The sequence below is a fragment of the Streptomyces ureilyticus genome (genome assembly GCF_011045025.1).
Lineage (GTDB): Bacteria > Actinomycetota > Actinomycetes > Streptomycetales > Streptomycetaceae > Streptomyces > Streptomyces ureilyticus.
On the sequence record NZ_JAAKZX010000008.1, the window covers coordinates 1 to 57,671 of the forward strand.

The window sequence follows — 57,671 nt, forward strand, 5'->3', positions numbered from 1 at the left end:
GCCGGAGACAGGGGGGCCTGGGGGCGCGGCCCCCCACGCGGCGGAGCCGCAAATTGATACAGCCGGGAAGGGGCGGGGCTGGGGAAAAGAACCCCCTCGCCCGGCGGAGCCGCTAGCGCAGGCCGGGCGCGACGAGGACCAGCACGAACATGGCCACGCCCAGCGCCATGCCCGCCGCTCCGCAGATGATCCCGGCCAGGGCCTGGCCACCGTTCGTCGCCTCACCACGCCGCGCCTTACCGCGCCCGATCCCCCCGAAGATCACCGCAAGAACGCCCACGATGATGGCCACCGGCCAGAGGCAGAAACCGACGGCCGAGACGATCCCCAGCACGAGCCCGGTCGTACCCATCCCGTTGCTCGGCCCCATCGGCATCCCGGGCCAGCCATAACCGGGCGCACCACCGGGGCTGGGGCTGGCCGGGTAGTAGGGCTGCCCCTGGTAGCCATAGCCGTACCCATAGGCCGCCTGCCCCGGCCCCTCAGGCGAGATGGGCGGCGGCGGAACAGGTTCACCCGACCCACCGCCCTGGCCCACGAACGGACCGCCGGAGGCAGTCGCCCCCGGCGGCGCCACAGGATTGGCCCAGCCCTGGGCACCCGGCGAAGGCGGCGTCCCCGCCCCTGGCATCGAGGTGACCGTCGGCTGGTCATGCACGGAAGGCGACCAACTCCCCGCATCCGGCCCAGCGCCCGCCTTGCCCAGGGGAACCCCCGCCTGGGGAGCCGCGTCCTGCGGTCCAGGACCAGGGGCTCCGGCCACCGGAGCCCGGTGCTCGGGCGGAGCCCACGGGTTCGGGTCACCGCCCCCCGGCGTACCCGGCGGCTGCGCGGCGTCGGACATACGCGGAGTCCCCTCTCTCGAACGTCCCGTCATGCTACGGCCGGACCACGGCCCCGAGACCCCGGCTTACGATGATCCACGCACCATCCTGCACCACCCGATCAGCCGATCACCCGCGCCCGCCGAACGAAGGCAGGGCGCCGTTCCCGGGGAGGAACCCGTGACCGACCACCGCGACCCGAGCGTCCCGCCCACCGTGCCCACCGGCCCCGTCCCGCGCGACCTGCACCACTTCATCGCCGGGCTGCCCAAGGCCGAACTCCACGTGCACCACGTCGGCTCCGCCTCCCCCCGTATCGTCTCCGAACTGGCCGCCCGCCACCCCGACTCCAAGGTGCCGACCGACCCCGAGGCCCTGGTCGACTACTTCACGTTCACGGACTTCGCCCACTTCATCGAGGTGTACCTGTCCGTCGTGGACCTCATCCGCACCCCGGAGGACGTACGCCTCCTCACGTACGAGGTCGCCCGCGACATGGCGCGGCAGCAGATCCGGTACGCCGAGCTGACCGTCACGCCGTTCTCCTCGACCCGCCGTGGCATCGACGAAAGCGCGTTCATGGCCGCGATCGAGGACGCCCGCAAGGCCGCCGAGGCCGACTTCGGGACCGTACTGCGCTGGTGCTTCGACATCCCGGGGGAGGCGGGCCTCGAGGCCGCCGAGGAGACCACCCGGCTCGCCACCACCGACAAGCTGCGCCCGGAGGGCCTGGTCTCGTTCGGGCTCGGCGGGCCCGAAGTCGGCGTGGCCAGGCCGCAGTTCAAGCCGTACTTCGACCGGGCGATCGCGGCCGGGCTGCGTTCGGTGCCGCATGCGGGCGAGACGACCGGCCCTGGGACCGTCTGGGACGCCCTCACCGAGCTGCGCGCCGAGCGCATCGGGCACGGCACGAGTTCCGCCGAGGACCCGAAGCTGCTCGCGCACCTCGCCGAGCACGGCATCGCCCTGGAGGTCTGCCCGACCTCCAACATCGCCACGCGCGCGGTCCGGAAGCTCGACGAGCACCCGATCAAGGAGTTCGTACGGGCCGGGGTGCTCGTGACGATCAACTCCGACGATCCGCCGATGTTCGGCACGGACCTCAACAACGAGTACGCGGTGGCCGCCCGCCTCCTGGACCTCGACGAACAGGGTCTCGCCGCACTCGCCAAGAACGCCGTCGAGGCGTCGTTCCTCGACCCCGTCGGCAAGGCGAAGCTGGCCGGAGAGATCGACACGTACACCGCGGCATGGCTCGCCAACTGACCCAGCACAATGGGCCCATGCGCTCCGTGACAGCCGTGGCCCATCGCGGCGACCCCTACCGCGTTCGCGAGAACACCATCGACTCGCTGCGTTCCGCGCTCGGGCGGGGCGCGGACGCCGTCGAGTTCGATGTCCGGCTGACCCGCGACGATGTGCCGGTGCTGCTGCACGACGCGACGCTGAAGCGGTTGTGGGAACACGACCGGCCGCTGCTCTCGCTCTCCGCGGACGAGGTGCACGGGCTCACCTCCGGTGGCGTTCCCACCCTGGAGGAGGCCCTGAAGGCGACCGACCACGGCCGCTTCATGGTCGACCTGCCGGGCGCCGCGACCCCCCGCGCCGTACGCCGGATCGTCGACGTCGTCCGCGATCTCGGCGCCGACGAGCGCGTGTACTACAGCGCAGGCGCCGAGACCCTGCTCGCCGTCCGCGCGGCCGACCCCGCCGCGGAGATCGCCCTCACCTGGACCACGCTGGCGCCCCCGCGCCCCGTCCTCCTCGAAGCGATCCGCCCGCGCTGGCTCAACTACCGCTTCAGCCTGGTCGACCGCGGCCTCGCCGCCCGCGTCCACCGCGACGGCTACCTCCTGTCGGCCTGGACCCCCGACACCCGCCGCTCCATGCGCCGCCTCCTCGACGCGGGAGCCGACTCGATCACGACGAACCGCATAGACACGCTGTGCGCTCTTCGCGGGGTGAGGAGCGAAGCTCCCTAAGTCCTCACCTGGGACATCTGCGGCACCGTCGCCGGATCAGCCGGCCTCGACCTCGTGACGTACTGCGGCACCGGTGCCGTGTCCTTGCCGTTGTCCCGCGTGAGGCCGTAGCGGATGGCGCCCTGGTCGGGGCCGGTGTTGATGTCCTTGTTCACCGTTTCCCAGTCCGTGGGGATGAGCGCAACGCCGTAGGAGGCGCCCCGCTCGTTCACGTTGAAGGTGACGGTGCCGTCGACGTAGAAGTACTCGTTCTGCCACATCTGCTGGGTGCCCTCCGGCAGGACGGTGAAGCCGACGTCCGGGCCACCCATTCCGGTGGCATAGCCGGGCCGGGTGCCGCCGGCGTCGTCCATCCGTCGGCCGCCGCCGGACGCGACGTGGAAGACCTTGCCGCGCAGGCCCGTCCAGGTCGGCATGACCAGGCCGCCGGGCCGGTCGTGCGGGGATATCTGCCAGCGCACCAGTACGTAGCCCTGGCCGCTGAGCGTCACGTTGTTGCCGCGGTGCTGCATCACGGCTCGCGGGCCGCCGGTGCTGGTGATGCCGGACTCGGGCCGGCGCGGCAGCTCGGCGGGGCGCGCGTTCGGGTCGGGCGCCTGATCGACGGCGTCGACGACCGTGCCGTACAGGCTGACCCGTCTCGTCGGTGAGGGGGTGAGGGTCGGCGTGGGCGACGGACTCGGGCGGGTCGTGCTCGCCGCCGTGGGCGCCGCGACCCGAGGTGGCGGCGAGTCCGGCGGCTGGGTGACGACGTACGCGCCGCCCGCGACCATCGTCGCCCCGGCCGTCATGGCCACCGCGGGCTTGGTGAAAGCGCCGACGATCTTTGCGGACCACCCGACGGTCGTGGCGGCCGTCGTGGCGGCGACCGCCGTCTTGCCGCCGAAGACCAGCGAGAGCGTGAAGCCGACCGGGACGGGGACGAGCGCGAGCCCGACGAGCAGGCGTTCGGCCGGCACGACCTTCTCGTGCCGCCCGGAGCACTGGCGGCAGTCCCGGATGTGCCGGGCCAGCCGCTTGCGCCACACCGAGTCGGGCTGCCCGTCCCAGCGGGCGGTGACCTCGCGCAGTTCGCCGCACGACGAGTCGAGCGCGCGCACGATGCCCCGCGCGGTCTCCAGGCGGGCCTTCATCCGCTGGACACGTACGGCGGTGTGCTGCCGGCTGATGCCGAGAGCGGACGCCAGCTCGCGCCGGGTGAGCTCGCCCGCGACCTCCAGCCACCACAGCGACAGGAGCTGCCGGTCCTCGTCGTCGAGCCAGCGCACCGCCTCCGCGACCTCGCGCCGCTGCCCCTCCAACTGGAGCCGCAGTACGGTCAGTTCGGCGAAGTCGGCGGCGTCGCGCGCGGCGTCCTCGGCCAGCGACTCGGACGTACGGCGGCGGGCCCGGTCCCGTATCTGCCGCATCGCGATGGCGACCAGCCAGGAACGGAAACTGTCCGGATCGCGCAGCGAGCCGAGGTTGTCCACGGCCCGCAGCATGGTCTCCTGCACGACGTCGTCGACATCGGCGTGACCGTTCAGCGCACGGCCGACGATGTTGTAGACCAGCGGCAGCCAGCCCTTGACCAGCTCGTCGAGCGCCTGCCGGTCACCGGCCTGCGCTGCCGCGATGGTCGTACGCCACTGTCGACCGTCCACGTACGTCCCTTCCCGCACACGTGTCATCTCCTCCGCCGCCTTCCGGACGCACGTTCTCAGCCATCGCTGTGAGGCATGGTGCCAGGTGGGCCTGCGTGCCACGCGTGCCGTGTGTGCACAGGAGACGGCGGAGACCTCACCGCGATAACAGTTTTTTCGCGGGTCCGGCCGGCGACCTTAGGGGAGACCCCTGACAACACCCTTGGCTCGCACGTCAGTTGACTGGGGGCCGACCCAGGGACGGCACCCTCCTCGGTGATGATCTGCACGGGCGGCGTACGCGCGGAGGATGAAGATCCACCAACTTGAGGAGCCGCCCGATGCATATCCGTGTCCGTACCGCCTGCGCCGCTCTCGTCGTCCTCGGCCTGGCAGCCGGCCCCCTGGCCGGGACCGCCGCCGCTTCACCCGCCACAACGGTCGTGCGGGAGGCCGCCGGCCCGAACGAAAAAGCCTTGCGCGACGCGATCGACAACCTGCCGGACGTGTCGGACAAGGGCGCGACGGCCGCACTCGTACGGGTCGGCGGCACGGGCGGCAGCTGGCACGGCAGCTCCGGCGTACATGACCTCGCCACGCGTCGCGCCGCCCTGGAGCACGGACGCTTCCGGGCCGGTTCCACGACGAAGGTGGTCACGGCGGCCGTCGTGCTCCAGCTCGCGGCCCAGGGGAAGGTGGACCTGGACGGGCACATCCAGACGTACCTTCCCGGCCTGCTCTCGGACGACTTCGACCCCATCACCGTCCGGCAGTTGCTGACCTTCACCAGTGGGCTGAAGCCGGGCATTTCTCTGGGCCCCGAAGACGGTGAGGGCTTCGAGAACCGCTACAAGACGCTGACGCCCGAGGAGGTCGTGGCCTCGTCCGTCGCCGAGGGGCGCGCCTTCGATCCGGGCAAGCGGCAGCAGTACGGCAACATCGACTACACCGTGCTCGGCATGCTCATCGAGAAGGTCACGAACGACTCGTACGAAAACCAGGCAGCCAAACGGATCTTCAAGCCCCTCGACATGCAGGACACATCCTTCCCCTGCGGACCCGACCCCCGCATCCACGGCCCCCACAACCGCGGCTACCAAAGACTCACCGACGGCCGCATCGTGGACGCCACGGAGTGGAACATGTCGGACCGCTGGGCGGCGGGCGACATGATCTCCACGACAGCGGACCTGGAACGCCTGCTCCTCGGCCTGTTCCGCGGAAAGGTCGTCCCGCTGCCCCTGCTGAAGCAGGAGATGCTCACTCTGCCGAAGGTCGAGGAGGGGAAGGCGACCATGAGTGCGGGCCTGCAGTACTACGAGAAGGACGGCGTCGTCCTCTGGCTCAAGTCCGGCTCCCGCCCCGGCTACCGCACGCTGATCGCGACGACCCCCGACCTGTCCCGCACGCTCGTCCACTCGATCAACGCGATCGACGCGAAGTCCGTGGCCATGAACCCGGTGGAGGAGCGGATCCTCCGCGCCGCCTTCGGCTTCTGAGTACGAGTGTGCGGGCCTGCGCCGTCCAGCGCAGGCCCGCACCACTCAGCCCGTCGTGGGATCAGCCCAGCGACGTCATCACATGCTTGATCCGCGTGTAGTCGTCGAAGCCGTACGAGGACAGGTCCTTGCCGTAACCCGACTTCTTGAAGCCGCCGTGCGGCATCTCCGCGACCAGCGGGATGTGCGTGTTGATCCATACGCAGCCGAAGTCGAGGGACTTGGACATGCGCATCGCGCGCGCGTGGTCCTTCGTCCAGACCGAGGAGGCGAGCGCGTACTCGACGCCGTTGGCCCACTCGACGGCCTGGTTCTCGTCCGTGAAGGACTGGACGGTGATGACCGGGCCGAAGACCTCCTTCTGGATGATCTCGTCGTCCTGCTTGAGACCGGAGACGACGGTCGGGGCGTAGAAGAAGCCCTTGTCGCCGACGCGCTTGCCGCCGGTCTCCACGCGCGCGTGGGCGGGCAGACGCTCGATGAAGCCGCTGACCTGCTTGAGCTGGTTCGGGTTGTTCAGCGGCCCGTACAGCACGTCCTCGTCGTCCGGCTGGCCGGTCTTCGTGTCGGCGGCGGCCTTGGCGAGCGCGGCCACGAACTCGTCGTGGATGGACTCCTGGACGAGGACGCGGGTGGCAGCCGTGCAGTCCTGGCCCGCATTGAAGAAGCCCGCGACCGAGATGTCCTCGACGGCCTTGGCGATGTCGGTGTCCTCGAAGACGACGACCGGCGCCTTGCCGCCCAGCTCCAGGTGAACCCGCTTGAGGTCCTTGGAGGCGGACTCGGCGACCTGCATGCCGGCCCGTACGGACCCGGTGATCGAGGCCATGGCGGGGGTCGGGTGCTCGACCATCAGCCGGCCGGTGTCACGGTCGCCGCAGATGACGTTGAAGACGCCCTTGGGGACGATCGAGCCGATGATGTCGGCCATGAGGGCGGTGGAGGCCGGGGTGGTGTCGGACGGCTTCAGCACCACGGTGTTGCCCGCGGCGAGCGCCGGGGCGAACTTCCATACGGCCATCATCATTGGGTAGTTCCAGGGCGCGACCTGCGCACAGACGCCGACCGGCTCGCGGCGGACGATGGAGGTCAGGCCCTCCATGTACTCCCCGGCCGCGCGGCCCTCGAGCATCCGGGCGGCACCCGCGAAGAAGCGGATCTGGTCGACCATGGGCGGGATCTCTTCGGACCGGGTCAGCCCGATCGGCTTGCCGGTGTTCTCCACCTCCGCGGCGATGAGTTCCTCGGCGCGCTCCTCGAAGGCGTCCGCGATCTTGAGGAGGGCCTTCTGGCGCTCGGCCGGGACCAGGTCCCGCCAGGCCGGGAAGGCCGCGGCCGCGGCGGCCATCGCGGCGTCGACGTCCGCCTGCCCGGACAGCGGCGCGGTGGCGTACGCCTCGCCCGTCGCGGGGTTGACCACCTCGGTGGTCCGTCCATCGGCGGCATCGCGGAACTCTCCGTCGATGTAGTTGCGCAGACGACGCAGCTCAGTGCTCACTGCCGGCCCTCCTGTCGGGTGTCCATTCCTTGAGACACCCAGCCTAGTCCGACGCTCCACGTTTTCAACACCCCCGATCGGCCCAGAGCTGCGAAATCCGCAATAGTTAGCCACGTAAACAACGGATTTCATCGATCGATCCTTGCGGAACTGCCGATGTCTCATGCACAGTGAGCACGTGGTCAGTCGCAGCGCAGAGCCGAAGGGCTCCCAGGAAACCCGGTCGGGGAACAGCACTCCCCCGCTGGACTCCGTCTCCCTCGCCATCATCGAGCAGCTCCAGGAAGACGGACGGAGGCCGTACGCCGCGATCGGCAAGGCCGTCGGCCTCTCGGAGGCGGCCGTGCGCCAACGCGTCCAGAAGCTGCTCGACCAGGGCGTGATGCAGATCGTCGCCGTCACGGACCCGCTCACCGTGGGTTTCCGCCGACAGGCGATGGTCGGCATGAACGTCGAGGGCGACACGGAGATCGTGGCCGACGCCCTGAGCGACATGCCGGAAGTCGAGTACGTGGTGATGACCGCCGGCTCCTTCGACCTCCTCGCCGAGATCGTCTGCGAGGACGACGACCACCTGCTGGATGTCATCAACAAACGCATCCGGGCCCTGCCCGGCGTCCGCTCCACCGAGAGCTTCGTCTACCTGAAACTCAAGAAGCAGACCTACATGTGGGGAACCCGATAGCCGTGACCGAAAAGGACCTCAGCCGAACCGCGTACGACCACCTGTGGATGCACTTCACCCGCATGTCCTCGTACGAGAACGCGCCCGTCCCCACCATCGTCCGGGGCGAGGGCACCTACATCTACGACGACAAGGGCAAGCGTTACCTCGACGGTCTCGCGGGCCTGTTCGTGGTCCAGGCCGGGCACGGCAGGGTGGAGCTGGCCGAGACCGCCGCCAAGCAGGCGCAGGAGCTGGCCTTCTTCCCGGTCTGGTCGTACGCCCACCCCAAGGCGATCGAGCTGGCCGAGCGCCTCGCCGGCCACGCCCCCGGCGATCTGAACAAGGTCTTCTTCACCACGGGCGGCGGCGAGGCGGTCGAGACCGCCTGGAAGCTCGCCAAGCAGTACTGGAAGCTGCGCGGTCAGCACACCAAGTACAAGGTCATCTCCCGCGCGGTCGCCTACCACGGCACCCCGCAGGGCGCCCTGTCCATCACCGGACTGCCCGCCCTGAAGGCCCCGTTCGAGCCGCTGGTCCCCGGCGCCCACAAGGTCCCGAACACCAACATCTACCGCGCACCGATCCACGGCGACGACCCGGAGGCCTTCGGCCGCTGGGCCGCCGACCAGATCGAGCAGCAGATCCTCTTCGAGGGCCCGGAGACGGTCGCGGCCGTCTTCCTGGAGCCGGTGCAGAACGCGGGCGGCTGCTTCCCGCCGCCGCCCGGCTACTTCCAGCGGGTCCGCGAGATCTGCGACCAGTACGACGTGCTCCTTGTCTCGGACGAGGTCATCTGCGCCTTCGGCCGGCTCGGCACGATGTTCGCCTGCGACAAGTTCGGCTACGTCCCGGACATGATCACCTGCGCCAAGGGCATGACCTCGGGCTACTCCCCCATAGGCGCCTGCATCATCTCGGACCGCCTCGCCGAGCCGTTCTACAAGGGCGACAACACCTTCCTGCACGGCTACACCTTCGGCGGCCACCCCGTCTCCGCCGCGGTGGCCATCGCCAACCTCGACCTGTTCGAGCGCGAGAAGCTCAACCAGCATGTGCTCGACAACGAGAACGCGTTCCTGACGACCCTCCAGAAGCTGCACGACCTGCCGATCGTCGGCGACGTCCGCGGCAACGGCTTCTTCTACGGCATCGAACTGGTGAAGGACAAGGCCACCAAGGAGAGCTTCACGGACGAGGAGTCGGAGCGCGTGCTCTACGGCCTCGTCTCCAAGAAGCTCTTCGAGTACGGCCTGTACTGCCGCGCCGACGACCGCGGCGACCCGGTGGTGCAGCTCGCGCCACCGCTGATCTCGGACCAGTCGACGTTCGACGAGATCGAGTCCATCGTCCGGCAGGTGCTGACGGAGGCCTGGACCCAGCTCTGAGACCTGCTGCTGAGACGGGTTCCTGGACCCGGCTCCGATCAGCTCTGATCTTCCTTTCGGATGATCAACACCGGCCCCGTTGCCGCCCGTTCGAGTGAGAATGGGCGGCAACGGGGCCGCGTACGTCCGGCCTCCCGGCCCCGACTCCCTAGCGTGCCAGTGACCGATCGGCTCCGCCTTCGTTCCCCCGGAAGGGGGGACTTCCCCCCGGTCCGGGGGGATTCCGCGGCATTTCTGATCCGAACCGAGGTGTACGCCCATGGTGGCTCCGCCGGACAACGACGTGCTCTGGGCACGTGCTCTGCATGTCAAGCACAACGGCTCCCCCGCGCTCAGCGGCGTATCGCTCGGGGTTCGCGTGGGCGAGATCCTCGCCGTCGGCGGACCGCGCGGCAGCGGCAAGACCACGCTGCTGAGATGCCTGTCCGGGCAACTCCTGCCGCAGCAGGGGGAGGTCTGGTTCAACAGCACGCCCGTGCACACCATGGGCCCGCACGCCCGCGAACGCCTGCGCCGCGACCGCTTCGGCTGGATCGACCCGGCGCCCGTCCTGGTACCCGAGCTGAACGCCTGGGAGAACGCCGCGCTGCCGCTGATGCTGCGCGGCGTAAGGCGCCGCCAGGCCAGGACCACCGCCCTTGAGTGGCTGGAGCGCCTCGACATCGGCGGTTGTGCCCGTCGGCGCCCGTACGCCCTGCTCCAGGCCGAACGTCAGCGCGTCGCCATCGCCCGTGCGCTGGTCCCCGCGCCCACCGTGCTCTTCGCCGACGAGCCGACCGCCCCGCTGCACCGCGTCGACCGCGCCAACGTCCTGCGTACGCTCACGACGGCCGCCCGTTCGCACGGCATCACGGTCGTGCTGGCCACGCACGACGCGGACACCGCGGCCCTCGCCGACCGCAGGGTGTCGCTGCTGGACGGGCGGCGCGTGAACACCGTAAATCTGCCTCCGGCCGCCGAGACCGAGTCGGAAGGCCGGGCCGCGTGCTCGCTCTCCGCCTAGCCCGGGGTGCCCGGCCCGCCGTCCAACTGCGCCGGTTCCTGGTCGCGGCGGCGTCGGCGGGCACGGGCTTCCTGCTCCTGTGCACCCTGGGGTTCGCGATGGGGCACCCGCATGAGTCCTCGGGCGCGGTCACCCGGCTCGCGTGGTGCCTCGCACCGCTCGCCGCCACCGTGCAGTTCGCGGTGGCGGTGGCCCGTACCGACCCGGCCACCCGTCCCCGGCCCGGCCTCTTCGCGATCGGCCTGGGACCGGCCCGGCTGATGCTGCTCGCGGCGATCTCCACCGCGGTGTCCTGCACGCTCGGTTCACTGATCGCTCTGCTCTGCGTGCTCCACCTGCGAGGCGATCTGAACGGTTTGCCCTTCGACGGCGAGGCCTCCGAACTGCTCGCCGGCAACCAGCCGTTGCCCCTCGCGGCCACGATCACGCTGCTGGCGCTGGTTCCGATCGCCGCGTCGGTGGCGAGCGCGTTGTCCCTGCGCCCGCGCGGAGGCCGGCAGTCCGGCGCTCGTACGACCTTCGGGACCGGCACACAGGCAGGCGCCACCGAAGCCGGCGGCTCCGCGCCCGGCGACGCCCGCCCCGACGCCCCGGGCCCCCCGGAGCACCCGTACCTCGCTCCCGGCCCGACTCCCACCGGCCTGCCCTGGGGCGTGGCGGTGCTCACGGCCGGGCTCGCCGTCGAGACGTACGCGAGTCGCAGCGGGCCCGCGTCCGGTCCCGCCCTGCCCGGCTTTCATGCGGGCGGTTCCGCCGGAGTGCTCATCGGCTGGGCACTCACCACGCTGGGCCTGGCGATGGCGGGCCCCGCGCTCACCCACCTCAGCGGCCGGCTGCTCCAGGCGGTGCGGCCGGGCGCGGTGCGGCTGCTGGCCGGGCGCATCCTCATGGAGGAGGCGGGGCGCATCGGCCGACCGCTCGGCGTGGTGTGCGCGGTGGCATCGGGGGCGTACGCCATGGCCGCGCTCTATGCCGACGCGCGCCCCGAGATCGGGCCGCTCACCGTGCTGGGCCTGCTCATCGTGGCGGGCTGTGCCGTCGGGACGCTCCTGACGGCCGCGGTCGAGGCCAGGCAGGACCGGGCCGACACCACGGCGGCACTGCTGGGGCTCGGCACCCCCGCCACCCTGCTGCGCGGCGCCGCCGCACTCCGCGCGGGCGCGCTGCTCGCCGTCCTCGGCCCGCTGACCTGGGCGATCGCGGGCCTGGCGGCTGTGCCACTGACCGACTGATCCTCCGTACGGGAAAACTTCAGGACAGCCGATGAGTTTTCGGCGAAGCTCTGGTCTAACCCTGCGAACGACAACTTGACCGTACAAAAAGGGGAGAGACCGCCATGTACCAGCAGATGATCTTCGTGAACCTCGCCGTCAACGACCTCGACGTCTCGAAGAAGTTCTTCACGGAGCTCGGTTACGGGATCAACGAGCAGTTCTCCGACGAGCACTGCGCCAGCATCGTCATCAGTGACACGATCGTCGCGATGATCATGGACAGGCAGCGCTACGCGGACTTCACGAAGAAGGAGATCGCGGACTCCACGAAGACCAGCGAGGTGCTGCTGGCGCTGAGCGCCGAGAGCCGCGAGAAGGTCGACGAGCTGGTCGACAAGGCGCTGGCATCGGGCGGTTCCCCGTCTGGCGAGACGCAGGACCACGGCTTCATGTACGGCCGCGCTTTCGACGACCCGGACGGCCACACCTGGGAGGTCATGTGGATGGACCCGGCGGCCGTCCAGGGCTGAGGTCCCGGGCACAACGCGTTGCTTACGCGGTGACTCCTAGCATGGGCGGGTGCAGACTATGCCCGCCCATGCGGCTCACCACGAAGACAGTGAGATCGAGACCCTCGAAGAGTTCGACGCGGTCGTCTCCGCTCGCGGGACTCTCGCCGGGTTCCGTGTTCAGGCCGTTGATCTGACGGACCGTACGCGGGAGTTGCTGACCACCGACACCGCGGGTGCCGTCTTCCTCGGCTGCCCGATGCGGGAGGAGGCGGCGGCGAAGGTCCGCGCGGCCGGCACGCTGGTCTTCCCGCCCGTCCCGGACCTGCCGTTCGACCCGTACCGCGGTCATGTCTACACGCCCGGCGAGCTGTTCGCCTCGCTCGACAAGGGCTACGAGCAGACGCCGGACGCCCTCGCCTACGCCTGGTTCCAGCAGACCAAGGCCGACGGCGACATCTACGCGTCGATGCTGCGCTCCGTCCACGACGACTCCGTGTCCGACGCCCTCGACGAACTCCTGCGTGGGACGCGGGTGGTGGGTGTGATGGGCGGCCACGCAATGGCCCGCGGCACGGAGACATACGAGGGCGCCGCGCGGCTCGGGCGCGCGCTGGCACGGGCCGGCTTCACGGTGGCGACGGGCGGTGGCCCGGGCGCAATGGAGGCGGCGAACTTGGGCGCGTACGCGGCGCCGTACGACGACGCGATGCTTCAGGACGCCTGCCAACTCCTCGGCAAGGCACCCTCGTTCACGCCCTCGATCACCGAATGGGCACGGTCGGCCTTCGAGGTGCGCGAGCGCTGGCCGAAGGGCAACCACTCGGTCGGGATCCCCACCTGGTTCTACGGCCATGAGCCGCCGAACGCCTTCGCCTCCCACATCGCGAAATACTTCGCCAACGCCACCCGCGAGGACGGCCTGCTGGCCCGCTCGAACGCGGGCGTCGTCTTCCTGCCGGGTGCCGCCGGGACCGTACAGGAGGTCTTCGACAACGCGACGCCGAACTACTACGAGTCGCGCGGCGAGCCGACCCCCATGGTCCTGGTCGACCGCGTCCACTGGACCGAGCGGCTGCCGGTCTGGCCGCTGCTCCAGTCGCTGGCCAGGAACCGCTCGATGGAGCCGCGGATCGCCCTCGTTGACCGGGTCGAGGAGGCACCGGAGGCATTGGTCCGGCTGGCGCAGGCGTCCGTCGGCTGAATCAGAGGGGCAGGGCGGGCCGCACCCGTCATCCGAACGTGGCCCGCTCCAGCCAGAACTCCAGGAGCCCCGGTTCGCCCAGGACCTCCAACTGCCCGCCGTCCAGCGGGAGTCGCCGGTAGAAGGCGAGCAGTACGTCGGTGAGCGGCCCGCGCAGCGCGACCGTCGCCTTCTCGTGGCCGCGGCGCCAGTCGACGCCCTTGTCGCCGAACTCGATGATCCACTCGGCGTTCAGGCCGGGCTCGGTGTCGGTGGCGTGGAGGTGGATGCTGCGGCCCTCCCCACGCAGTTCCCGCGCCGCGGGGTCGTCGGGCTCCGTCTCCTGCACGAACCGGATGATCTGCAGCCACTCGTCGATCGCGTCGGCGGCCAGCTCGGGCGCGACCTCGTAGCGCGCACCCGCCGCGATCGCCGCGTCCGCCCGGTGGATCACCGTCTCCAGCGTCATGCGCCGCGCCCAGAAACCGGCCGTCCGCTCCCAGGACCAGGTCCAGGCGGCGGCCTCGGGCCCGACGGTGCGCAGGATCGCGGCGGTCTTCTCGGCACCCTCGGCCAGCCAGGCGTCGAGGGCCGCGGGATCGTCGTCCTCGGGCCCCGCAAAGCCGGGCACCTGCGATTCCTGGACCTCCTCGGTCGCCTCCGTACGCACGATGTGCTCGACCCAGCGGTGTGCGCCGCCCACGTGCACGGCGAGGTCGCGCAGCGTCCAGTCCGGACAGGTCGGGACCGTCACCGCGAGATCGGCGCCCTTCAAGTGCTCCCTCAACAGCACGGTCTGCGCGACGATTTCGTCACAGTAGCGGTCATGTCCGAGATCGACTCCGAGTAGCGTCATGACCGGCACCCTAGGTCGCCTGCCCCCGGTCGAGCACGACAATTTCCGCCGCGTCGAAGGCCACCCCGACCTCGTCGCCGGGGTCCGGCGCATCCCGTAGCGCGCACGCTGCCTCCAGGCGCGGCGCGCTCTCCGGTTGTAGGTGTACGGAGACATGGGTGCCGCGGAACGTGCGCGCCGCGACCGTGCAGCGCAGCCCCTCCGCCGGCGGTACGAGCCGTACGCCAGCGGGCCTGATCAGCAGCGTGACCTCGCCCTGCGGGGCACCGGCGGGCACCGGCACCTTGCCCCACGGCGTGTCCGCGGCCTCACCGCTGACGCTCGCGCCGGTCACGTTCTCGAAGCCGAGGAAGCGGGCCACGAACTCGTCCGCCGGCCGCTGCCACACCTCAAGTGGCGTACCGGACTGGGCGATCCGTCCGTCGCGCATCACCACGACCCGGTCGGCGAGCGCGAACGCCTCGCCCTGGTCGTGGGTGACGGCGAGCACGGTGGTGCCCAATTCGGCGAAGAGTTCCCGGAGTTCGACGACGAGCCGTTCACGCAGGGAACGGTCGAGCTGGCCGAGCGGTTCGTCGAGCATCAGCAGCCTGGGGCGTGGGGCGAGGGCCCGGGCGAGGGCGACGCGCTGCTGCTCGCCTCCGGAGAGGGAGGCGATGGCCCTGGACGCGGCTCCCGGCAGGCCGACGAGCTCCAGCAACTCCCGTACCCGTACGTCTTGTTGTGCCTTCGACGCCCCGTGCATCCGCAGCCCGAAGGCCACGTTGCCGCCCACATCGCGCTGCGGGAACAGCTGGTGGTCCTGGAACATCAGGCCGACGCCCCGCTTGTGCGCGGGGACCCCGCCGAGGTCGCGGCCGTCCAGGAACACCCGCCCGGAGTCGAGGTGTTGCAGCCCCGCGACCACCCGCAGCAGCGTCGACTTGCCGCTGCCGCTGGGCCCGAGCACGCACACGATCTCGTGCTCGGCGACGTCGAGGCCGACGGCATCGAGGGCGGCACGCCGCCCGAACCGTACGGTCGCCTCATCGAGCGTGAGCATCGGCTCCTGCGTGTGCATCGGTTCCTGCGTGAGCTTCGCGTCCCGCTTGGGGGTCGCATCGCGCTTGAGCATCGTCAGAACTCCCCCGTCCGGTCGGTGCGGACGCGTTCGAGCAGGAGCAGCGCCACCGCGCACACCACCATCAAGATCGTCGAAAGGGCCATCGACTGGCCGTAGTTGAGCTCGCCCGGCCGCCCGAGGAGGCGAGCCACGGCGACCGGCAGCGTCGGGTTGTCGGCCCGCGCGATGAAGACGGTCGCGCCGAACTCGCCGAGCGACACGGCAAAGGCGAACCCGGCCGCGATCAGCAGGGCGCGCCGCACCATCGGCAGATCGACCTCACGCCACACCCGCCACGGCGAGGCCCCGAGCACGGCCGCCGCCTCACGCAGCCGTACGTCCACGGCACGGAGGACGGGGAGCATGGTGCGTACGACGAAGGGGACACCGACCAGCGCCTGGGCCAGCGGCACCAGGATCCAACTGCTTCTCAGGTTCAGCGGCGGCTCGTCGAGCGCGATCAGGAAACCGAAGCCGACGGTCACGGCGGAGACGCCGAGCGGGAGCATGAGCAGTGCGTCGAAGCCCCGTACGAGACGGCCGGCGTCCCGCCGGGTGAGCGCGGCGGCCGCGAGACCGCCGATCAGCAGGGCGAGGGCGGTGGCGGCGAGGGCGTACTGGAGTGAATTGCCGACGGCCTCGATGGGCGGGACGAGGAAGACGTCGCTCTCGCCGCTGGTCAGTGCTTTGTAGTACGCGAATCCGGGTGCGTCCAGCGAGCGTTGGACCAGTACGGCCAGTGGCAGTACGAGCAGTAGCGCGGCGGTGCCGAGGACGGCGGCGAGCAGTGTCCACTGCCCGGCGCCGCGCGGCCGACGCGCGGTCACGGAGGCGTCGACCAGACGCAGAGCCGTCTCCCGGCGGTGCACGGTCCACGCGTGGACCGCGAGGATCGCTCCTACCGCCACGAACTGGATCATCGTGAGTACGGCGGCAGTGGAGAGGTCGAAGATCTCCGAGGTCTGCCGGTAGATCTCGACTTCGAGGGTGGCGAAGGTGGGCCCGCCGAGGATCTGCACCACACCGAAGGAGGTGAAGGTGAAGAGGAAGACCATCAGCGCCGCGGCGGCCACGGCCGGGCCCAGCGCCGGAAGCGTGACCTTGCGCCAGGCCGCGAACCGTGAGGCGCCGAGCACCCGCGCGGCCTCCTCCTGACGCGGGTCGAGTTGCGACCAGAGGCCGCCGACGGTGCGTACGACGACGGCGTAGTTGAAGAAGACATGCGCGAGCAGGATGGCCCAGACGGTGGTGTCGAGGCGTACGCCCCACAGTTCGTCGAGGAGTCCGCCGCGTCCGACCAACGCCAGGAAGGCGGTTCCGACGACGACCGTCGGCAGCACGAACGGGACGGTGATGACGGCCCGCAGCAGCTGCTTGCCCCTGAAATCGAAGCGCGCGAAGACGTATGCGCCGGGAAGCGCGATCAGCAGCGTGAACGCGGTCGAGGCGAACGCCTGCCAGGTCGTGAACCACAGGACATGCCTGACGTCCGGCTGCGCGAGCACCTCACCGAGCCGCCCGAACTGCCAGGCCCCGTCGACCTTCAGGCCTCGGGCCACGATCGCCGCGACGGGATAGGCGAAGAAGACCGCGAAGAACGCGACGGGCAGGGCCATGAGCCCGAGCCGCGCCACACTCCCGCTGCGGGCCTTCTTGCCTGGCCGGGGCCTTATTTCAGTACGAGCGAGGTCCACGACTTGACCCACTGGTCACGGTTCTTGGCGATGTCCTCGGGCGCCATGACCTCGTAGTCCTCCGCCGGGGCGCCGTACTTCGTGAACTCCTCGGGGATCTGCGCGTCCTCGCGCATCGGGTACACGAACATGTTGAGCGGCATGTCGGCCTGGAACTTCTTCGAGATGAGGAAGTCGATGAGGGCCTGGCCGCCCTTGGCGTTCTTGGCGTTGCTGAGCAGTCCCGCGTACTCGATCTGCCGGAAGCAGGTGCCGTAGGCGACGCCGGTCGGTGCGGTGTCCGGCTTGGGGTCGGCGAAGACGACCTCGGCGGGCGGAGAGGAGGCGTAGGAGACGACGAGCGGCCGGTCCCCCTTCGCCTTCTTGCCGCCGGCGGACCCGGAGAACTCCTCGTTGTAGGCCTGCTCCCAGCCATCGACGACCTTCACGCCGTTGGCCTTGAGCTTCGTCCAGTAGTCCCGCCAGCCGTCGTTGCCGTATTTTGCGGCGGTGCCCAGCAGGAAGCCGAGGCCGGGCGAGGAGGTGGAGGCGTTCTCGGTGACGAGGAGGTCCTTGTACTCGGGCTTGACGAGGTCGTCGAAGGACTCCGGCGGGGTCAGGTCGTTCTCTTCGAAGTAGGCCTTGTCGTAGTTGACGCAGATGTCGCCGAAGTCGATGGGCGTGATCCGCTTCTTCTGCTGGTCGATCCGGTACTCCGGGGGCAGCAGATCGGAGTCCTTGGCCTCGTACGCCTGGAACAGGTCGTTGTCGAACGCCCGGGACAGGAGGGTGTTGTCGACGCCGAAGAGGACATCGCCCTGCGGGTTGTCCTTGGTGAGGATCGCCTTGTTGAGAGCCTGGCCTGCGTCCCCGTCCTTGAGGACCTTCACCTGGTAGCCGGACTGCTTCTCGAAGTCGCGGATCACGCTCTTGGACGCCGCCCACGAGTCATGGCTGACGAGGGTGACGGTCTTGGACTCCGAGGCCCCTTCCCCGTCCCCGGAGTCGGACGACGTGCAAGCGGACAGCGTGACCAGACCGAGCCCGACGGCCGCGGCCACGAACTTCTTGGTGGTGCTCACTGGATCCCTCCTGGGTATCCAGGAAGAGACGCGGCCCTGCCCGGGAACCTCTGAGTTCCCGGGCAGGGCGCAACAGCTTGAGTAATGACCGAACTTCCTACCCAGAATGACCTGGGCAAGGTTCAGAGGGTCTGCGGTCTGCTACCGCACTCTCAGCGCTGTGGCGCTCCCCTGTCGGAATATGAAGGTGTACGTACGGGGCAAGACTACAGCCCGCCATTGAGCGGCCCTGCCGAGGCCCGGTGCGGTACCGCGCCCCTTCAAGGGCGCGGGGCTGTATCAATGTGCAGCTCCGCCGCGATGGGGGTCCCCCCGCTCATGGGGGTCCCCCCGCTCGAGCGCAGCCGAGAGTGGGGGAGAAGCCGAGAGTGGGGGAGCGACTAGCCACGACGTGACCCGCGGCTTCGAACCGTTCCAGCGCAGCGCTTAGCGTTCGGTGGCCGCGAGTTGCCCGCATGCCCCATCGATCTCCTGGCCACGGGTGTCCCGGACGGTGACCGGCACTCCGTGGGCCGCGATCGCCTCGACGAACGTCTTCTCGTCCTCCGGCCGGGAGGCGGTCCACTTGGAGCCGGGCGTCGGGTTCAGCGGGATCAGGTTGACGTGCACCGGCTTGCCCTTGAGCAGCCGGCCGAGCCGATCACCGCGCCACGCCTGGTCGTTGATGTCCCGGATCAGCGCGTACTCGATGGACAGCCGGCGCCCGGACCTGGCCGCGTACTCCCATCCGGCGTCAAGGACTTCCCGCACCTTCCACCGTGTGTTGACGGGTACGAGGGTGTCGCGCAGTTCGTCGTCCGGCGCGTGCAGCGAGATGGCGAGCCGGCACTTGAAGCCCTCGTCGGCGAACCGGTGGATGGCAGGGACCAGTCCGACGGTCGATACGGTGATGCCGCGCTGCGACAGCCCGAGCCCGTCCGGCTCGGGGTCGGTGAGCGCCCGTATCGCCCCGACGACGCGCTTGTAGTTGGCGAGGGGCTCGCCCATGCCCATGAACACGATGTTGGAGAGCCGGGCCGGCCCCCCGGGAATCTCCCCGTCCCGCAGGGCCCGCATCCCATCCACGATCTGGTGCACGATCTCGGCGGTCGACAGATTCCGGTCGAGACCGGCCTGTCCGGTGGCGCAGAACGGGCAGTTCATACCGCAGCCCGCCTGCGAACTGATGCACATGGTGACCCGGTCCGGGTAGCGCATCAGCACGGACTCGACGAGCGTCCCGTCGAACATTCGCCACAGGGTCTTGCGGGTGGTGTCCTGGTCGGTCGACAGATGCCGTACGACCGTCATCAACTCGGGAAGCAGCGCCTCCCGAAGCTTGGTGCGCGAACCGGCAGGGATGTCGGTCCACTGCTCCGGATCGTGCGCGTACCGCGCGAAGTAGTGCTGCGAGAGCTGCTTGGCGCGAAACGGCTTCTCACCGATCGCGGCAACGGCTTCCTTGCGCTCGGCGGGCGAGAGATCGGCAAGGTGCCGCGGCGGCTTCTTGGCTGCGCGGGGGGCGACGAAAGTGAGTTCTCCGGGCTTAGGCATGGCCATACAAGTGTCGCAGACATACGAAGAGGGGCTCGCCACCTGTGGACAACGAGCCCCTCACGCATGAGTGTGCAGGTCAGCAGCGATTCACCAAGGTCATCCGGAACCGACGAAGATCACCAGCAACAGCCACACCACCGGCGCCGTAGGCAGCAGCGAATCCAAACGATCCATGATGCCGCCGTGCCCCGGCAGCAGTGTTCCCATGTCCTTGATGCCGAGGTCCCGCTTGATCATGGACTCGCCGAGGTCGCCCAGGGTGGCGGTGACAGCGACCGCAAAGCCCATGAGCAGGCCCTGCCACCAGGTGCCGTCCTCGATCAGGAACTGCATGAACAGTGCGCCGGCCACCATGGCGAAGGCGACCGCGCCGAGCAGGCCCTCGCGGGTCTTGCCGGGGCTGATGCGCGGGGCGAGCTTGTGCTTGCCGAAGCGCCAGCCGACGGCGTACGCGCCCGTGTCACTCACCACGGCCAGCGCCAGGAACGTCAGGACCCGCCACGCGCCGTCGTCGGCGGTGAGCATCATCGCCACGAATGTGGCCAGGAACGGGATGTAGAAGGCCGCGAAAACACCCGCCGTGACGTCCTTGAGGTAGCCCTCGGGTGGTTCCGTCATGCGCCAGACGAGGACGGCGAGAGCGGTGAGCGCCATCGCCACCCAGGCGCCCTCTGCCCCCCGTACGTATCCGGCGACGACCATCGCCGCACCGCCGAGTGCGAGCGGCACGAGAGGCGCCTTGATGCTCTTGCGCTCCTGGAGCCGCGAGGTCAGCTCCCACAGACCGACCACGACGGCGACCACTATGACGCCGATGAAAACGGCCTTGACGACGAACAGCGACACGACGATCACCGCGCCGAGCGCGACGCCGACTCCTATGGCAGCACCCAGGTCACGGCCCGCGTTCTTCTTCTGCGGTGCGGACGCCGGCTCTGAGGCGCTGGACATGGGCTCCTGCGACTGAGGATGGGGCTGGGGCTGGTGGCGCGACGGGGCCCGGTGCGGCGGCGTCGACGGCGTCTCGTCGCGGAACAGGGGGCCACCCGACACGGCGGCCCCCCGGTCGTCATCCTGGTTTCCGCCATGCGCGGGTACGTCGGGCACGATGGGCATGGGGCGAGTCTGCTGGGCGTTGTGCGTGTCGTACGCGGGACCCGCCGGGGCAGCCCCCTGGGCGGGCCCCTGGTCGGACGGCCCCCAGTACCCGGCTTGTGGCGGCGCCCCCCAGGAAGAGTCGTTCATCAGACCTCGAGCAGCTCTGATTCCTTGTGCTTGAGCAGCTCGTCCACCTGGGCCACGTACTTCGCGGTGGTGTCGTCGAGCTCCTTCTCCGCACGGCGGCCCTCGTCCTCGCCGACCTCGCCATCCTTGATCATCTTGTCGATGGCGTCCTTGGCCTTGCGGCGGACGGATCGGATCGAGACCTTGGCGTCCTCGCCCTTGGTCTTGGCGACCTTGATGTAGTCCCTGCGGCGCTCCTCGGTCAGCTCGGGGAACACCACCCGAATGATGTTGCCGTCGTTGCTCGGGTTGACGCCCAGGTCGGAGTCACGGATCGCCTGCTCGATGTTGCGCAGCGCGCTCTTGTCGAACGGGGTCACCACGGCCATACGCGGTTCCGGCACCGAGAACGAGGCGAGCTGGTTGATCGGCGTCAGTGCGCCGTAGTAGTCGGCCACGATCTTGTTGAACATCGCCGGGTGCGCACGACCGGTGCGGATCGCGGCGAAGTCCTCCTTGGCGACCACGACGGCCTTCTCCATCTTCTCCTCGGCCTCGAGGAGGGTCTCTTCGATCACCACTTGCTCCTGCGTGTCTTGAGTAGGCCCGGCAGCTGTTCCTGGTCGGGGTCGGCAGCCGGCTGCGTCGCGTCTTATTACTGCACGGTTCCCGACCGGCAGGACATTGTCCATCCCCCGGTCAGGGTCCGTCCTCCTGGCAGGGACAGTCCCGGTCAGGCCCGGCTGCCTTGGTCACCCACGAGAGTGCCGATCTTCTCACCCTTGACGGCCCGCGCGATATTGCCCTCCGCCAGAAGCTCGAAGACCAGGATGGGCAGCTTGTTATCCCGGCAGAGCGTGATGGCTGTCATGTCGGCGACCTTCAGGTCCCGCGTGATGACCTCGCCATAACTGAGCGAGTCGAACTTGACGGCCTCGGGGTTGGTCTTCGGGTCGGAGTCGTAGACCCCGTCCACACCGTTCTTGCCCATCAGCAGGGCTTCGGCGTCGATCTCCAGGGCGCGCTGGGCGGCGGTGGTGTCGGTGGAGAAGTACGGCATGCCCATACCGGCGCCGAAGATGACCACGCGGCCCTTCTCCAGGTGGCGCACGGCACGCAGCGGGATGTACGGCTCCGCGACCTGCCCCATGGTGATGGCGGTCTGCACACGCGAGTCGATGCCCTCCTTCTCCAGGAAGTCCTGAAGGGCGAGGCAGTTCATGACCGTACCGAGCATGCCCATGTAGTCGGAGCGGGCCCGGTCCATGCCGCGCTGCTGCAACTCGGCGCCGCGGAAGAAGTTGCCGCCGCCGATGACGACGGCGATCTGGGCACCGCCGCGGACAACGGCGGCCACCTCTCGGGCGATTTTGTGCACCACGTCGGGGTCGACGCCCAGTCCCCCGCCACCGGCGAACGCCTCACCGGAAAGCTTCAGCAGAAAGCGCCCCGCGCCTTTGCCGTGATCGCTCTTGTCGTCCTTGTCGGCCTTGGTGGTGGTCATGGAGATCTCGCCTCTTTTACGTGTCGCACATACGAAGGAGGCCATTGCCGGTGGGTGTTCTCATCCCATGCGCGGCAATGGCCTCCTCGTCAGATCTGCTGTCGTCCGTCACGCACGCGCGCGTGCCCACGTGCGAGGACGACTGCTGTCGACCCTAGCGGGCTCTCGCGTGGAGCGCGGTACGGACTCAGATGCCGACCTTGATGCGCACGAAGCGCTTCAGGGTGACACCGGCCTCGTCCAGGACCTTCTGGACGGACTTCTTCTGGTCGAGCGCGTACGGCTGGCCGAGGAGCGTGGCCTCCTTGAAGAAGGCATTGACGCGACCCTCGACGATCTTCGGCAGGGCGGCCTCGGGCTTGCCCTCGGCGCGCGTGGTCTCCTCGGCGACGCGGCGCTCGCTCTCGACGACCTCGGCCGGAACGTCCTCACGGGAGAGGTACTTGGGCGCGAAGGCGGCGATGTGCTGGGCGATGCCCTTGGCGGTCTCGGCGTCCGGCTTGTCCAGCTCCACGAGGACACCGATCTGCGGGGGCAGGTCGGGCATGGTGCGGTGCATGTACGTGGTGACGTACTCGCCGGAGAACTGGGCGAAGCGGTCCAGGACGATCTTCTCGCCCAGGTTGGCGTTGGCCTCGTCGACGTACGCCTGGACCGTCTTGCCGGGCTCGATCTCGGATGCGAGCAGCGCTTCGAGGTCGGCCGGGGAGGTGGCGGCGACATGCGCGGCGAGCGCGTTCGCGGCGGCCTGGAACTTCTCGCCCTTGGCGACGAAGTCCGTCTCGCACTTCAGCTCGACGAGGACACCGGAGGTGTTGTCGTCGGCGATCAGGGAGACGACGGCGCCGTTCTCGGCGGAGCGGCCCTCGCGCTTGGCGACGCCCTTCTGGCCCTTGATGCGCAGGGCCTCGACGGCCTTGTCGACGTTGCCGTCGGCCTCGTCGAGCGCCTTCTTGCAGTCCATCATGCCGGCGCCGGTGAGCTCGCGGAGCTTCTTGACGTCGGCGGCGGTGTAGTTCGCCATGATCAGTGAATCTCTTCTCGGAGTTCGAAGTCTCGAAGTCGGCGTCCGCCGCTGATCGGGCGGGCGTCCACCGAAGATCTACGGTCTACGGGTGAACGGCGGGCGGCGCGCTGGCGCCGCCCGCCGTCACTTGAGCCGTGACGCTGGAGTCAGGCCCACGACGCGGAGGTCAAGGCCTGCGACGCCGGGGTCAGGCCTGCTCAGCCTCGGCCGGCTTCTCGGCCTCGGCAACGGGGGCCTCAACAGCGGCCGGAGCCTCAGCAGGGGCCTCAGTCGGGGCCTCGGCGGGGGCCTCAGCCTCAGCAGCAGGGGCCTCAGCCGCGGCCGGAGCCTCGGTGGTGGCCTCCTCGGCCTTCTTCTCGCCACCCTCGAGCAGGTCGCGCTCCCACTCGGCGAGCGGCTCGCCCGCGGCCTTCTCACCCTTGGCCTCGGCGGCGGCACCGGAGCGGGCGATGAGGCCCTCGGCGACGGCGTCGGCGATCACGCGGGTGAGCAGGGTGACGGAGCGGATCGCGTCGTCGTTGCCCGGGATCTTGTAGTCGACCTCGTCGGGGTCGCAGTTGGTGTCGAGGATGGCGACGACCGGGATGTTGAGCTTCCGGGCCTCACCGACCGCGATGTGCTCCTTCTTGGTGTCCACGATCCAGACGGCGCTGGGAACCTTGGACATCTCGCGGATACCGCCGAGGGTCTTCTCCAGCTTGGCCTTCTCGCGGGAGAGGACCAGCAGCTCCTTCTTGGTGAGGCCGGAGGCGGCCACGTCCTCGAAGTCGATCTGCTCGAGCTCCTTCAGGCGCTGCAGGCGCTTGTAGACGGTCGAGAAGTTGGTGAGCATGCCGCCCAGCCAGCGCTGGTTGACGTAAGGCATGCCGACGCGGGTGGCCTGCTCGGCGATGGCCTCCTGCGCCTGCTTCTTCGTGCCGACGAACATGACCGTGCCGCCGTGGGCGACGGTCTCCTTGACGAACTCGTAGGCGCGGTCGATGTACGACAGCGACTGGAGCAGGTCGATGATGTAAATGCCGTTGCGCTCCGTGAAGATGAATCGCTTCATCTTCGGGTTCCAACGGCGGGTCTGGTGACCGAAGTGGACGCCGCTTTCCAGCAGCTCCCGCATCGTGACGACGGCCATGGCCGTACTCCTTGGTGTTCTCGGTTGTGCCGCGCGTGCCGGACGGCACCCGCGCCTGACGCCCGCGATGCGCCTGCCACTAGGGACCGAGGGGCGCTGACACCGGCTTTTGGTGGCCCGGTGTCGGGGCGTGCGAAGTCGACCCGGTGACCCGGATCGCCACCAGAAGTGTACGGGACACGCGAGGCACCGGGTGACGCCGCTATCCACAACCGCCCGGTACTCCACAGATCCTGGCCATGATCCACTTTTCCCCGCAGATCGCGGGAGCGTTCTCGCATGCGAGCAGAACGATTCCGACGAGACCGACGACGTCAGCGATGCCTTCGTACGTGGCTGGCCCTGCTGTTGGGCCTGACGGTGACCGCCCTCGGCATCGCCTTACCCGCTGCCGGGGCATCGGCTCCCGGTGGCGCGAACGGCCCGGCACCGCCGGGAGCCGATCCCCCGGTCCCGGCTGTCGGCCGCACCTGGCCCGTAGGGGTACGCCCACCCGTGACCCGCGCCTGGGATCCACCGACGGCGGAGTACGGCCGGGGCCACCGCGGAGTCGACCTCGCGGCGCCACCGGGCACCCCGGTCCGCGCCGTGGCACCCGGCCGTGTCTCCTTCGCCGGCAGGGTCGCCGGCCGCGGAGTCGTCTCGATCGCACTCGACAGCACCGGCGATCCCCCTCTGCGCACCACATACGAACCGGTACGCGGGACAGCGAAGAAGGGAGACGAGGTGGCGCCGGGCGACATCGTCGGCGTCGTGGAACCCACGGGCTCCCATTGCCCGGCGCACTGCCTGCACTGGGGCCTACTCCGAGCCAACACCTACCTGGACCCGCTCTCCCTGCTGCCCCCAGGTCTACTCCGCCGCGGCCCTTCACGCCTGCTCCCGGTCAGCGGCGTACCGGAGGGACCACCGACGTAGGGGGTGCAGTACTGACGTGGTGTCTGGGTGCCGCGTCCAGATTGGCGTGGCCGGATGTCGCGCCCAGTTGACCGTTTTGCCGCAGGGGCGGTGGGGGAGGGTGGGAAGCCCGGAAGAGCGAACCCACCCTCCAGTCAGCCGAGAAGGCCCTCAGCCCCGTACCCCCCGCAACACCATCGCCACAGCGGCATCGGTGATGGCGTCCGGCTCCTCAGCCGCGCCCAGCTCGATGCGCCGTACCGCCGCGTCCACGATGCCCTGCAAGAGCATGGCGGCCATACGGGGCTGGTCGTGGCCCATGTCCCCGAGCGCTTCCACGATCATGGCGACGAGGCCGCCGTGCGCGGCGCGGATCTTTTCTCGCGCGCCCGCGTCGAGTTCGCTCGCGGAGATGGCCACGACGGCCCGGTGCCGCCGGTCGCCGACCAGAGCGAGCTGTTGGCGGACATACGCCTCGACCTTGCCCTCGGGCGTCTGAGCCTGCGACATCGCCGCCTCGACCTCGGCCGCCCATACGGGGAAGTCGACCGCGCAGAGTTCTTCGACCACGGCCGCCCGTGACCGGAAGTACTCATAGACGGAGGACCGCGCGAGTCCCGTGCGCTCGGCAAGCGCGGGGAACGTCAGCGCCTCAGTCCCACCCTGCGACAGCAGCGATCGGGCCGCGTCCAACAGGGCGGCTCGCTGCATCGACCGGTGCTCGGCCACGGAGGCCGCTCGAATCCTTGGCACGCCTCCACTTTACGGATGGACCACCCAGGACGGGAGTGACTCCGCATGACGGGTCTGATCGGGACTCCTCGGCCCGGACGATCCGAGGATGCCTCGACCGAAGGGAGCGGGGAGGGGCAGGAGGCGCGAGTCAGCCGAGTCGGCGGAAGCCGGCGGCTGTCAGCCACCGTCAGCAGCGGTCAGCGTCCGAAGCTCGCAAGCTTCGCCCGCAACTGGAGCACCGACTTCGTGTGGATCTGGCTGACCCGGCTCTCGGTCACCCCGAGTACGTTGCCGATCTCGGCGAGCGTGAGTCCCTCGTAGTAGTACAGCGTGACCACGGTCTTCTCGCGCTCGGGCAGCGTGTTGATGGCCCGTGCGAGGAACCGCCGCAGCTCGCGGTCCTCGGCGATCTCCACGGGGTTGTCGGCCGCGGTGTCCTCGAGCGTGTCCATCAGGCTCAGCCGGTCACCGCTCTCGCCCCCGGCGTGCAGCAGCTCCTCCAGGGCCACCACGTTCGCCAGCGACAACTGGCTGAAGACGGCGTGGAGTTCCTCCACCCCGATGCCCAACTCGTCGGCCACCTCGCCCTCCGACGGACTGCGCCGCAGCCGGGCCTCCAGTGTCGCGTAGGCCCGCTCGACATTGCGCGCCTTCTGCCGCACGGACCGCGGAATCCAGTCCAGGGCCCGCAGTTCGTCGATCATCGCGCCCCGGATCCGGGTGATCGCGTACGTCTCGAACTTGATCTCCCGCTCGATGTCGAACTTCTCGATCGCGTCGATCAGCCCGAACACTCCGGACGAGACGAAGTCCGCCTGCTCCACATTGGGCGGCAGCCCCACACTCACCCGGCCCGCGACGTATTTGACCAGCGGCGAGTAGTGCAGGATCAGTTGCTCGCGCAACCGCTCGTCGCCCGTCGCCTTGTACGACCTCCACAGCTCGTCGAGCGTCGAGGGCGCGGGCGGCCGCACGTCGCCGCGGGCAGCGGGAGGAGCAGCCGCCCGGTCAGACCCGGAGGTGTGCTGGGGCATTCGTCGTCTTGAGCCGTTCTGCCGTGAACAGGGGGTGCCTGAGTGAGCTGTCGGTCTGTAGTCGAGGTGCTGGGCTGAGTTGCTTACCTGGCTTTGGTTGCCTGGCTGGTTACCTGCTTCGGTTGCTTGTCTGTGCCGGAATCCTCGTGAGCGTAGCGTGACTGGGGAGTCGCAGTGAGCGAAGAGCGGGGGATCCGGCATGCGCAGATACGTTCCGCTGGGCGCCCCTCAGGGGCACGTCCGTCGCCGTACGTGACCGTCGCGAGGCGCCAACTGCGGGAACTTCCAGGGACATCGGGGTGTCGCCCGGACGGGGGAACACGCTGGGTCAGCATCGCCGCCGATCCGGGTGGACGGGGATCATCGCCTCGCGTGTCAACTTCCAGCCGTAGCCGTGTCGCTCGACGTAACCAAGTGACCGGAGTTCGTACAGCTTCCCGACTGCGTCGTCCTGCGTCGTCCCGGCACCCCTGGCGATCTCCTCGGCCGACGCGATCCGCCGGGCGGGCAGCGCGGCAAGCACTCGGCGGGCGTCCGGGTCCAGGAGGTCCCGCGGCAGCACCGGGCCGCGCCGGTCCGGCGCCAGGTCACCCATGTCGCCGACCAGCTCGACGATCTCGGCGGCGTCGGTGACGAGCACCGCGTCCCCGCGCAGCAGTTCGTGCACACCGGCCGAGAGCCCGCTGGTGGCGGGGCCCGGCACTCCTATCGTGTAGCGCCCCAACCGCTGCGCGGCGCGCGCGGTCACCAGCGCGCCGCTGCGATAGGCGGCCTCGACGACCACCGTGCCGCGGGTCAGCGCCGCGATGACCCTGTTGCGGAGGATGAATCTGCTCGGCGTTGGGTGATCGCCGGGTGGCAACTCGCCGATGACCAGGCCCTGTTCCGCGATCCTGGTGATCAACTGAGTGTGTCCGCGCGGGTACGGCTGGTCGACCCCGCAGGCGAGCACGGCGACGGTGGCTCCGCCGGCCCCGAGGGCACCGCGATGTGCCGCACCGTCGACTCCGTACGCGCCTCCGGACACCACGACCCAGCCCCGCTCCGCGAGCTCCGCGCCGAGGATGGCCGCCATATGGGCGCCGTACTCGGTGCAGGCCCGGGCGCCCACGACCGCGACGGACCGCAGCGCCCATATCCGCAGGTTGGGCCGCCCTCGTACCCATAGTCCGATGGGCCGCGCGTCCCCCAGGTCGTCGAGTTGCGCCGACCACTCGGGGTCCCCGGGGCAGACGAACCGCATCCCGGCGTCCCGCGCGACCGCCAGGTCCCGCTCCGGATCCGCCTGCTGGGCCCTGGCCCGCAGGCCCGCCCACCGTTTGTCCGTCACCCCCGGCAGCTGTTCCCCTTGTCCGAAGAGGCGCCGCACCACCTCGCCGGCCCCGAGCTGCCGGAGCCAGCGCCCGCTGACCTCGTCCCCGGGTTCGATGACGCGAGCGAGGAAAACCCGGTGGAGCCGCTCGTCGCCGCCGCTCACCCGCTCGCCGCCTCCGTTCACCTGCTCATGCCTCCCGCTCACGCGCTCATCGCCCCCGCTCACGACATCGCTCCGATCGCCATCGGCACCCCCTGCGGCACGCCGGTGCGCAGTTGCAGGGCGAGGGCGACGTCCGTGGCGTCAGGCCGGTCGTGGCCGACGAGGTCCGCGATGGTCCAGGCGACGCGCAGTACGCGATCGAGACCGCGGGCGGTGAGGAGGCCGCGCTCCAGGCTCCGTTCGGCTTCGTCCATGGCGCCGATCGACGCGTGCCACCGGCTGCGAAGGTCGCTTCCCGGGACCTCGCTGTTCGTCCGCCACGGTGTGCCTGCCAGACGGGCGGCAGTGCGCTCCCTTGCCGCTCGAACCCGGTCGGCGACGGTCGAGGTGGATTCGCCCTGCATGCCGGCGTCGAGCATCTCCGAGCGCGTGACGCGGTCCACCTCGACCCGCAGGTCGACCCGGTCGAGCAGCGGACCGGAGAGCCGGGCCTGGTAGCGGCGGATCATCGGAGTGGAGCACTCGCAGGCGTTGCCCGTCTTCGAGAAGCGGCCGCAGGGGCACGGGTTGGCCGCGAGCACCATCAGGAATCTCGCCGGGAAGCGGACGACACCTGCGGTGCGCGCGATCACGACGTGTCCCGCTTCCAAAGGCTGGCGCAGCGCGTCCAGCGCCCGGCTGCCGAACTCTGGAGTTTCGTCGAGAAAGAGAACGCCACGGTGAGACAGCGACACCGCGCCGGGTCGTGCGATTCCCTGGCCGCCACCGACTAGCGCCTGCATCGTCGCCGAGTGGTGGGGCGCGCAGTAGGGCGGGGTGTCGATGAGGGGCTTCCCCGGAGGGAGCAGGCCAGCGACGGAATGGACCGCCGTGACTTCCAGCGACTCCTGCCTGTCGAGCGGCGGCAGGATGGCCGGCAGCCGCTCGGCGAGCATCGTCTTGCCGGCACCCGGCGGGCCTTCCAAGAACACATGGTGGCCCCCGGCCGCGGCGACCTCCACCGCTGTCCGCGCCGAACGCTGGCCGACGACATCGGCGAGGTCATGGTCATGGTCGTGCTGTGCGGCGCCCATGCTGTGCATTCCGGAGGCGGCGCGGGTTCCCGGCATGCGCAGGCCCGCGAGGAGCGGGTCGGGTCGGCCCTGTTCGTCCGGTTCCTCTTCGGGCACCGGCTCGTCCGTGAGGACGGCGATCAGCTGGCGCAGGCTGCGGACGCCGAGTACCGAAACGCCGGGCACCAGCGAGGCCTCGGCGGCGGCGCACTCGGGTACCACCACCTGTTCGTATCCGGCGTCGGCCGCGGCCAGCACCGCGGGCAGTACGCCTCGTACCGGCCGCACCCGGCCGTCCAGGCCCAGCTCCCCGATCATCACGATGTCGGGGAGGACCCGTGGATCGATCCGCTCGGAGGCTCCCAGTACGGCGCATGCGACAGCGAGATCGAAACCGCTGCCGCCCTTCGGCACCGAGGCGGGGCTGAGTCCCACCGTGAGCTTCTTCTGGGGCCATTCGCCGCCGGAGTTGACCACGGCCGCCCTGACTCGGTCCCTGCTCTCGCTCAGGCTCTTGTCGGGCAGTCCCACCAGCGTGAAGGCCGCGATCCCCGGCTCCAGGTCCGCCTGGACCTCGACGACGACGCCCTCTACGCCGACCAGTGCCACCGAGCACGTACGGGCGAAACCCATCAGGCCACCCCCCGTACATGCTCGACGACGGGCGCGCCGCGGTCGGGGAGAAGGACGCCGACGACATCGATTCGTACGCCGCCGGGTGGCGCTCCTCCGTGTTCCTGCACCCAGCGCTCGGCCAGGCCCCGCAGTCGCTCCGCCTTGAGGGGCGTGATGGCGGCCATCGGGTGCTCGAAGGCACCGGCCCGGCGGGTCTTGACCTCGCAGACGACGACCGCGTCGCCGTCCCGGGCCACGATGTCGATCTCACCGGTCCTGCCACAGCGCCAGTTGCGCTCCAGGACCGTCATCCCGGCCTCGCCCAGCCGCCGCGCGGCCAGGTCCTCGCCGTACTTGCCGAGTGCGCCGCGTGCAGTGCGTGCGTTCATGTCGGCACCACCTCCGGCGCCAACGATGAGGGCAGCTCAGCAAGCTATTGGATCTTGGTGGACAAGTCTGGGCTTGTGGACAAGGCCGCCACTCTTGCGAGTGATCAGCGGTCGCGGCACTTCCAGGTCACTGGCCGCCGGCAGCTGTGGGTCAGCTGCTCGGCAGCTCGAGGTCGCTCTTGTTCAGCTCCTCAATGTTCACGTCCTTGAACGTGAGTACGCGAACCTGCTTCACGAAGCGAGCAGGCCGGTACATGTCCCAGACCCAGGCGTCCGCCATGGACACCTCGAAAAACACCTCACCCTGAACCGAGTGGACCTGCATTTCATAGTCGTTGGTGAGGTAGAAGCGCCGCTCGGTCTCGATCACGTATTTGAACAGACCGACGACGTCGCGGTACTCCCGGTAGAGCTTCAGCTCCATCTCGGTCTCGTACTTCTCGAGGTCCTCGGCGCTCATGGCATGTTCCCCTTCAGCCGTGCGTCCCCCTATTGTGCGCCAGCCCCGCGAGCCTCTAGACGATTTCGGTGTCCAGGATCTCGGGCCTGGTCGGGGGACCCTCGTCGAGCCGCCTACTCAGCAGCCCGGCGAGTCTGGTCGGATACACCGTCTCATGTGCCTGGAGTAGTTCCTGGCACGTCCACCAGCGTGCTCCCGCGACACTGCGCCGTTCCAGCTCGGTCAGGCCGAGGGCCTCGGTGGCCGTCTGAGACGTACGGGCCAGGTAGTACCACTCGTCCTGGTCCCAGCGGCGCCCCGCGAACGGGAACGAGCACGTCCGCCGCCAGAGCACCGGACCGAGCTCGACATCGGTGATGCCGGTCTCCTCCGCGAGTTCCCGCAATGCGGCTTCCTCGCGCGTCTCCTCGCCTTCTACGCCGCCGCCCGGAGTGAACCACCAGTCGTCCGACGGGTCCCCGGGCTCGTGGCCGTGCAGCAGCAAAATGCGGTCGCGCGGATCGAGAAGCACCACCCGCGCGACCTTCCGCAGCTCACCGAGTCCCTCCCGCCCCTCGGGCGGCAGCTCACCGAGTCCCTGAGGTACGTCAGCCGGCAAGAACCTGCTCCTTGCCCGGCGTAACGCTCCGCCGCCGCGCCGCCCGCTTGGCGAGCGGCCCGTACGCGGCGCCACCGAGGACGAGTACCGCGCCCGTCACGATCGCGGCGAGGACCAGCCTCAGGGGCCCGGGCTGGGAAATGCCGCCGAGCGTCTCGAAGCCGGTGGCTCGGTCCAGCACCCCGTTCATGGGCCACACCACCGCGTCGACCCGCGCGTCCACCGAGCCGCGCGGCACCGAGCCGTTGCCGGCCTCCGTGAGATGGGCGGTCGAGTCGAGGGAGCCGCTGCGCTCGTCACCGAGAAGGAAGAGCCGGCCTTCGGGAACCTTGACGGTCGGGATCTCGTTCGCCCGGGCCTCGGAGCCCTTGGCCAGGTACGGTTCCTCGATCTGCTTACCGTTGACGGTCAGCTTGCCGTCCGTGCAGCAGGCGACCGTGTCGCCACCGACCGCGACGACCCGCTTGACTATGGGCACGTTGCCCCAGCTCTCCTGCTTGAAGACGACGACGTCGCCGCGCTGGACCTCGCTGCCGTCGATCCGCTCGGCGAGGATACGGTCGCCGACCGCGATGGTGGGCGTCATCGAGGCCGTCGGCACCGTATACGGCTGGTAGACGATGGCGCCCCAGGCGAATCCTCCGAGGAAGAGCACACAGCCGAGGGCCACAGCCAGGTTCGACAGCTTGCTGCCGAGCCGTCCGTGGCCCTCGTCCGTACGACGTGTCTGGCTCATCCCAGTGCTCCCCCAACTTGGAGAATCGACCCCGGAGGCCTGGTTCCGGCCCTCGGAAGATCGGCGATCTGGGACGGCACCCTACCTGGCGGTAGCGCGCCCAGAAACCCTGGCGTTTTCGACGGTGATCCGGCGCCTGCGCCACAACACCAGGGGCACCGCGCCCGCGAGGCCGAGCGCGCCCGGAGCCGCGGCGGCACTGAGTCCCTGGTCGAAAGTTTCCGGCACCGGCAGCGTGGACCAGCGGGTGGGCGGCCAGGCGACCACGATGGCGCGGCCCACGACGTTGTCCACGGGGACGAAGCCCTTGTTCTCGTCCTGCTGGTGGTAGCGGGAGTCCAGCGAGTTCTGCCGGTGGTCACCCATGACCCAGATTTTGCCCGTGGGTACCGTCTTCTTGAACTGGCCGCCCGAATCGTCGACGCTGCACGGCGTGTTCCCGGGGTAGACGTAAGGCTCGTCCAGCTCCTTGCCGTTGACCTTCAGCGGCCCGGTGCCCTTGCACTCGATGGTGTCTCCGGCGACCGCTACGACCCGCTTGATGAGGTCCTTCTCGTCGGCGGACGGCATCAGGCCGATCCAGCTGAGGGCTGTCTGGATCGCGTTCGGGTTGGGGGCCGGCTCACCCGCCAGCCAGCCGTCGGGATCGTGGAAGACGACGACCTCGCCGCGCTCCGGCTCGGAGCCGAACCACGGAGTGAGCTTGTCGACCAGGACTCGGTCACCCTGCTGAAGGGTGTTCTGCATCGAGTCCGAGGGGATCGAGAACGCCTGTACCAGGAAGGTCTTGATCAGCAGCGCGAGGACCAGGGCGATACCGATGAGGAGCGGGAGTTCCTTCCAGAAGGACCGCTGCTTCTTCGGCTTCGGAGCGTCATCGCCGCCCTGCTCGTGCCCGCCGTCGCCGCCTCCGGCTCCGGAGTCGCCCCCGGAGGGCACAGCGTCCTCAGTGGCCGGGGGAGCCGTCTCGGGTCGCTCCGGTTTGTCCTCCGGACCCTCGTGTCCGGACCGTGCTCCGACCGCCAAATCCCCCACATCCACTCCTCACTCCGTGCCACCGACTGCGCCCGATGCGACGCAGGCCCACCACTCCCATAACGAGCGGGAGTTCCGCAGGGCTCGGGAGCGGGATCAATCCGTATCGATCCGCATTGGCCACCCTATGCGACGCACCGAGGGCGGTGGTCGACCCGCCGGGCGCGTCGGGCACGGACACATAGGTGTCCTGTTCTTCCAGGCCTCGCCAGTGGCCGATGGGCCAGGCGATGACCATGGCACGGCCGACGACCTCCTCTTCGGAAACGGTGCCGTTGTAGGCCTCGTTGCGGTGGAAACGGGAGTCGGCGGAGTTCTCCCGGTGGTCACCCATGACCCACAGACGGCCCGCGGGCACCTTCACCTCGAACCGGAACGAGGAGGGTTTGTTGCCGGGATGGATGTAAGCCTCATTGATGGGCATTCCGTTGACGGTGACGCGGCCCTGGGCGTCGCAGCACTTGACGGTGTCGCCACCGACCGCGACGACCCGCTTGATCAGGTCCCGTTCGTTCTCGGAGGGCAGCAGGCCGATGAAGGTCAGCACCTGCTTGACCTGCTTGACGACGATGGGGTCGTCCTGCTTCGGGATCGGCTGCTCGTCCTCGAGCCATCCCCCGGGGTCCTTGAAGACGACGACGTCGCCGCGTGTGGGCTTGGAGCCGAACCACGGGGTGAGCTTGTCGACCAGGACGCGGTCGCCGATCCGGATGGTCTGCTCCATGGAACCCGAAGGGATCACGAAGGCCTGGACGAGGAACGTCTTCAGGACGAGGGCTATGAGCAGGGCGACGCCTATGAGGAGCGGAATCTCCTTGATCGCCGAGCGCTGCCTGCGCCGCTTGACCTTGCGGGCGAGCTTGCGCCGCTCGGCCCGGCCGGGGCCTACGCGGCCGCTCGTCGGCCGGTATCCGGTGGGCAGCCGGGTGTCGACGCGGTGGCTTCCGCGCGGTCGTCCTCGGTTACCCATGCGCACCGACCGTGGTGTTCAGCTCGTTCGCCTCCGGTTCGGGCACGCGTGCGTAGACGTCGGCGGGGTCCAGGCGGGTCCAGTGGTTCGTGGGCCAGGCGATCCAGTCGGCTCTGCCGATGACGTCGTCGACGGGGACCATGCCGCCGCCCGGTGAGCCCAGATGGTCGCGGGAGTCGCTGGAGTCACCGCGGTGGTCTCCGAGGACGAACAGGGTGCCGTCGGGCACAACGACGTCGAAGGGCACCTCGGACGGCTTGTTCCCCGGGTACAGAAACGTCGACTCGTCGACCGACCGGCCGTTCACCTCGATCCTCCCCTGCCTATCGCAGCAGACCACATGGTCTCCCCCCACACCGACGACTCGTTTGATGTAGTCGGCGGCACCGAAATGGCCCGTGCCGTCGAACACGACGACATCGCCGCGGTTCGGCTCGGCACCAAAACGGTACGCCAACTTATTTACGAGAACGCGGTCCCCGATCCTCAATCCTGGCTCCATCGAACCACTGGGAATTTGGAACGGCTGCATCACAAACCGACTCAAAAGCAGCAGAAAAACCAAGCAGGCGAGCACTGTGAGACTGATGCGACCACCGGGAAGCCAGTCGGCGGTCCAGGACACCAACGAGAAACGCGACCGTCCTTCCGTCCCCTCTGTGGCCGAGATCTCCTCGGCTTCGGTGGGGCGGGAGGAGCGGTCGCGCTCCGTCGACTGTGCTTCGGCGTCCATCGGGCCAGATGCTATCCGGCCCTCTTGTGGACTCCGGCGCGAGCTCAGCTCTCGCGCTTCTCCTTGATCTTCGCGGCCTTGCCGCGCAGCTCGCGCAGGTAGTACAGCTTGGCGCGACGGACGTCACCGCGGGTGACGAGCTCGATCTTCTCGACGATCGGGGTGTGCACCGGGAAGGTGCGCTCGACGCCGACGGAGAACGAGACCTTGCGGACCGTGAAGGTCTCGCGGACACCGGCACCCTGGCGACGGATGACTACGCCCTTGAACTGCTGCACACGGGAGCGGTTGCCCTCGATGACGCGGACGTGGACGTTGACCGTGTCGCCCGGGCGGAAGGCCGGGACGTCGCTGCGCAGCGACGCGGCGTCGACGGAGTCGAGCAGGTGGGACATGATCGTCTGCTTTCTTCGCTGATGCCACAGGTCATCAACGGGAACTAGGTTTCCGGGAGGTGTGCTGCCGTGTCGGGGCGGGCGTCGTGTCCCCCTGTGGCAGGGGCGCACGCCGGACGACGTACAGCAGCGGTCTATTCTTCCACGCCCTCTGGCCTGCGCCAAAATCGGCCGTAGGGCTTCCCCTCCGGGTCCGGTGCCCAGCCCAGGATGGAGAGCATTTCGCGGTCCTTCTTGTCGAAGGCCACGGGGTCGCAGCGCTCGATGAGGTCCGGCCGGTTGGCTGTCGTACGCCGCAGGGCCTCGTCGCGGCGCCAGCGGGCGATCTTCCCGTGGTGGCCGCTGAGCAGGACGTCCGGGATGCCTCGGCCGCGCCACTGGGGTGGCTTCGTGTAAACGGGCCCTTCCAGGAGGCTCGCCATGGCGCCGGGTGCGAAGGAGTCGTCCCTGTGTGACTCGGCATTGCCCAGGACTCCCGGCAGCAGCCGGGCCACGGCCTCCGTGATCACGAGTACGGCCGCCTCTCCGCCGGCCAGTACATAGTCGCCGATGGACACCTCGTGGACGGGCATCCGGGTCGCGTACTCGTCGATGACGCGGCGGTCGATGCCCTCGTAGCGAGCGGGTGCGAAGAGCAGCCAGGGGCGCTCCGAGAGCTCGACGGCGAGTTCCTGGGTGAAGGGCTGCCCGCTGGGCGTGGGGACGACCAGGGCGGGCTCATGAGAGCCGGTCTCGTAGCCGTCCGCCAGCGCGGAGTCCAGGGCGTCGCCCCAGGGCTCGGTCTTCATGACCATGCCGGGGCCGCCACCGTAGGGGGTGTCGTCGACGGTGCTGTGCCGGTCGTAGGTCCACTGCCGTAGATCGTGCACGTGCACATTCAGCTGTCCACGCGCGCGTGCCTTGCCGACGAGGGAGACGTTCAGGGGCTCCAGGTACTCGGGGAAGATCGTGACGACGTCGAGCCGCATTACGCCTCTTCTCCGGAGGGCGCGTTTTCGGCCCCCCTGGAGGAGTCGACTTCCGCTTCGGCCTCCCTGGAGGACACGATTTCGGCCCGGTCGTCGATCAGCCCCGGCGGCGGATCGATGACCGCCCGCTGCTCCTCCAAGTCGATCTCTACGACGATCTCCGCGACGAACGGGATCAGCGCCTCGCTGCCGTCGGGCCGTTCCACCACGAAGAGGTCCTGCGAGGGAAGATGCGAGATCTCCGTGATCCGTCCGACCTCGGCGCCGTCCTTCGTGACGACGTCCAGGTCCATCAGCTGGTGGTCGTAGTACTCGTCCGGCTCCTCGGGCGTCACGTCCGGGTCGACCTCGGCGATCAGCAGGGTGTTGCGCAGCGCCTCGGCCGCGTTCCGGTCCCGTACGCCCTCGAAGCGCAGCAGCAGTCGGCCGCTGTGCACCCGGCCCGTCTCGATGGTCAGCGGACCGGCCGAGGCGGGGTCCGTGGCCAGTACGGCGCCGGGCGCGAGCCGCAGCTCCGGCTCGTCCGTGCGTACCTCGACGGTGACCTCGCCCTTGATGCCGTGGGCGCGGCCGACGCGAGCGACTACCAGCTGCACTGTGTTCGGTCTCCTGTCGTGTGCCTACGGCACTACTCGTAGACGACTGCGGGCCGGGGAGAGCCCAGTGGCCCTCCCCGGCCCGAGCCGGTGTTGCGTATACGTCAGCGAACCTGGTCCACGTCGACAAGATCGACGCGGACTCCACGGCCGCCGATGGCGCCCACGACGGTGCGCAGGGCGCGCGCGGTGCGGCCGTTGCGCCCGATCACCTTGCCGAGGTCGTCGGGGTGCACCCGGACTTCGAGGACCCGACCGCGGCGCAGGTTGCGCGAGGCGACCTGCACATCGTCGGGGTTGTCCACGATGCCCTTCACGAGGTGCTCGAGAGCCTCCTCGAGCATGCTCAGGCCTCGGTCGACTCAGAGGAAGAAGACTCGGCCTTGGCCTCGTCCTTCTTCTCAGCCTTCTTCTTCGGGGTGATGGCCTCACCCTTGCCCTCGTCGTCGCCGCCAAGGGCCTCGAACGACGGACGGGCGGCCTTCTCGGCCGGCTGCAGCAGCGGCGGCGGGGCGGGCTCGCCCTTGTACTTCTGCCAGTCGCCGGTCTTCTTCAGGATGGCGAGAACGGGCTCGGTCGGCTGGGCGCCGACAGACAGCCAGTACTGCGCGCGGTCCGAGTCCACCTCGATACGCGAGGGGTTCTGCACCGGGTGGTACAGACCGATCTCCTCGATGGCCCGGCCGTCACGGCGGGTACGGGAGTCGGCGACGACGATGCGGTAGTGAGGCGAACGGATCTTGCCCAGTCGCTTCAGCTTGATCTTGACTGCCACGGAAGTGGTGTCTCCTGGTCTTGACGTGGTTGGGCACGGCGAGATTGCCGCGTGGGGTTGCGGTACCCGAGTGCCCGATGGACGCGTCAGCCGGAGGAGAGAGGGGTCCTATGCGGCTGTCGAGTACAGCCAGCCATTCTGCCATACGTGGACGGGCATGCCGAACCGGGGCCGTGGCCGTCACCAGGACGGCCACGGGCGTCACCGGCCCCGTGCGGGGCGCCGCTCAGCCCGCTGCGGCGCCGACCACCTCGGGGATGCGGAACGGCTTCCCGCAGCCGCCGCAGACGATGGGCGCCTGGGCGAGGACCGACGGGACGACGCGGACATTACGCCCGCAGTCGCAGACCGCCTTGACCCGGACACCGCCTCCGGAGGAGCCGTGCCTTGCGGCCGGACCCCTGAAGCTGCGTGCCGTGTCGGTGGTGGTCGCGGCTGTGTGCGCCTTGAGGGCGCGCGTCAGCCGCTCGATCGTCGGGCGGTAGCGCCGCTTCGCCTCGGGGCTGAGCGTGACCAGCGAGAAGCCACTGCTGGGATGCGGCTCCTCAGGGTGGTCGAGGCCCAACTCCTCGGCAATAGCGAGGAATCTGCGGTTGTGGTACCGGCCGGCGCGCGAGGTGTCTCGGACTCCTCGGGCGGCGGCGATGCCGTGGACTGCCTCGTGAAGCAGTCGCTCGAAGGAGAGCTCGTGTCCGCAGGCGGACGACGACTCCCCGATCAGGGACTCGGGCGCGGCAAGATCGGGCAGTTCGGGGTGGTGCCGCTGAATGTCGGCCCACGCCCCTGCCAGCTCTGCGGCGAGAACAGGTGGTGTCGTGCTCACGTCGTGACAACGAGCCTGAGTGCCCGTGTGTTCCTATTCCGGGGCATCCCAAATAAATTGCACGTACCCGTCAGTTGCCGCTGATACGTCCGGACGAGGGCGGGTGCGCTGATCTGCGGAGAAGCCTCACAGCTCATACCAAGCCGGTACGTAGTAATACGTACGCCCACCCGTCTCCCACCACCACCCTCAACTGAGGCCCTCCGGGCCACCCCTTTGGTCTGCCACGTAGACAACGTCCGCGCGACGGGGCAGCTGCGGTCATCAGTTGCGCAAGGGGCGTTTCAGCCGCTCTCGTCGGGCCTCAGTAGGCGCGCGCGACAACGGCGACGTTACCGGGTGCGTCCTCGGACTCGGGAACCGACCCGTCCTCCGCGACCAGACACCGTACGGTCACCGCATGCTCGGCCAGCTCGGCCTCGCCTTCCGCGCCGAGAGCGGCCCACGGGATCCGTGCCCAGCCACCCGACGCCGCCGCCTCGACGGCCTCCTCGACCGTCGACACCTCAGCCGTACGGGACTCACGGCGCTCGCGCGATTGCCGCAGAAGCAGCGCTTGGTCGTCCTCCAGGACGGCGGGAAGCAGGCCGGCGAGCGAGTCGATCGCCACCGGCTCCTTGCTGCCGGGGATGCGCCGGGCCAGCATCGCGGTGCCGTCCTCCAGGTCACGGGGGCCGACCTCGATACGTACCGGTACGCCCTTGAGCTCCCAGTCCACGACTCTGCGGCCGAACGGCAGGTCCGTACGGTCGTCCACCTGGACGCGTACACCCACTGCCTTCAGCCGGTCGCCCATCTCCCGGACCTTGGCCAGAACCGTGTCATCGCCCTTCACGGCGAGGACGACGGCCTGGACGGCGGCGAGTCGGGGCGGGACCCGGAGACCGTCGTCGTCTCCGTGCATCATCACCAGGGCGCCGATCATGCGGGTCGTCGATCCCCAGGAGGTCTGCCAGACCAGTTCCTGCTCGCCTTCTTTCGACAGGAAGCGGGTGTTGAACGCCTTCGCGAAGTTCTGGCCGAGTTCATGGCTGGTACCCAACTGGAGGGCCTTGCCGTCGCCCATCATGCCCTCGAGCGTGAGGGTGTTGATGGCGCCCGCGAAACGCTCCTTGGCGGTCTTGCGGCCCAGGACGACATCCATCGCGAGGGTGTTCCTCATGAAGTCCGCGTAGACCTGGTGCTGGATGCGCGCCGCGAAATCACGCGCCTCCTCGTACGTGGCGTGCGCGGTGTGCCCCTCCTGCCACAGGAACTCGGTGGTCCGCAGGAAGAGGCGCGGCCGCAGCTCCCAGCGCACCACGTTCCCCCATTGATTGATCAACAGCGGCAGGTCGCGGTAGCTCTGCACCCACTTCGAGAAGGAAGCGTTGATGATCATCTCTGAGGTGGGGCGGACGACGGCGGGCTCCTCGAGCTCCTTGCCGCCACCATGGGTGACCACGGCCAGCTCGGGCGCGAAACCCTCGACGTGATCGGCCTCCCTGGAGAGGTACGACTGCGGGATCAGGAGCGGGAAGTACGCGTTCTGGGTGCCCGTCTCCTTGATGCGGGCGTCCATGTCCTGCTGCATCCGCTCCCACAGCCCGTACCCATACGGTCGGATCACCATGGTGCCGCGCACCGGCCCGTTGTCGGCCAGCTCGGCCTTGGTGATCAGATCCTGGTACCAGCGCGGAAAATCGTCCGCCCTGGGAGTGAGAACAGGTGCCTTAGCCATGGGACGAACAGTAGGGCGGCCACTGTCCCGATCGTCACCGAATTATTCCTCCGCACGCCAACCAGCCAGGGCGCATTGAGGCGCATATGGGTGGCACTCAAGCAGACGGCCGCAACCCCTGGACGCCACGACGAGCGCGGAGTTTCCTGGCATACGGGGGGAGTGCGGAGCGCACTGCACGGGGGCAAAGGAAACGGGGCACAGCAGCAACTCTCGGTGGATTGGGGCGCTTTATGACACCTACGCTCGTGCGGCAGCACCTGCCTCACGCAGGACCCACGTCCCGTGTGGACCCGTGCGCACGCGCGCGTGACTGGGCCGAGATCCAGGAACGGATGCTCGTCCCGCTCTACGAAGCCGTCTACGAACGCCTCGAAGTAGGCCCCTCGACCTGCCTGCTCGGCCTCGGCTGCGGTTCCGGCCTCGCCCTCCTCATGGCGGCCACGCGGGGCGCCACGGTCACCGGTGTCGACGCGTGCACACCCGAACGGCTGGCCCTCGCGCGGGAACGTCTGCTGCCCGAAGCATGGGGCACGCGCGCGCGTACCGGCGCACGAGGCGTACGGCTGGTCGACGGGCCCCCGGAGGAGGCCGAAAACGCGGATGCGCCCGCGTACAACCTGGTGACCGCCTTCGAACCGATCGGCTGCATGGCCGGCGACTCCGAAGGTCTCGGTGAACTCCTCCAGGCCGCGACTCCGCTCGCCGCCCGCGGCACCCCGGTGGTACTCGTCGGCTGGGGCCCGCCGGAACGCTGCGCCACCTCGTCCGTGCTGCGGGTCGCCACCAAACTGGCGGATCCCCTGCGCAGCACGGGCAGCTGGCGCCCGGCCCGCCGCGACGACCTGGAGGAGGTCGCCCAGCGCGCCGGCCTGCGGCCCGACGGCTCCGGACGGGTTGCCTGCCCCTTCGGGTACGCCGACATGGACAACGCCGTACGCGGACTGCTGTCCACCGGCCTCTTCGACGCGGCCGCCGCCGCGACCGACCAGGCCCAGGTCGACAAGGAGCTGACGGAAGCACTCCATGCTCATCAGCGGCACGACGGCACGGTGTGGATGCCGAATGTGTTCCGGTACCTGATCGCGCGTACGACGTAGCCCCGATACGTCGCTGGGGGCACCCTCCCGGAGAAGGGCGCCCCCAGCGACGTACGAGCAAAGGCGTACGGAAAAACCGTCAGCGCATGAACTTCTTGAACTCGTCGGGCAGTTCGAAGTCCTGCGGCTGCTGGCCGCCCGGCAGGCCCAGGGCGCCGCCGGCCTGACTCGCGGCCTCCCGGCGGGCGGCGGCTTCCTGCTCCTGCTGCTTGCGCTTCATCGGGTTGCCGGAACGCTGCTTGCCCTTGGCCTTCTTGGGCGCCTTCTTCGTCCGGCCGGCGCCGCCGCCCGAGCCCGGCATCCCGGGCATACCCGGCATACCTCCGCCCTGGGCCATGCGGGACATCATCTTGCGCGCCTCGAAGAACCGCTCGACCAGGCCCTTGACCGCGCTGACCTCGACACCGGAACCCTTGGCGATACGGGCGCGCCGCGAGCCGTTGATGATCGTCGGCTCCTGGCGCTCGGCCGGAGTCATCGACTTGATGATCGCGGCCGTACGGTCGACGTCGCGCTCGTCGAGGTTGTTGATCTGGTCCTTGATCTGGCCCATGCCCGGGAGCATGCCGAGCAGCTTGGAGATGGAGCCCATCTTCCTGACCTGCTCCATCTGGTCCAGGAAGTCGTCGAGCGTGAAGTCCTTGCCCTTGCTGGACGCCAGCTTGGACGCCATCTTCTCGGCCTCTTGCTGCGAGAAGGTCTGCTCGGCCTTCTCGATCAGCGTGAGCATGTCGCCCATGCCGAGAATGCGGGACGCCATGCGGTCCGGGTGGAACGCGTCGAAGTCGTCGAGCTTCTCGCCGTTCGAGGCGAACATGATCTGGCGTCCGGTGACATGCGCGATCGACAGCGCCGCACCTCCGCGGGCGTCACCGTCGAGCTTCGACAGGACCACACCGTCGAAGCCGACGCCGTCCCGGAAGGCCTCCGCGGTGTTCACCGCGTCCTGACCGATCATCGCGTCGACGACGAAGAGGACCTCGTCCGGCGAGACCGCGTCACGGATGTCGGCGGCCTGCTGCATCATCTCGGTGTCGATACCGAGGCGGCCCGCGGTGTCGACGATGACGACGTCGTGGAGCTTCTGCTTCGCGTACTCGATGGAGTCCTTGGCGACCTGGACCGGGTCGCCCACGCCGTTGCCCGGCTCGGGCGCGTAGATGCCGACGCCCGCGCGCTCGGCGACGACGCTCAGCTGGTTCACGGCGTTCGGGCGCTGGAGGTCGCAGGCGACGAGCACGGGGGCGTGGCCCTGGCTCTGGAGCCACTTGCCGAGCTTTCCGGCGAGGGTCGTCTTACCGGCACCCTGCAGACCCGCGAGCATGATCACGGTGGGCGGCTGCTTGGCGAAGCGCAGTCGGCGGGTCTCGCCGCCGAGGATGCCGACGAGCTCCTCGTTGACGATCTTGATGACCTGTTGGGCCGGGTTCAGCGCCTGGGAGACCTCGGCGCCGGCCGCCCTCTCCTTGACCTGCTTGATGAAGGCGCGCACCACTGGCAGCGCGACGTCCGCCTCCAGCAGGGCGATACGGATCTCGCGTGCCGTGGCGTCGATGTCCGCCTCGGAGAGGCGCCCTTTGCCGCGGAGGTTCTTGAATGTCGCTGCGAGGCGATCGGAAAGAGTGTCGAACACGGCGGTCGCGAATCCTCAAGTTGGGAGCAGGCGGACAGGGTCGCCCTCCAGGGTATCCGCACGCGCCAAGTGGGGTCTTCACCCCGTTCATACGAAGCCGGAGGGCGCCCTCACCGTCGTACGGAGCCGGAAGGCGCCCCCTGGCTACTCCCGCAACGTCTCCTCCAGCGTCCGAGCCACCGCAGCCGCCTCCTCGCCCGGCAAGGGTGCCCCCTCGGGATCCGTCACGTAGAAGGCGTCCACCGCGTTCGCGCCCAGAGTGCTGACGTGGGCGCTGCGCACGCGGACGTTCGCGTCCTCCAGGGCCCGCCCGATGCGGTGCAGCAGCCCAGGCGCGTCATGAGCGCGTACCTCTATCACCGTGGCCCGCCGCGACCCGACCGAAGCGACCGTCACCCGCGGCGGCGGCGCGATGATGCCCCGGCGCCGGGGATACGCTGCGTCGCGCTCGGCGAGCCGCCCGGCGATATCGAGGGAGCCGTCGAGGGCGCGGACGAGGTCCGCACGCAGCCGGGCGGCCTGCGGCAGCGAGCCGTACTCGGCGGCGACACGCCAGTCGAGGAGCAGCACAGAGCCCTCTGAAGGCGAGAAGTTCTCGGAGTCCTGGACGGAGTCCGGCAGATCCAGTGCGCGCAGTTCCGCCGTACGCACGGTGAGCCGGTGCATCGCGAGCACGCCGGCCACGGCAGGCAGCACCCCGGGCTGGTCCGGCACCGCGATGAGCAGTTCCACACCGAGGGGTTCCGGCTCGCCCGAGGGGTCCTCGGCCGGCGGCTCGGTCTGGGCGCGCAGGGACAGTACGGGGCTGCCGGTGCGGAACGCCTCGATCGCGAGACGTTCCTGCTCGGCGGTGGGCGCGGCGGTCTCCGGCTCCTCGGGGGCGTCCCCGGCGAGTACGGCCGAGACCCGCTTGACGAGGTCGGCCACCAGGGACGCGCGCCACGAGGACCAGGCGGCGGGCCCGGTGGCCAGCGCGTCCGCCTCGGTGAGCGCGTGCAGCAGCTCCAGCGTGCCCTGCGAGCCGACCGCCTCGGCGACGGAGCGCACGGTGGCCGGGTCCTCCAGGTCGCGCCGGGTCGCCGTCTCGACGAGCAGCAGGTGGTGGCGTACGAGGGCGGCGAGTGTCGCGACGTCCGTGCGGTCGAAGCCGATCCGGGCGGCCACGTCGCGCGCGATGATCTCGCCGGCTACGGAGTGGTCGCCGGGCCAGCCCTTGCCGATGTCGTGCAGCAGCGCGGAGACCAGGAGGAGGTCGGGGCGGCCGACGCGGCGGGTCAGCTCGGAGGCCTGCACCGCGGTCTCGATGAGGTGCCGGTCGACGGTCCAGATGTGCACGGCGTTGCGCTGCGGGCGGCAGCGTACGCGTTCCCAGTCGGGCAGCAGCTGGGTGATCAGGCCCTCCGCCTCCAGCGCCTCCCAGACCTCGACCGTGGGGCGCCCGGAGCCGAGCAGGGTGACGAGCTGTTCGCGGGCCTCGGCGGGCCAGGGCGTGGGGAGCGGGCGGGCCGCGGCGGCCATCCTGCGGACGGCGTGCAGCGAGAGCGGCAGTCCGGACTGGGCGGCCGCGGCGGCGGCGCGCAGCGGCAGTACGGGATCGCGGTCGGGGCGGGCGGCGCGGGCGAGGACGACCTCGCCGTCCTGCTCGACGACACCCTCTGCCAGCGGGGACCGCTCGGGGGCGGGCTTGCCGCCACCCAGCATGGCGCGCAGGCGCGGGCGTACAGCGCGCGACTTGAGCACGCGCCCCACTTCACGCCAGGTGACGTCACTGGCGTACGAGATGACGCGGGCGGCCTCGTACACCTGGCGCAGCAGGGTGTCGGCGTCCAGCAGGCCGAGTTCTGCGGCGACCTGGTCCTGTTCCTGGAGCGAGAGCCGGTCGGTGGCGCGGCCGGTCGCGAGGTGCAGGGCGTCGCGGACGTCGAGTATCCGCTTGCGCGCGTCGGCGAGGCCCTCGCGCGGGGCGTCCGCGAGCCAGGAGGCGGCGACGGCGCGCAGGGCGGTGGCGTCGCGGAGGCCGCCGCGGGCTTCTTTGAGGTCGGGTTCGAGGAGGTACTGCAGCTCGCCCTGGCGCTCGGCCCGTTCGGCGCACAGTTCCTGGAGTTCGGGGAGGCGTTTGGGCGCCTGGTTGCGCCAGTCGGCGAGGACGGCCGTACGCAGTCCTGCCGTCAGGCCTAGGTCGCCCGCGAGATGGCGGGCGTCGAGCAGGCCGAGCTGGACCTTCAGGTCTTCGCCCGCGGTCTTGCGCGCCTCGGCCGGCGTACGGACGGAGTGGTCGAGGGCCAGGCCGAGGTCCCATACGGGGTACCAGATGCGGTCCGCGAGGGCGGCCACCGCGTCCGGGTCGGCGCTGCCGTCGTGCAGGAGCAGCAGGTCGAGGTCGCTGCGGGGCGAGAGTTCGCCGCGGCCGTAGCCGCCGACGGCGATGAGGGAGACGCCGCGCAGCCCTTCGGCTCCGGCGTCGAACAGACCGGTGAGCCAGTCGTCGGTCAGTTCCGCGAGGGCCGCACGGCGCGGCGGCCCGGACCGCGCCCCCTCCTGGAGGAGGCGCAGCCGGGCCGCCGCGTAGCCGCTGGGTCCCGAGTCCTCTGCTTCCGTACGTACGTCCGTACTCGTCACCCAGCGACTCCTGTTCTTCTTCTCTTTACAGCGCGTCGGGTCCGCGCTCGCCGGTCCGGACCCGGACGGCCGTCTCGACCGGGATGGACCAGACCTTGCCGTCTCCGATCTTGCCGGTACGGGCCGCCTTGACGATGACGTCGATCAGCTGTTCGGCGTCGTCGTCCTCGGCCAGCACCTCGATACGGATCTTGGGGACGAGGTCGACGGTGTACTCGGCGCCGCGGTAGACCTCGGTGTGTCCCCGCTGACGACCGTAGCCGCTGGCCTCGGTGACCGTCAGGCCGTGCACCCCGAAGGCCTGCAGGGCTTCCTTGATCTCGTCGAGCCGGTGCGGCTTGACGACTGCGGTGATGAGCTTCATGCGTCCACCTTCTTGGCCTTGGCCTCCTGAGCCGGGGCGCTGGGAGCGGCGCTGAACGCCGAGCCACCACCGCCACCGCTGAAGTCGTATGCGGTTTCGGCGTGCTCCGCCTGGTCGATGCCGGCGACCTCGTCGTCCTCACTGACCCGCATCCCGATCGTCTTGTCGATCAGGAAGGCGAGGACCGCGGAGGCCACCAGCGAGTAGGCGAGGACCGCGAAGACACCGGCGCACTGCTTCCAGAACTGGTCCAGGCCGCCGCCGTAGAAGAGGCCCGCGACGTCGGACTGGCCACCGCCGGTGGCGAAGAAGCCGATGAGCAGGGAGCCGACGACACCGCCGACGAGGTGGACGCCGACGACGTCGAGCGAGTCGTCGTAGCCGAGCTTGTACTTGAGGCCGACGGCCATGGCACACAGCACACCGGCGATGGCGCCGACGGCGATCGCGCCGAGCGGGGAGACCGCGCCACCGGACGGGGTGATCGCGACCAGACCGGCGACCGCGCCGGATGCGGCACCGAGGGTGGTGAACGCGCCGTGGCGGATCTTCTCGTAGGCGAGCCAGGCGAGTACGGCGGCAGCGGTGGCGACCTGCGTGTTGATGAACATCAGCGCGCCGACGCCGTCATCGTTGCCGAGCCAGGAGCCGGCGTTGAAGCCGAACCAGCCGAACCACAGCAGACCGGCGCCGAGCATGACCAGCGGGAGGCTGTGCGGGCGCATCGGGTCCTTCTTGAAGCCGACGCGCTTGCCGATGACCAGGATCACACCGAGGGCGGCGGCACCGGCGTTGATGTGCACCGCCGTACCACCGGCGAAGTCGATCACACCGAGCTCGAAGGCCCAGCCGCCGGCGCCCCAGACCCAGTGCGCGACCGGGAAGTAGACGACCGTGGCCCACAGGGCGACGAACAGGGCCCACGCCGAGAACTTCACACGATCCGCGAGCGCACCGCTGATCAGGGCGGGCGTGATGATCGCGAACATCAGCTGGAAGACGGCGAAGACGTAGATCGGGATGGTGTAGCCGTCCCAGAGCTGCGTGAGACCGATGCCGCTGAGCCCGACGTAGTCCGAGGACCAGCCGATGATGCTGCCGGAGTCGGTGCCGAACGCCATGGAGAAGCCGTACAGCACCCACAGAATGGTGACGATCCCCAGGCTGATGAAGCTCATCATCAGCATGTTGAGGGTGCTCTTGACGCGGACCATGCCTCCGTAGAAGAAGGCCAGGCCCGGTGTCATGAGCATCACCAAGGCAGAACAGATGAGCATGAACCCGGTATTGGCGGCGGACAGCGATTCCGCGGCCAGGGTGATGGCTGGTGCCATCGGCGTCTCCTCGTCGTTGGTACGGCCCCGTGCGGGGGAAGCCTGAGCGGGCAGAGCGGTGGGCCGGTTATGCGGCATGAGATTGGCGCAGCGCCGTTTCCGCCGAAGCCCCTCGATGTTTCGCCGCCGTGACGAAGACGCTTCGCGTGTTACGCGTTGATGAACTGCCGGATGCCCGCTCGCGCGATCGTTATCGTGGCGCAACCTTCTGGCGAGGGCGGGCAGCCGACCGCGGCCTGCCATCCGATGACCTGGCGTGGGGAGCCGAGTCGGGCGGTAAGGGACGGCGGGCCGCGGCCGGGGCTTTGCGGGTCAGACCGCGTCGGCGGTCTCGGGCAGGTCCAGGGCCAGTTGCTCGGTCAGATCGACCACTTCGGCGAGGTCCCCGAAGTCGCGTACGGCCGTGTCGACGGTCTTGCGGATACGGGTGTTGACCCGCTCGGAGCGGACCTTCTTGGCGACCGTGAGCGCCTTCCTGGTGAGCTCCGCTCCCTGCTCGGGCTCGCGCTGCAGCAGGTGCACCGTGGCCATCCCGATGAGGTTGAGTGCGTACGAACGCTGGTGCTCGGTGTCCTTCGCGAAGAGGTCGACGGCCTTCCGCATCACGGGCTCGGCGAGCGAGGCGTAGGTGGGGCTGCGGCCCGCGACATAGGCGAGGTCGCGGTAGGAGTGGGAGTTCTCGGCGTGCAGCTCCGCCTCGTTGAAGAAGCGGATCCAGTCGGGCTCGGGCTCGTCGAAGTCCTCGGCGTCGACGAAGGTGTCCTCGGCCATCCGGACGGCGCGCTTGCACTTGCCGGGCTGCCCCATGTTGGCGTACGCCCGGGCCTCCATCGCATACAGCATGGACTGTGTACGAGGGCTCGCGCAGTCGCGGCCTCCGTACTGTGCGAGGTGGATCAGTTCCAGTGCGTCGTCGGGCCGCCCGAGGTGGATCATCTGGCGGCTCATGCTGGACAGAATGTACGAGCCGAGCGGCTTTTCTGCGGCTTCCTTGGCGGCGTGCAGGGCGAGGACGAAGTACTTCTGCGCGGTGGGCTGCAGCCCGACGTCGTAACTCATCCAGCCCGCCAGCTCGGCCAGCTCGGCGGCGACCTTGAACAGGCGTTTGGCGGTGGCCTCGGGCTGCGATTCCTGGAGGAGGTCCGTCACCTCGTGCAGCTGGCCGACGACGGCCTTGCGGCGCAGACCGCCGCCGCACTGCGCGTCCCACTGCCGGAACATGACCGTGGTGGTCTCCAGCAGGTCGAGTTCGGGCTGGGACAGCCGGCGCGCACGCCGCGCGACGGCCGGGGGCTCGGGTTCTTCGCGGGGGCTCGCGGGGCTGGGAACCAGCCAGCGCTGCATGGGCTCGATCAGTGACGAGCCGGCGGAGAGGGCCAGCGAGGTGCCGAGGAAGCCGCGGCGGGCGAGCATCAGGTCGCTGCGGGAGAACTCGCTGATCAGGGCGACGGTCTGCGGGGCGGTCCACGGCAGATCGACGCCGGACACGGACGGTGACTGGTGGGCGGAGCGCAGGCCGAGGTCCTCGACGGCGACGACGCAGCCGAAGCGCTCGGAGAACAGCTCGGACAGGATGCGCGGGATCGGCTCGCGCGGGTTCTCCCCGTCCAGCCAGCGGCGTACGCGGGAGGTGTCCGTGGAGATGTGGTTGGCGCCCAACTGGCGGGCCCTGCGGTTCACTTGGCGTGCCAGCTCACCCTTGGACCAGCCGCTGCGCACGAACCAGGAGCCGAGCAGCTCATTGGGGCGCTTGTCAGCGTTCGTGGCGTTCGTAGCGTTTGTCCCGCTTCCGCCGTCGCCGCCCACTGGCACGCCCCCATTTCTTCAAACCACTTGTTGCGCTGTGTGCGCCAAGCCCTACCAGATTGCCGGTTCATACGGTCGCCCGTCCGGCGGTTCTCACCTGTCGAACGAAGAGCCGACTTGCCTCCGGCATACTCACGAGTGCGAGCGTCCCCAGGAGTCGTGCACACACAGTAATCCTACGATCACCTCCCCGGCCATGGCGGAAGCGGAAACGCCACCATTCGCCACCCCTTCGAATGAACTCACAGTGGCCGGTCCGCGATTCACTTGACACAGGACGGCCAGGAGTGGCGGAACGGAGCACGCCGGGGCGCACGAAGCCAAGCACACCACCCGCAGCGCTTCTGGGCGCCGCTTGACCCAAGCCGGCGCCGGGAACGCAGAGTTACGTTCTGATTCCGCCACGTAACCATCGGTGCGCTGAACCTGTTGGAGGGGGCATGGGCTTCACGATCGGCGGCAGCCGTGGGATGCGCGAGATCAGGCCCGGCTCACGTCGCCGGGGCCGCACGCTGGAGTGCACCGCCGTGGCCGAGTTCACCGGACTGTGGGGGTGGGACGTGGTGCCAGGCGCCCGGGCGGCCGCGGGTTCCTGCTCCTGCGGCCGGGCCGACTGCCCGGCACCCGGCGCACACCCACTGCACTTCGCTCCGGTCATCCCGGCCGGCGCCACCCTCGACCAGGCGACCGAGGCCTGGGCCGACTTCCCCGGCGCCGCCATGATGCTCCCGGTGGGACGCGCCTTCGACGTGATCGAGGTCGCCGAACCCGCCGGACGGCGCGCACTGATCCGCCTCGAACGGATGGGCCTCCCGCTGGGCCCCGTGACGGCGACCCCGGACGGCCGCGCCCACTTCTTCGTCGCCCCCGGCACAGCGGCCGAACTGCCCGAGCTCCTCTACCGCATGGGCTGGGACTGGGACGACGCCACCCTCGACCTGCACGGCCTCGGCCCCGGCACGTACATCACGGCCCCGCCCTCCGACCGCGCCGGCCTCGGCCCGGCCCACTGGCTCCGCTCCCCCGCCCTCGACTCGGCGACGAAGCCACCCGCGGCACGCCTGCTGCTCGGGACACTGGCTTACGTGACGCACCGGTCGCGGGCATAGCCGTACACAGCGAAGCGCCCGACCCAACTGCACCTTGGGACGGGCGCTTCTTCAACCACATACGGATTTCCGTACCTGGTCTCACTCTCCGATAAGGGCGTCAACAAAAGCCTCCGGCTCGAACGGCGCCAAGTCGTCCGCGCCCTCCCCCAGGCCGACGAGCTTGACCGGAACCCCCAGCTCACGCTGGACGGCGATGACGATGCCGCCCTTGGCCGTGCCGTCGAGCTTCGTCAGGACAATGCCGGTGATGTCGACGACCTCGGCGAAGACACGGGCCTGGACGAGGCCGTTCTGACCGGTGGTGGCGTCCAGGACCAGCAGGATCTCGTCGAGCGGCGCCTGCTTCTCGACCACGCGCTTGACCTTGCCGAGCTCGTCCATCAGCCCGGTCTTGGTGTGCAGGCGCCCCGCGGTGTCGATGAGCACGACGTCCGTGCCCATCTCCTTGCCCTCCTTGACCGCGTCGAAGGCCACGGAAGCGGGATCGCCGGCCTCGGGCCCACGCACCGTGTACGCGCCGACCCGCTCGCCCCAGGTCTGGAGCTGATCGGCGGCGGCGGCACGGAAGGTGTCGGCGGCACCCAGGACGACGGTGCGGCCGTCCGCGACGAGGACGCGGGCGAGCTTGCCGGTAGTGGTGGTCTTGCCGGTGCCGTTGACGCCGACGACCATCACGATGCCGGGCTTGCTGGCCTCGGGCTCCGTCTTCACGGTGCGGTCCATGTCGGTGCCGACCAGCTTGAGCAGTTCCTCACGCAACAGGCCGCGCAGCTCCGCGGGCGTACGGGTGCCGAGCACCTTCACACGCTCACGCAGCCCCTCGACCAGCTCCTGGGTGGGCTGCACGCCGACATCGGCGGTGAGCAGCGTGTCCTCGATCTCCTCCCAGGTGTCGTCGTCCAGGTGCTCGCGCGAGAGGAGCGTGAGCAGCCCCTTGCCGAGCGCGTTCTGCGAGCGGGAGAGCCGGGCGCGCAGTCGCACCAGGCGCCCCGCGGCCGGCTCCGGGATCTCGATCTCGGGTGCGGCCGGACGCTCCTCGACGGCGACGGCCCCCGAGGTGTCCGGAAGATCCACCTCCTCGATCGTGCGACGCGGTTCCTCGCGCGGCGTCTCGGCCTCGTCGCCGACGTGCGGCTCGGCCGGAGGGGCGGTGATGTCGGGCGTGGCGGGAGGCGGCGGGGGCGGCTGCTTCCGTCGGCGGCTGCCGACGACGAGCCCGCCGAGCGCACCGATCACGACTACGGCGATGACTACAAGAAGGATGACGATTTCCATAACGCGTCCAGTATGGCGTGACCCGTCGGGCGACCGTTCGTTCTCCTCGCGGGGACTTTTCGTCCCTGCGGGCTGGGCTGGACCGTCGCCCGGCCTCGGCTGGGCGAGAAGCCCCTCGGGGCGGAGTCACAACGCCACCAGTGGTTGCGCGTATCGTGCGCGAGGCGCACGGAGGGTTGTGGCAGCTCATGACGTGGGTTGCCACAACCCTCGTAAAAGGGAGCCTGCCCTCTCTAGCCGTCTGACGCCCCGTCAGCTACCGTCCCCCTTCTCCGGCACCCCGCCCGAAGGAGGACCCGCCATGCCCGTGACGGTCGTACGTTTCAACCTGGTGGAGCCCGACGCGACGAGCGAATCCCTCAGCGCCCGCTACCAGGCCGCCCTGGAGATGGCCAAGTACGCCGACGACCGCGGGATGAGCACCGTACAGACCGAGGAGCACCACGGCGCCGCCAACAACTGGCTGCCCTCCCCCTTCACCTTCGCCGGCGCGGTCTTCGGCGCCACCCGGCGGATCGCGGTCACGGTCTCGGCGATCATCGGCCCGCTGCACGATCCGCTGCGGCTGGCCGAGGAGATGGCCGTACTCGACCTGATCAGCGGCGGCCGGCTGGTGACGGTCGCGGGGATCGGCTACCGCCCCGAGGAGTACGCGCTCTTCGACGTCGAGTGGAAGCGGCGCGGCAAGCTCCAGGACGAGCTGCTGGAGACGCTGCTCAAGGCGTGGACGGGCGAGGAGTTCGAGTACCGCGGCCGTACGGTTCGGATCACCCCGCGCCCGTACACCCGGCCGCATCCGCTGCTGCTGGTCGGCGGCTCCTCGCAGGCGGCGGCCCGGCGTGCCGCCCGGCTCGGGCTGCCGTTCTTCCCGAGCGCGCATCTGCCGGAGCTGGAGGCGTACTACAAAGAGCGTCTCGTGGAGTACGGCACGGAGGGCTGGACCATGATGCCTCCGGCCGAGACGCCGCTGCTGCACCTGGCCGAGGATCCGGACCGGGTGTGGTCGGAGCACGGCGAGCACTTCCTGCACGAGGCGCGGACGTACGCGTCCTGGCAGTCCGGCGACATCCGTTCCGCGGTGAAGTCGGGGGCGACAACGGTCGACGAGCTGCGCGCGGAGGGTGTGTACCGGATCGTGACGCCGGACGAGTGCCTGGCCCAGGGCCTCGAGAACTACGTACTGCATCCCCTGTCCGGCGGAATGCCGGTCGACGAGGGCTGGCGCAGCATGCATCTGTTCTGCGAGAACGTGCTGCCCCGGCTCAAGGCCGCGGAGGGCTGAGCCGGGGCCGTACAGCCTGGCCTATCCCATCTCCTCCAGCGCCTTGCCCTTGGTCTCCGTGACGAACTTGAGCACGAAGGGGATGGAGAGGGCGGCGAAGACGGTGTAGATCACGTACGTCAGGGAGAGGTTCCAGTCCGCCAGGGACGGGAAGCTCGCGGTGATGGCCCAGTTGGCGATCCACTGCGCGGAGGCGGCGACGCCGAGGGCGGCGGCGCGGATCTTGTTCGGGAACATCTCGCCGAGGAAGACCCAGACCACCACACCCCACGAGAGGGCGAAGAAGAGCACGAAGACGTGGGCGGCGATCAGCGCGACCCAGCCCTGCGTGGCCGGCAGCTTGCCGCCGACGAGGTCGAAGGAGAAGGCCCAGGCTTCGAGGGCGAGACCGATGACCATGCCGACGGAGCCGATGAGCGCGAGGGGCCTGCGGCCGATGCGGTCGACGAAGATCATGGCGATCACGGTGCCGACGATGTTGATGATCGACGTCGTGAACGAGTAGAAGAACGACTCCGTCGGGTCGACGCCGACGGACTGCCACAGGGTCGAGGAGTAGTAGAACGCGACGTTGATGCCGACGAACTGCTGGAAGACGGAGAGTCCGATGCCGATCCAGACGATCGGCCGGAAGAGGAAGCTGCCGCCGAGCAGGTCCCGGAAGGTCGACTTGTGCTCGCTCTTCATGGCGTGCTCGATCTCCCGCACGCGGGCGTCCAGGTCGATGTCCTTGCCCTCGACCTCGGCGAGCACCTCGCGGGCGCGGGTCTCCTTGCCGGCGGAGATGAGGTAGCGGGGCGATTCGGGGATCGCGAAGGAGAGCAGGCCGTACAGGACGGCGGGGATGACCATCACGCCGAGCATGACCTGCCAGGCTTCCAGGCCCATCAGGGTGCCGCGCTGGTCGCCGTCCGCGGCGTTCAGGATGCCCCAGTTGACCAGCTGCGAGACGGCGATGCCGATGACGATCGCGGCCTGCTGGAAGGAGCCGAGGCGTCCGCGGTACGCGGCGGGGGCGACCTCGGCGATGTAGGCGGGGCCGATCACTGAGGCCATGCCGATGGCGAAGCCGCCGACGATGCGCCAGAAGGCCAGGTCGTACAGCGCGAAGGGCAGTGCGGAGCCGACGGCGCTGACGATGAAGAGGACGGCCGCGATCTGCATACAGCGGATGCGGCCTATGCGGTCGGCGATCCGGCCCGCGGTTGCGGCGCCGATCGCGCAGCCGATCAGCGCGATGGCGATCACCTGCGCGAGAGCCGCGGAGCCGATGTCGTAGCGGTGCCGGATGGCTTCGACGGCGCCGTTGATCACGGCACTGTCGTAGCCGAAGAGGAAGCCACCCATCGCGGCCGCCGCCGCGATGAAGATGACGTGCCCGAGGTGTTCGGGATGAGCCTCCCGGGCTCCTGACTTGGATACCTGCGCTGCGCTGGTCACATGTACTCCTCGGGCCGCCGGCCTCGCTGCCGGGGGGTGGGCAAGCCCTTCAACTGAAGGTAAAGGCAACGTTTTCGAGGTTATTCCTTCAAGTTTTGAAGTCAACCGGGGTGGATGAGAGCAGGACCATAAGTAGGTAAGGATTTTGTGTTCGATGCTTAAATGGCGTGCCCATGTTGTGACCGCCACGCAACCGCCAAGCGGCCCGCGAGCCGGCGAAGCCGGGCTATCGAAGCCTCTGGCTGATCACCTTCGACACCCCGTCGCCCTGCATGGAGACGCCGTACAGCGCGTCGGCGACCTCCATCGTGCGCTTCTGGTGTGTGATCACGATCAGCTGCGAGGCCTCCTGCAGCTCCTGCATGATGCGGATGAGCCGCTGCAGGTTGGTGTCGTCGAGCGCCGCCTCGACCTCGTCCATCACGTAGAACGGGCTGGGCCGGGCCTTGAAGATCGACACGAGCATCGCCACGGCGGTCAGCGAGCGCTCGCCGCCGGAGAGCAGGCTGAGGCGTTTGACCTTCTTGCCCGGAGGCCGGGCCTCCACATCGACGCCCGTGGTGAGCATGTTCTCGGGGTCGGTCAGGATCAGCCGCCCCTCGCCGCCCGGGAACAGCCGGCTGAAGACGCCTTCGAACTCGCGGGCCGTGTCCCAGAACGCCTCGGTGAAGACCTGCTCGACGCGCTCGTCGACTTCCTTCACCACCTGCAGAAGATCGGCGCGCGTCTTTTTGAGGTCCTCCAGTTGTTCGCTGAGGAACTGGTGGCGTTCCTCGAGCGCGGCGAACTCCTCCAGGGCCAGCGGGTTGACCTTGCCGAGCTGCTGGTACGCCCGCTCGGCCGATCTGAGCCGCTTCTCCTGCTCGGCGCGGACGAACGGCCGGGGCTGGTTGCGCGGGTGCTCGGGGTCTTCGGGCAGCTCCTCGCCCTCGGCAGGCGGTGAGGGCGGTACGAGCTGGTCGGGGCCGTAGTCGGCGACGAGCCCCGCCGGCTCCACACCGAGCTCCTCCAGCGCCTTCGTCTCCAGTTGCTCGATCCGCAGCCGCTTCTCGGCGCCGAGCACCTCGCCGCGGTGCACGGAGTCCGTGAGTTTGTCGAGCTCGGCCTTGAGGTCACGCCCTGCGTTCCGGGCCACGACAAGATCCTGCTCCCGTAGCGCCTTGGCGCTCTCGGCGGCGGCCCGCTCCTCCTCCGCCCGGCCCACTGAGACCTCGACGTGCGCGAGCAGTTGCCGCGCACCGGAGGCGACGGCCTCGGCGACGGCGGCCTCGTGCCGCAGCCGCGCCCTGCGCTGCTCGGCACGCGCGCGTGCCTCGCGTTCGGCGCGCGCGGCCCGGTCCAGCGATTCGGCCCGCCCGGCCAGCCCTTTGACCCGTTCCTCGTGCGTACGCGCCTGGAGCCGGGCCTCCATCTCGGTCTGCCGCGCGTTGGCACCGTCCGCCGCGAGCCGGTCCCGTACGGAGGTGTCGGGCTCCTCCTCGACAGGCATCTCCTCGGCCACGGCAAGCCGTTCTGCCAGCTCTTCGACTTCCTCCAGGGCCTTGTCGAGGGCCTCCTGCGCCCGCGCGGCCGCGGCGGCGCTCCGCTCGGCCTCGCCTGCCGCCCCTCGGGCCTGCCCGGCCAGCCGCCCGAGCTGCTGGGCGACCGCCGACCGCTCCCGCTCCCCGGCCCGCCGCCGCTCCCCCAACTCCTCGACGAGCGCGACCCGTTCCTTTCGCTGCTCGGCGGCGAGATGCTGCGCCTCGCTCAACTCCTCGCACTTCACGGCCAGTTCTTCCAACTCGGCCGCGGCTTCGTCCACGGAGGCCTGCACCTCGAGCAGACTCGGCGCCCCGGCCGACCCTCCGTGTGCGAAGTGCGCCCCGAGTAGATCGCCTTCGGCGGTCACAGCGGTCAGCTCCGGCCGCGCACTCACCACGTCCTCGGCGTCCTCGAGGGTCGCCACGACGACGATGCCCCGCAGCAACCGCCGTACGGCGGGCATAAGTTCAGCGGGCCCACGGACCAGATCGGCGGCATACGGAGGCCCGCCGAGCTCCGGGATTACGCCGCTGGGGGCGCCGTCGCCCGATGCTGGCACCTCCTCGGGTGCCCCCGCCAACAGCAGGGCCGCTCGTCCCGCGTCCTGCTTGCGGAGCAGGCGGATGGCGTCGGCGGCCGCGTTCGGGGTGGTGACCGCGATGGCGTCCGCTGCCGTACCGAAGGCGGCGGCCAGCGGGACCTCGTAGCCCGGGGTGACCGTCAGGAGTTCGGCGGCCGGGCCCAGCAGGCCGGTGAGCCGGTCCTTCGCTGCGAGCAGGGCGCCCGTGCCGTCCTTGCGGCGCAGGCCGAGGGCCAGAGCCTCGTGGCGGGCCTGGGTGGCGGCCCGCTTACGTTCCGCGGCGGTGGCAGCCTCACGGGCCGCCGCCAGGGCGGACTCGGCCTGAGCCAGCGCCGACTTGGCGGCCTCGTGCCGCTCGGCCAGCTCCGCGTCCCCCTCGTCCAGGCCGTCGACCTCGGCCTTGAGCGCCTCGTACTCCTCCTGCGCCGCGACCGCCCGCTCCTGGGCCTCGTCCCGTGCGGAGGCGAGTCGGTCGATCTCGGCCTGGGCGGAGGCGGCCCGCGAACGGGCCGCGTTGACCTGGCCGTTCAGTCGGGCGAGCCCTTCGCGGCGGTCGGCGATGGCGCGGGCCACGTCCTTCAGCCGCCGTTCCTCCAGCGCCAGTTCGCGTTCCAGGTCGGCCCGGTGGGCAACGGTGTCCTCCAGTGCCCGCTCGGCCGCCTCGAGGGCCGCTTCGAGCTCGCCCTCCTGCTCACGGATCCGTGCGGCCTCGCGCTCCATGTCCTCGGGATCACGCCCGCGCCGCTCCTCGGCGGGCACGGAGGTCGCGCTCTTGACGCGGGCGTCGGCCAGCGAGATCGTGCCGCGCACCCGCTCGGCCAGCTGCGACAGCTCGTGCCAGGTCTGCTGCGCCCGCTGGAGCCGCGGGGTGAGGCGCCGCACCTCGTCCTCAAGCTGAGCCTCCCGCTGGAGCGCCTTCTTCAGCTCGGCCTCGGCGGCGTCCTTGCGTTCCTTCAGCGCGGCCTCGTCGGCGATCTCGGTCTGGAGCGCCTGGCGGAGCCGTACGAGATCGTCGGCGAGCAGCCGCAGCCGGGCGTCCCGCAGGTCGGCCTGGATGACGGCGGCCCGGCGCGCGACG

Annotated in this window: 52 protein-coding genes (1 of these 52 running past the window's edge); 13 read left to right on the forward strand and 39 right to left on the reverse strand. The window is 69.6% G+C overall.

Features of this window, described 5'->3' with window-relative positions:
* Window positions 1–112 precede the first annotated feature (112 nt).
* The gene (locus G6048_RS48560; RefSeq protein ID WP_206341142.1) at window positions 113–844 is read right to left on the reverse strand and encodes a DUF4190 domain-containing protein; all 732 of its coding nucleotides are present in this window, start codon (window positions 842–844) and stop codon (window positions 113–115) included.
* A 31-nt stretch (window positions 845–875) separates the two neighbouring features.
* On the opposite strand from G6048_RS48560, the gene G6048_RS03955 reads away from it, so the two are divergent.
* Both G6048_RS03955 and G6048_RS03960 read left to right on the forward strand, forming a co-directional pair.
* The gene (locus G6048_RS03955) at window positions 876–2,090 is read left to right on the forward strand and encodes an adenosine deaminase (protein ID WP_206341143.1); all 1,215 of its coding nucleotides are present in this window, start codon (window positions 876–878) and stop codon (window positions 2,088–2,090) included.
* Between the two features lie 17 nt (window positions 2,091–2,107).
* Window positions 2,108–2,806: a glycerophosphodiester phosphodiesterase gene (locus tag G6048_RS03960; protein WP_165338016.1), complete on the forward strand. Its 699-nt coding sequence runs from the start codon at window positions 2,108–2,110 to the stop codon at window positions 2,804–2,806.
* Here the strand turns inward: G6048_RS03960 and G6048_RS03965 are convergent.
* Entirely contained in the window at window positions 2,803–4,476 is a 1,674-nt protein-coding gene (locus G6048_RS03965; RefSeq protein WP_165338017.1) for an RNA polymerase sigma factor, read from the reverse strand. The two genes, G6048_RS03960 and G6048_RS03965, sit on opposite strands and share 4 nt — an antisense overlap.
* A gap of 293 nt (window positions 4,477–4,769) precedes the next feature.
* On the opposite strand from G6048_RS03965, the gene G6048_RS03970 reads away from it, so the two are divergent.
* Entirely contained in the window at window positions 4,770–5,927 is a 1,158-nt protein-coding gene (locus G6048_RS03970) for a serine hydrolase domain-containing protein (protein ID WP_165338018.1), read from the forward strand.
* Window positions 5,928–5,988: 61 nt separating this feature from the next.
* Here G6048_RS03970 and G6048_RS03975 read toward each other — a convergent pair whose 3' ends face one another.
* Window positions 5,989–7,425, reverse strand: a complete 1,437-nt coding sequence (locus G6048_RS03975; RefSeq protein ID WP_165338019.1) for a gamma-aminobutyraldehyde dehydrogenase — start codon at window positions 7,423–7,425, stop codon at window positions 5,989–5,991.
* A gap of 163 nt (window positions 7,426–7,588) precedes the next feature.
* On the opposite strand from G6048_RS03975, the gene G6048_RS03980 reads away from it, so the two are divergent.
* From G6048_RS03980 to G6048_RS04005, 6 genes are all read left to right on the forward strand, one after another.
* Complete coding sequence (locus tag G6048_RS03980; protein ID WP_165338020.1) at window positions 7,589–8,110, forward strand: Lrp/AsnC family transcriptional regulator; 522 nt, start codon at window positions 7,589–7,591, stop codon at window positions 8,108–8,110.
* Window positions 8,095–9,477: an aspartate aminotransferase family protein gene (locus G6048_RS03985; RefSeq protein ID WP_328825666.1), complete on the forward strand. Its 1,383-nt coding sequence runs from the start codon at window positions 8,095–8,097 to the stop codon at window positions 9,475–9,477. Before G6048_RS03980 ends, G6048_RS03985 begins: the two co-directional genes overlap by 16 nt.
* A gap of 259 nt (window positions 9,478–9,736) precedes the next feature.
* Complete coding sequence (locus tag G6048_RS03990) at window positions 9,737–10,480, forward strand: ABC transporter ATP-binding protein (protein ID WP_165338022.1); 744 nt, start codon at window positions 9,737–9,739, stop codon at window positions 10,478–10,480.
* Window positions 10,462–11,712, forward strand: a complete 1,251-nt coding sequence (locus tag G6048_RS03995; RefSeq protein ID WP_165338023.1) for a hypothetical protein — start codon at window positions 10,462–10,464, stop codon at window positions 11,710–11,712. The genes G6048_RS03990 and G6048_RS03995 overlap by 19 nt, the downstream gene beginning before the upstream one ends.
* Window positions 11,713–11,816: 104 nt before the next feature.
* The gene (locus tag G6048_RS04000; RefSeq protein WP_165338024.1) at window positions 11,817–12,224 is read left to right on the forward strand and encodes a VOC family protein; all 408 of its coding nucleotides are present in this window, start codon (window positions 11,817–11,819) and stop codon (window positions 12,222–12,224) included.
* A 49-nt stretch (window positions 12,225–12,273) separates the two neighbouring features.
* Entirely contained in the window at window positions 12,274–13,407 is a 1,134-nt protein-coding gene (locus G6048_RS04005) for an LOG family protein (RefSeq protein WP_165338025.1), read from the forward strand.
* Window positions 13,408–13,435: 28 nt separating this feature from the next.
* Here G6048_RS04005 and G6048_RS04010 read toward each other — a convergent pair whose 3' ends face one another.
* The 10 genes from G6048_RS04010 to rpsB all read right to left on the reverse strand — a co-directional run bounded on the left by G6048_RS04010 (window position 13,436) and on the right by rpsB (window position 24,519).
* Window positions 13,436–14,242, reverse strand: a complete 807-nt coding sequence (locus tag G6048_RS04010; RefSeq protein WP_165338026.1) for a maleylpyruvate isomerase family mycothiol-dependent enzyme — start codon at window positions 14,240–14,242, stop codon at window positions 13,436–13,438.
* 10 nt (window positions 14,243–14,252) lie between these two features.
* Entirely contained in the window at window positions 14,253–15,284 is a 1,032-nt protein-coding gene (locus G6048_RS04015) for an ABC transporter ATP-binding protein (protein WP_206341153.1), read from the reverse strand.
* A gap of 74 nt (window positions 15,285–15,358) precedes the next feature.
* Window positions 15,359–17,038: an ABC transporter permease gene (locus G6048_RS04020; RefSeq protein ID WP_165338094.1), complete on the reverse strand. Its 1,680-nt coding sequence runs from the start codon at window positions 17,036–17,038 to the stop codon at window positions 15,359–15,361.
* Window positions 17,014–18,099, reverse strand: coding sequence for a thiamine ABC transporter substrate-binding protein (locus G6048_RS04025; protein ID WP_165338027.1), 1,086 nt, complete (start codon window positions 18,097–18,099; stop codon window positions 17,014–17,016). Before G6048_RS04025 ends, G6048_RS04020 begins: the two co-directional genes overlap by 25 nt.
* Before the next feature lie 426 nt (window positions 18,100–18,525).
* Complete coding sequence (gene rlmN / locus G6048_RS04030) at window positions 18,526–19,632, reverse strand: 23S rRNA (adenine(2503)-C(2))-methyltransferase RlmN (RefSeq protein WP_165338028.1); 1,107 nt, start codon at window positions 19,630–19,632, stop codon at window positions 18,526–18,528.
* A gap of 99 nt (window positions 19,633–19,731) precedes the next feature.
* Entirely contained in the window at window positions 19,732–20,880 is a 1,149-nt protein-coding gene (locus tag G6048_RS04035; RefSeq protein WP_165338029.1) for a phosphatidate cytidylyltransferase, read from the reverse strand.
* Window positions 20,880–21,437 (reverse strand): ribosome recycling factor, encoded by a 558-nt coding sequence (frr, locus tag G6048_RS04040; protein ID WP_033321128.1) that lies wholly within the window; start codon window positions 21,435–21,437, stop codon window positions 20,880–20,882. Before frr ends, G6048_RS04035 begins: the two co-directional genes overlap by 1 nt.
* Before the next feature lie 155 nt (window positions 21,438–21,592).
* The gene (gene pyrH / locus G6048_RS04045; RefSeq protein WP_165338030.1) at window positions 21,593–22,363 is read right to left on the reverse strand and encodes a UMP kinase; all 771 of its coding nucleotides are present in this window, start codon (window positions 22,361–22,363) and stop codon (window positions 21,593–21,595) included.
* 187 nt (window positions 22,364–22,550) lie between these two features.
* Entirely contained in the window at window positions 22,551–23,387 is an 837-nt protein-coding gene (gene tsf / locus G6048_RS04050; protein ID WP_165338031.1) for a translation elongation factor Ts, read from the reverse strand.
* A 190-nt stretch (window positions 23,388–23,577) separates the two neighbouring features.
* The gene (gene rpsB, locus G6048_RS04055) at window positions 23,578–24,519 is read right to left on the reverse strand and encodes a 30S ribosomal protein S2 (RefSeq protein ID WP_165338032.1); all 942 of its coding nucleotides are present in this window, start codon (window positions 24,517–24,519) and stop codon (window positions 23,578–23,580) included.
* A gap of 279 nt (window positions 24,520–24,798) precedes the next feature.
* Here rpsB and G6048_RS04060 point away from each other — a divergent pair, with 279 nt between their 5' ends.
* Entirely contained in the window at window positions 24,799–25,437 is a 639-nt protein-coding gene (locus G6048_RS04060; protein WP_165338033.1) for a M23 family metallopeptidase, read from the forward strand.
* A 150-nt stretch (window positions 25,438–25,587) separates the two neighbouring features.
* Here the strand turns inward: G6048_RS04060 and G6048_RS04065 are convergent, their stop codons facing one another.
* The 18 genes from G6048_RS04065 to proS all read right to left on the reverse strand — a co-directional run bounded on the left by G6048_RS04065 (window position 25,588) and on the right by proS (window position 40,527).
* Window positions 25,588–26,145 carry a TetR/AcrR family transcriptional regulator gene (locus tag G6048_RS04065; protein ID WP_165338095.1) on the reverse strand — a complete coding sequence of 186 codons (558 nt, stop codon included), beginning with the start codon at window positions 26,143–26,145 and terminating at the stop codon, window positions 25,588–25,590.
* Between the two features lie 203 nt (window positions 26,146–26,348).
* Window positions 26,349–27,185, reverse strand: coding sequence for an RNA polymerase sigma factor WhiG (gene whiG / locus G6048_RS04070; protein WP_165338034.1), 837 nt, complete (start codon window positions 27,183–27,185; stop codon window positions 26,349–26,351).
* A 328-nt stretch (window positions 27,186–27,513) separates the two neighbouring features.
* Window positions 27,514–28,704 carry a DNA-processing protein DprA gene (dprA, locus tag G6048_RS04075; RefSeq protein ID WP_408056113.1) on the reverse strand — a complete coding sequence of 397 codons (1,191 nt, stop codon included), beginning with the start codon at window positions 28,702–28,704 and terminating at the stop codon, window positions 27,514–27,516.
* A 17-nt stretch (window positions 28,705–28,721) separates the two neighbouring features.
* Window positions 28,722–30,347 carry a YifB family Mg chelatase-like AAA ATPase gene (locus G6048_RS04080; RefSeq protein WP_165338036.1) on the reverse strand — a complete coding sequence of 542 codons (1,626 nt, stop codon included), beginning with the start codon at window positions 30,345–30,347 and terminating at the stop codon, window positions 28,722–28,724.
* Window positions 30,347–30,718 (reverse strand): YraN family protein, encoded by a 372-nt coding sequence (locus G6048_RS04085; RefSeq protein ID WP_165338037.1) that lies wholly within the window; start codon window positions 30,716–30,718, stop codon window positions 30,347–30,349. The genes G6048_RS04080 and G6048_RS04085 overlap by 1 nt, the downstream gene beginning before the upstream one ends.
* Before the next feature lie 151 nt (window positions 30,719–30,869).
* Complete coding sequence (locus tag G6048_RS04090) at window positions 30,870–31,178, reverse strand: DUF2469 domain-containing protein (RefSeq protein ID WP_055510545.1); 309 nt, start codon at window positions 31,176–31,178, stop codon at window positions 30,870–30,872.
* Window positions 31,179–31,233: 55 nt separating this feature from the next.
* Complete coding sequence (locus G6048_RS04095) at window positions 31,234–31,743, reverse strand: NUDIX hydrolase (protein ID WP_165338096.1); 510 nt, start codon at window positions 31,741–31,743, stop codon at window positions 31,234–31,236.
* A 22-nt stretch (window positions 31,744–31,765) separates the two neighbouring features.
* The gene (gene lepB, locus G6048_RS04100) at window positions 31,766–32,512 is read right to left on the reverse strand and encodes a signal peptidase I (RefSeq protein WP_165338038.1); all 747 of its coding nucleotides are present in this window, start codon (window positions 32,510–32,512) and stop codon (window positions 31,766–31,768) included.
* Window positions 32,513–32,593: 81 nt separating this feature from the next.
* Window positions 32,594–33,547, reverse strand: coding sequence for a signal peptidase I (gene lepB, locus G6048_RS04105; protein WP_165338039.1), 954 nt, complete (start codon window positions 33,545–33,547; stop codon window positions 32,594–32,596).
* Entirely contained in the window at window positions 33,459–34,517 is a 1,059-nt protein-coding gene (gene lepB / locus G6048_RS04110; RefSeq protein WP_165338040.1) for a signal peptidase I, read from the reverse strand. Before lepB (G6048_RS04110) ends, lepB (G6048_RS04105) begins: the two co-directional genes overlap by 89 nt.
* Window positions 34,510–35,250 (reverse strand): signal peptidase I, encoded by a 741-nt coding sequence (lepB, locus tag G6048_RS04115; RefSeq protein ID WP_165338041.1) that lies wholly within the window; start codon window positions 35,248–35,250, stop codon window positions 34,510–34,512. Before lepB (G6048_RS04115) ends, lepB (G6048_RS04110) begins: the two co-directional genes overlap by 8 nt.
* 44 nt (window positions 35,251–35,294) lie before the next feature.
* Complete coding sequence (gene rplS, locus G6048_RS04120) at window positions 35,295–35,645, reverse strand: 50S ribosomal protein L19 (protein ID WP_016432403.1); 351 nt, start codon at window positions 35,643–35,645, stop codon at window positions 35,295–35,297.
* 134 nt (window positions 35,646–35,779) lie between these two features.
* The gene (trmD, locus tag G6048_RS04125) at window positions 35,780–36,613 is read right to left on the reverse strand and encodes a tRNA (guanosine(37)-N1)-methyltransferase TrmD (protein ID WP_165338042.1); all 834 of its coding nucleotides are present in this window, start codon (window positions 36,611–36,613) and stop codon (window positions 35,780–35,782) included.
* Window positions 36,613–37,209: a ribosome maturation factor RimM gene (gene rimM / locus G6048_RS04130; protein ID WP_165338043.1), complete on the reverse strand. Its 597-nt coding sequence runs from the start codon at window positions 37,207–37,209 to the stop codon at window positions 36,613–36,615. Before rimM ends, trmD begins: the two co-directional genes overlap by 1 nt.
* A 104-nt stretch (window positions 37,210–37,313) precedes the next feature.
* Complete coding sequence (locus tag G6048_RS04135; RefSeq protein ID WP_014176063.1) at window positions 37,314–37,553, reverse strand: RNA-binding protein; 240 nt, start codon at window positions 37,551–37,553, stop codon at window positions 37,314–37,316.
* A 2-nt stretch (window positions 37,554–37,555) separates the two neighbouring features.
* Entirely contained in the window at window positions 37,556–37,984 is a 429-nt protein-coding gene (rpsP, locus tag G6048_RS04140; protein ID WP_165338044.1) for a 30S ribosomal protein S16, read from the reverse strand.
* Window positions 37,985–38,210: 226 nt separating this feature from the next.
* Complete coding sequence (locus G6048_RS04145) at window positions 38,211–38,807, reverse strand: hypothetical protein (protein ID WP_033321112.1); 597 nt, start codon at window positions 38,805–38,807, stop codon at window positions 38,211–38,213.
* 304 nt (window positions 38,808–39,111) lie between these two features.
* Complete coding sequence (gene proS, locus G6048_RS04150) at window positions 39,112–40,527, reverse strand: proline--tRNA ligase (protein ID WP_165338045.1); 1,416 nt, start codon at window positions 40,525–40,527, stop codon at window positions 39,112–39,114.
* 233 nt (window positions 40,528–40,760) lie between these two features.
* Here proS and G6048_RS04155 point away from each other — a divergent pair, with 233 nt between their 5' ends.
* The gene (locus tag G6048_RS04155) at window positions 40,761–41,627 is read left to right on the forward strand and encodes an SAM-dependent methyltransferase (RefSeq protein ID WP_165338046.1); all 867 of its coding nucleotides are present in this window, start codon (window positions 40,761–40,763) and stop codon (window positions 41,625–41,627) included.
* Window positions 41,628–41,706: 79 nt separating this feature from the next.
* Here G6048_RS04155 and ffh read toward each other — a convergent pair whose 3' ends face one another.
* The 5 genes from ffh to nsdA all read right to left on the reverse strand — a co-directional run bounded on the left by ffh (window position 41,707) and on the right by nsdA (window position 49,383).
* The gene (ffh, locus tag G6048_RS04160) at window positions 41,707–43,260 is read right to left on the reverse strand and encodes a signal recognition particle protein (protein WP_165338047.1); all 1,554 of its coding nucleotides are present in this window, start codon (window positions 43,258–43,260) and stop codon (window positions 41,707–41,709) included.
* 144 nt (window positions 43,261–43,404) lie between these two features.
* The gene (locus G6048_RS04165) at window positions 43,405–45,879 is read right to left on the reverse strand and encodes a [protein-PII] uridylyltransferase (protein ID WP_165338048.1); all 2,475 of its coding nucleotides are present in this window, start codon (window positions 45,877–45,879) and stop codon (window positions 43,405–43,407) included.
* Window positions 45,880–45,904: 25 nt separating this feature from the next.
* Complete coding sequence (locus G6048_RS04170) at window positions 45,905–46,243, reverse strand: P-II family nitrogen regulator (protein WP_009308760.1); 339 nt, start codon at window positions 46,241–46,243, stop codon at window positions 45,905–45,907.
* Window positions 46,240–47,577, reverse strand: a complete 1,338-nt coding sequence (locus G6048_RS04175; RefSeq protein ID WP_165338049.1) for an ammonium transporter — start codon at window positions 47,575–47,577, stop codon at window positions 46,240–46,242. The genes G6048_RS04170 and G6048_RS04175 overlap by 4 nt, the downstream gene beginning before the upstream one ends.
* 312 nt (window positions 47,578–47,889) lie before the next feature.
* Window positions 47,890–49,383, reverse strand: coding sequence for a transcriptional repressor NsdA (gene nsdA / locus G6048_RS04180; RefSeq protein ID WP_165338097.1), 1,494 nt, complete (start codon window positions 49,381–49,383; stop codon window positions 47,890–47,892).
* Window positions 49,384–49,823: 440 nt separating this feature from the next.
* On the opposite strand from nsdA, the gene G6048_RS04185 reads away from it, so the two are divergent.
* The gene (locus tag G6048_RS04185) at window positions 49,824–50,492 is read left to right on the forward strand and encodes a bifunctional DNA primase/polymerase (protein WP_165338050.1); all 669 of its coding nucleotides are present in this window, start codon (window positions 49,824–49,826) and stop codon (window positions 50,490–50,492) included.
* An 81-nt stretch (window positions 50,493–50,573) separates the two neighbouring features.
* Here the strand turns inward: G6048_RS04185 and ftsY are convergent, their stop codons facing one another.
* The gene (gene ftsY / locus G6048_RS04190; protein ID WP_165338051.1) at window positions 50,574–51,770 is read right to left on the reverse strand and encodes a signal recognition particle-docking protein FtsY; all 1,197 of its coding nucleotides are present in this window, start codon (window positions 51,768–51,770) and stop codon (window positions 50,574–50,576) included.
* A 301-nt stretch (window positions 51,771–52,071) separates the two neighbouring features.
* Here ftsY and G6048_RS04195 point away from each other — a divergent pair, with 301 nt between their 5' ends.
* Window positions 52,072–53,052: an LLM class flavin-dependent oxidoreductase gene (locus tag G6048_RS04195; RefSeq protein WP_165338052.1), complete on the forward strand. Its 981-nt coding sequence runs from the start codon at window positions 52,072–52,074 to the stop codon at window positions 53,050–53,052.
* Window positions 53,053–53,073: 21 nt separating this feature from the next.
* Here G6048_RS04195 and G6048_RS04200 read toward each other — a convergent pair whose 3' ends face one another.
* Complete coding sequence (locus G6048_RS04200; RefSeq protein ID WP_165338053.1) at window positions 53,074–54,492, reverse strand: sugar porter family MFS transporter; 1,419 nt, start codon at window positions 54,490–54,492, stop codon at window positions 53,074–53,076.
* A gap of 226 nt (window positions 54,493–54,718) precedes the next feature.
* A protein-coding gene (gene smc / locus G6048_RS04205) for a chromosome segregation protein SMC (RefSeq protein ID WP_165338054.1) crosses the window boundary here: on the reverse strand, window positions 54,719–57,671 show its 3' portion. Its footprint extends 629 nt past the window's final position; 2,953 of the gene's 3,582 nt are visible here — the last part of the coding sequence; its start codon lies off the right edge, out of view; the stop codon is at window positions 54,719–54,721.

Coding starts and splice junctions, on each gene's coding strand:
- G6048_RS04175 (WP_165338049.1), bottom strand. CDS start 47,577: ATGGCACCAGCCATCACCCTGGCCGCGGAATCGCTGTCCGCCGCCAAT.
- G6048_RS03970 (WP_165338018.1), top strand. CDS start 4,770: ATGCATATCCGTGTCCGTACCGCCTGCGCCGCTCTCGTCGTCCTCGGC.
- G6048_RS04185 (WP_165338050.1), top strand. CDS start 49,824: ATGGGCTTCACGATCGGCGGCAGCCGTGGGATGCGCGAGATCAGGCCC.
- G6048_RS04090 (WP_055510545.1), bottom strand. CDS start 31,178: ATGAGCGCCGAGGACCTCGAGAAGTACGAGACCGAGATGGAGCTGAAG.
- rplS (WP_016432403.1), bottom strand. CDS start 35,645: ATGTCCCACCTGCTCGACTCCGTCGACGCCGCGTCGCTGCGCAGCGAC.
- G6048_RS04000 (WP_165338024.1), top strand. CDS start 11,817: ATGTACCAGCAGATGATCTTCGTGAACCTCGCCGTCAACGACCTCGAC.
- G6048_RS04135 (WP_014176063.1), bottom strand. CDS start 37,553: ATGCTCGAGGAGGCTCTCGAGCACCTCGTGAAGGGCATCGTGGACAAC.
- G6048_RS04155 (WP_165338046.1), top strand. CDS start 40,761: ATGACACCTACGCTCGTGCGGCAGCACCTGCCTCACGCAGGACCCACG.
- G6048_RS04035 (WP_165338029.1), bottom strand. CDS start 20,880: ATGAACGACTCTTCCTGGGGGGCGCCGCCACAAGCCGGGTACTGGGGG.
- G6048_RS03955 (WP_206341143.1), top strand. CDS start 876: ATGCTACGGCCGGACCACGGCCCCGAGACCCCGGCTTACGATGATCCA.
- pyrH (WP_165338030.1), bottom strand. CDS start 22,363: ATGACCACCACCAAGGCCGACAAGGACGACAAGAGCGATCACGGCAAA.
- rpsB (WP_165338032.1), bottom strand. CDS start 24,519: ATGGCCGTCGTCACGATGCGGGAGCTGCTGGAAAGCGGCGTCCACTTC.
- G6048_RS04170 (WP_009308760.1), bottom strand. CDS start 46,243: ATGAAGCTCATCACCGCAGTCGTCAAGCCGCACCGGCTCGACGAGATC.
- whiG (WP_165338034.1), bottom strand. CDS start 27,185: ATGCCCCAGCACACCTCCGGGTCTGACCGGGCGGCTGCTCCTCCCGCT.
- G6048_RS04010 (WP_165338026.1), bottom strand. CDS start 14,242: ATGACGCTACTCGGAGTCGATCTCGGACATGACCGCTACTGTGACGAA.
- lepB (WP_165338041.1), bottom strand. CDS start 35,250: ATGGACGCCGAAGCACAGTCGACGGAGCGCGACCGCTCCTCCCGCCCC.
- G6048_RS04060 (WP_165338033.1), top strand. CDS start 24,799: ATGCGAGCAGAACGATTCCGACGAGACCGACGACGTCAGCGATGCCTT.
- tsf (WP_165338031.1), bottom strand. CDS start 23,387: ATGGCGAACTACACCGCCGCCGACGTCAAGAAGCTCCGCGAGCTCACC.
- proS (WP_165338045.1), bottom strand. CDS start 40,527: ATGGCTAAGGCACCTGTTCTCACTCCCAGGGCGGACGATTTTCCGCGC.
- G6048_RS03990 (WP_165338022.1), top strand. CDS start 9,737: ATGGTGGCTCCGCCGGACAACGACGTGCTCTGGGCACGTGCTCTGCAT.
- G6048_RS03960 (WP_165338016.1), top strand. CDS start 2,108: ATGCGCTCCGTGACAGCCGTGGCCCATCGCGGCGACCCCTACCGCGTT.
- G6048_RS03980 (WP_165338020.1), top strand. CDS start 7,589: ATGCACAGTGAGCACGTGGTCAGTCGCAGCGCAGAGCCGAAGGGCTCC.
- G6048_RS04015 (WP_206341153.1), bottom strand. CDS start 15,284: ATGCTCACGCTCGATGAGGCGACCGTACGGTTCGGGCGGCGTGCCGCC.
- lepB (WP_165338040.1), bottom strand. CDS start 34,517: ATGGGTAACCGAGGACGACCGCGCGGAAGCCACCGCGTCGACACCCGG.
- trmD (WP_165338042.1), bottom strand. CDS start 36,613: ATGCGGCTCGACGTCGTCACGATCTTCCCCGAGTACCTGGAGCCCCTG.
- rlmN (WP_165338028.1), bottom strand. CDS start 19,632: ATGCCTAAGCCCGGAGAACTCACTTTCGTCGCCCCCCGCGCAGCCAAG.
- G6048_RS03965 (WP_165338017.1), bottom strand. CDS start 4,476: ATGACACGTGTGCGGGAAGGGACGTACGTGGACGGTCGACAGTGGCGT.
- G6048_RS48560 (WP_206341142.1), bottom strand. CDS start 844: ATGTCCGACGCCGCGCAGCCGCCGGGTACGCCGGGGGGCGGTGACCCG.
- ftsY (WP_165338051.1), bottom strand. CDS start 51,770: ATGGAAATCGTCATCCTTCTTGTAGTCATCGCCGTAGTCGTGATCGGT.
- G6048_RS04080 (WP_165338036.1), bottom strand. CDS start 30,347: ATGGGTTTCGCCCGTACGTGCTCGGTGGCACTGGTCGGCGTAGAGGGC.
- G6048_RS04085 (WP_165338037.1), bottom strand. CDS start 30,718: ATGAACGCACGCACTGCACGCGGCGCACTCGGCAAGTACGGCGAGGAC.
- G6048_RS04195 (WP_165338052.1), top strand. CDS start 52,072: ATGCCCGTGACGGTCGTACGTTTCAACCTGGTGGAGCCCGACGCGACG.
- lepB (WP_165338038.1), bottom strand. CDS start 32,512: ATGAGCCAGACACGTCGTACGGACGAGGGCCACGGACGGCTCGGCAGC.